The sequence below is a fragment of the Amycolatopsis mediterranei genome, from assembly GCF_026017845.1.
Lineage (GTDB): Bacteria > Actinomycetota > Actinomycetes > Mycobacteriales > Pseudonocardiaceae > Amycolatopsis > Amycolatopsis mediterranei.
Genome location: NZ_CP100416.1, coordinates 3611634 through 3668650, shown reverse-complemented (window position 1 = coordinate 3668650; position 57017 = coordinate 3611634). Strand labels below are relative to the sequence as shown.

At 73.0% G+C, this 57017-nt stretch carries 52 protein-coding genes (2 of these 52 cut by a window edge); 30 read left to right on the top strand and 22 right to left on the bottom strand.

From position 1 onward, the window contains the following. Positions 1-259, bottom strand: partial view of an STAS domain-containing protein gene (locus tag ISP_RS17315; protein ID WP_013225064.1) — the 5' portion only. 161 nt of this gene lie to the left of the window's left edge; 259 of the gene's 420 nt are visible here — the first part of the coding sequence; the start codon lies at positions 257-259; its stop codon lies off the left edge, out of view. A 311-nt stretch (positions 260-570) separates the two neighbouring features. Here ISP_RS17315 and ISP_RS17310 point away from each other — a divergent pair, with 311 nt between their 5' ends. The 4 genes from ISP_RS17310 (at position 571) to ISP_RS17295 (ending at position 5630) form a co-directional block, all read left to right on the top strand. Beyond that, a complete protein-coding gene (locus ISP_RS17310; RefSeq protein WP_013225063.1) occupies positions 571-1947 on the top strand; it encodes a serine/threonine-protein kinase in 1377 nt (458 codons plus the stop codon). A gap of 154 nt (positions 1948-2101) precedes the next feature. After that, complete coding sequence (locus tag ISP_RS17305; RefSeq protein ID WP_013225062.1) at positions 2102-3493, top strand: serine/threonine-protein kinase; 1392 nt, start codon at positions 2102-2104, stop codon at positions 3491-3493. 125 nt (positions 3494-3618) lie between these two features. Next, the gene (locus ISP_RS17300; RefSeq protein WP_013225061.1) at positions 3619-4704 is read left to right on the top strand and encodes a LacI family DNA-binding transcriptional regulator; all 1086 of its coding nucleotides are present in this window, start codon (positions 3619-3621) and stop codon (positions 4702-4704) included. Between the two features lie 74 nt (positions 4705-4778). Then, positions 4779-5630 carry a protein kinase domain-containing protein gene (locus ISP_RS17295; protein ID WP_230468805.1) on the top strand — a complete coding sequence of 284 codons (852 nt, stop codon included), beginning with the start codon at positions 4779-4781 and terminating at the stop codon, positions 5628-5630. 66 nt (positions 5631-5696) lie between these two features. On the opposite strand, the gene ISP_RS17290 is transcribed toward ISP_RS17295, so the two are convergent. Together ISP_RS17290 and ISP_RS17285 are read right to left on the bottom strand one after the other, a co-directional pair. Then, a complete protein-coding gene (locus ISP_RS17290) occupies positions 5697-6803 on the bottom strand; it encodes a substrate-binding domain-containing protein (protein ID WP_230468804.1) in 1107 nt (368 codons plus the stop codon). Next, a complete protein-coding gene (locus ISP_RS17285; protein WP_013225058.1) occupies positions 6803-8617 on the bottom strand; it encodes a heparinase II/III family protein in 1815 nt (604 codons plus the stop codon). The genes ISP_RS17290 and ISP_RS17285 overlap by 1 nt, the downstream gene beginning before the upstream one ends. Positions 8618-8723: 106 nt before the next feature. Between ISP_RS17285 and ISP_RS17280 the strand changes: the two genes are divergently transcribed. From ISP_RS17280 to ISP_RS17255, 6 genes are all read left to right on the top strand, one after another. Further along, a complete protein-coding gene (locus ISP_RS17280) occupies positions 8724-10040 on the top strand; it encodes an ABC transporter substrate-binding protein (protein WP_013225057.1) in 1317 nt (438 codons plus the stop codon). Then, positions 10040-10972, top strand: coding sequence for a carbohydrate ABC transporter permease (locus tag ISP_RS17275; RefSeq protein ID WP_013225056.1), 933 nt, complete (start codon positions 10040-10042; stop codon positions 10970-10972). Before ISP_RS17280 ends, ISP_RS17275 begins: the two co-directional genes overlap by 1 nt. Positions 10973-11076: 104 nt before the next feature. Continuing rightward, on the top strand, positions 11077-11886 hold the full coding sequence (locus ISP_RS17270; protein WP_013225055.1) for a carbohydrate ABC transporter permease: 810 nt from the start codon (positions 11077-11079) through the stop codon (positions 11884-11886). Next, on the top strand, positions 11883-12896 hold the full coding sequence (locus tag ISP_RS17265) for a hydroxyacid dehydrogenase (RefSeq protein ID WP_013225054.1): 1014 nt from the start codon (positions 11883-11885) through the stop codon (positions 12894-12896). Before ISP_RS17270 ends, ISP_RS17265 begins: the two co-directional genes overlap by 4 nt. Beyond that, positions 12893-14902, top strand: a complete 2010-nt coding sequence (locus ISP_RS17260; RefSeq protein ID WP_013225053.1) for a DUF2264 domain-containing protein — start codon at positions 12893-12895, stop codon at positions 14900-14902. The genes ISP_RS17265 and ISP_RS17260 overlap by 4 nt, the downstream gene beginning before the upstream one ends. A 60-nt stretch (positions 14903-14962) precedes the next feature. Beyond that, positions 14963-16603, top strand: coding sequence for a glycoside hydrolase family 13 protein (locus ISP_RS17255; protein WP_013225052.1), 1641 nt, complete (start codon positions 14963-14965; stop codon positions 16601-16603). 5 nt (positions 16604-16608) lie between these two features. Here ISP_RS17255 and ISP_RS17250 read toward each other — a convergent pair whose 3' ends face one another. Further along, positions 16609-16899 carry a helix-turn-helix transcriptional regulator gene (locus ISP_RS17250; protein WP_013225051.1) on the bottom strand — a complete coding sequence of 97 codons (291 nt, stop codon included), beginning with the start codon at positions 16897-16899 and terminating at the stop codon, positions 16609-16611. 184 nt (positions 16900-17083) lie between these two features. Between ISP_RS17250 and ISP_RS17245 the strand changes: the two genes are divergently transcribed. The 4 genes from ISP_RS17245 (at position 17084) to ISP_RS17230 (ending at position 19296) form a co-directional block, all read left to right on the top strand. Next, the gene (locus ISP_RS17245) at positions 17084-18007 is read left to right on the top strand and encodes a TerC family protein (protein WP_013225050.1); all 924 of its coding nucleotides are present in this window, start codon (positions 17084-17086) and stop codon (positions 18005-18007) included. Positions 18008-18009: 2 nt separating this feature from the next. Next, positions 18010-18381: a bacteriophage spanin2 family protein gene (locus tag ISP_RS17240; RefSeq protein WP_230468803.1), complete on the top strand. Its 372-nt coding sequence runs from the start codon at positions 18010-18012 to the stop codon at positions 18379-18381. A 257-nt stretch (positions 18382-18638) separates the two neighbouring features. Beyond that, positions 18639-18803: a hypothetical protein gene (locus ISP_RS17235; protein WP_013225048.1), complete on the top strand. Its 165-nt coding sequence runs from the start codon at positions 18639-18641 to the stop codon at positions 18801-18803. A gap of 10 nt (positions 18804-18813) precedes the next feature. Then, positions 18814-19296, top strand: coding sequence for a hypothetical protein (locus ISP_RS17230; RefSeq protein WP_013225047.1), 483 nt, complete (start codon positions 18814-18816; stop codon positions 19294-19296). Here the strand turns inward: ISP_RS17230 and ISP_RS17225 are convergent. From ISP_RS17225 to ISP_RS17205, 5 genes are all read right to left on the bottom strand, one after another. After that, the gene (locus tag ISP_RS17225) at positions 19293-20261 is read right to left on the bottom strand and encodes an RNA polymerase subunit sigma-70 (protein WP_014466925.1); all 969 of its coding nucleotides are present in this window, start codon (positions 20259-20261) and stop codon (positions 19293-19295) included. The two genes, ISP_RS17230 and ISP_RS17225, sit on opposite strands and share 4 nt — an antisense overlap. Next, the gene (locus ISP_RS17220; protein WP_013225045.1) at positions 20258-20821 is read right to left on the bottom strand and encodes a maleylpyruvate isomerase family mycothiol-dependent enzyme; all 564 of its coding nucleotides are present in this window, start codon (positions 20819-20821) and stop codon (positions 20258-20260) included. Before ISP_RS17220 ends, ISP_RS17225 begins: the two co-directional genes overlap by 4 nt. Next, positions 20808-21584 (bottom strand): isocitrate lyase/PEP mutase family protein, encoded by a 777-nt coding sequence (locus ISP_RS17215; protein ID WP_013225044.1) that lies wholly within the window; start codon positions 21582-21584, stop codon positions 20808-20810. Before ISP_RS17215 ends, ISP_RS17220 begins: the two co-directional genes overlap by 14 nt. Positions 21585-21588: 4 nt before the next feature. Further along, on the bottom strand, positions 21589-22998 hold the full coding sequence (locus ISP_RS17210) for a DHA2 family efflux MFS transporter permease subunit (RefSeq protein ID WP_230468801.1): 1410 nt from the start codon (positions 22996-22998) through the stop codon (positions 21589-21591). A 157-nt stretch (positions 22999-23155) separates the two neighbouring features. Then, entirely contained in the window at positions 23156-24106 is a 951-nt protein-coding gene (locus ISP_RS17205; protein WP_013225042.1) for a helix-turn-helix transcriptional regulator, read from the bottom strand. 58 nt (positions 24107-24164) lie between these two features. On the opposite strand from ISP_RS17205, the gene ISP_RS17200 reads away from it, so the two are divergent. Then, positions 24165-25313 (top strand): epoxide hydrolase family protein, encoded by a 1149-nt coding sequence (locus tag ISP_RS17200; protein ID WP_013225041.1) that lies wholly within the window; start codon positions 24165-24167, stop codon positions 25311-25313. A 20-nt stretch (positions 25314-25333) separates the two neighbouring features. On the opposite strand, the gene ISP_RS17195 is transcribed toward ISP_RS17200, so the two are convergent. Genes ISP_RS17195 through ISP_RS17185 form a run of 3 tightly spaced genes read right to left on the bottom strand, consistent with a single transcriptional unit; the run spans position 25334 to position 26792 of the window. Then, positions 25334-26002, bottom strand: a complete 669-nt coding sequence (locus ISP_RS17195) for a hypothetical protein (protein ID WP_013225040.1) — start codon at positions 26000-26002, stop codon at positions 25334-25336. 6 nt (positions 26003-26008) lie between these two features. After that, positions 26009-26380, bottom strand: coding sequence for a hypothetical protein (locus ISP_RS17190; RefSeq protein WP_034284373.1), 372 nt, complete (start codon positions 26378-26380; stop codon positions 26009-26011). Between the two features lie 43 nt (positions 26381-26423). Next, a complete protein-coding gene (locus ISP_RS17185) occupies positions 26424-26792 on the bottom strand; it encodes a roadblock/LC7 domain-containing protein (protein ID WP_013225038.1) in 369 nt (122 codons plus the stop codon). Positions 26793-27260: 468 nt separating this feature from the next. On the opposite strand from ISP_RS17185, the gene ISP_RS17180 reads away from it, so the two are divergent. Continuing rightward, entirely contained in the window at positions 27261-27776 is a 516-nt protein-coding gene (locus tag ISP_RS17180; protein WP_013225037.1) for an RNA polymerase sigma factor, read from the top strand. Positions 27777-27803: 27 nt separating this feature from the next. Next, positions 27804-28262, top strand: coding sequence for a peroxiredoxin family protein (locus tag ISP_RS17175; protein WP_013225036.1), 459 nt, complete (start codon positions 27804-27806; stop codon positions 28260-28262). 9 nt (positions 28263-28271) lie between these two features. On the opposite strand, the gene ISP_RS17170 is transcribed toward ISP_RS17175, so the two are convergent. Then, complete coding sequence (locus tag ISP_RS17170) at positions 28272-29111, bottom strand: LLM class F420-dependent oxidoreductase (protein ID WP_034284372.1); 840 nt, start codon at positions 29109-29111, stop codon at positions 28272-28274. 128 nt (positions 29112-29239) lie between these two features. On the opposite strand from ISP_RS17170, the gene ligA reads away from it, so the two are divergent. After that, entirely contained in the window at positions 29240-31231 is a 1992-nt protein-coding gene (gene ligA / locus ISP_RS17165) for an NAD-dependent DNA ligase LigA (RefSeq protein ID WP_013225034.1), read from the top strand. Between the two features lie 102 nt (positions 31232-31333). Next, complete coding sequence (locus tag ISP_RS17160) at positions 31334-31774, top strand: hypothetical protein (protein WP_013225033.1); 441 nt, start codon at positions 31334-31336, stop codon at positions 31772-31774. A 345-nt stretch (positions 31775-32119) separates the two neighbouring features. Here the strand turns inward: ISP_RS17160 and ISP_RS17155 are convergent, their stop codons facing one another. From ISP_RS17155 to ISP_RS17140, 4 genes are all read right to left on the bottom strand, one after another. Then, on the bottom strand, positions 32120-34408 hold the full coding sequence (locus ISP_RS17155; protein WP_013225032.1) for an FtsX-like permease family protein: 2289 nt from the start codon (positions 34406-34408) through the stop codon (positions 32120-32122). Further along, positions 34405-35094 carry an ABC transporter ATP-binding protein gene (locus ISP_RS17150; RefSeq protein WP_013225031.1) on the bottom strand — a complete coding sequence of 230 codons (690 nt, stop codon included), beginning with the start codon at positions 35092-35094 and terminating at the stop codon, positions 34405-34407. Before ISP_RS17150 ends, ISP_RS17155 begins: the two co-directional genes overlap by 4 nt. Next, positions 35094-35615: a PadR family transcriptional regulator gene (locus ISP_RS17145; RefSeq protein ID WP_013225030.1), complete on the bottom strand. Its 522-nt coding sequence runs from the start codon at positions 35613-35615 to the stop codon at positions 35094-35096. Before ISP_RS17145 ends, ISP_RS17150 begins: the two co-directional genes overlap by 1 nt. Before the next feature lie 140 nt (positions 35616-35755). After that, positions 35756-36373 carry a TetR/AcrR family transcriptional regulator gene (locus ISP_RS17140; RefSeq protein WP_013225029.1) on the bottom strand — a complete coding sequence of 206 codons (618 nt, stop codon included), beginning with the start codon at positions 36371-36373 and terminating at the stop codon, positions 35756-35758. Positions 36374-36442: 69 nt separating this feature from the next. Between ISP_RS17140 and ISP_RS17135 the strand changes: the two genes are divergently transcribed. From ISP_RS17135 to ISP_RS17095, 9 genes are all read left to right on the top strand, one after another. Next, a complete protein-coding gene (locus tag ISP_RS17135; protein ID WP_013225028.1) occupies positions 36443-37327 on the top strand; it encodes an NmrA family NAD(P)-binding protein in 885 nt (294 codons plus the stop codon). A gap of 228 nt (positions 37328-37555) precedes the next feature. Further along, complete coding sequence (locus tag ISP_RS17130; RefSeq protein ID WP_013225027.1) at positions 37556-39457, top strand: hypothetical protein; 1902 nt, start codon at positions 37556-37558, stop codon at positions 39455-39457. Positions 39458-39483: 26 nt separating this feature from the next. Next, entirely contained in the window at positions 39484-41067 is a 1584-nt protein-coding gene (locus ISP_RS17125) for an ABC transporter substrate-binding protein (RefSeq protein WP_013225026.1), read from the top strand. Positions 41068-41221: 154 nt separating this feature from the next. Further along, a complete protein-coding gene (locus ISP_RS17120) occupies positions 41222-42124 on the top strand; it encodes an ABC transporter ATP-binding protein (RefSeq protein WP_013225025.1) in 903 nt (300 codons plus the stop codon). After that, positions 42121-42885 carry an ABC transporter permease gene (locus ISP_RS17115; protein ID WP_013225024.1) on the top strand — a complete coding sequence of 255 codons (765 nt, stop codon included), beginning with the start codon at positions 42121-42123 and terminating at the stop codon, positions 42883-42885. Before ISP_RS17120 ends, ISP_RS17115 begins: the two co-directional genes overlap by 4 nt. Continuing rightward, positions 42885-44015: a streptophobe family protein gene (locus ISP_RS17110; RefSeq protein ID WP_013225023.1), complete on the top strand. Its 1131-nt coding sequence runs from the start codon at positions 42885-42887 to the stop codon at positions 44013-44015. Before ISP_RS17115 ends, ISP_RS17110 begins: the two co-directional genes overlap by 1 nt. Then, positions 44012-44704 (top strand): response regulator transcription factor, encoded by a 693-nt coding sequence (locus tag ISP_RS17105; protein ID WP_013225022.1) that lies wholly within the window; start codon positions 44012-44014, stop codon positions 44702-44704. The genes ISP_RS17110 and ISP_RS17105 overlap by 4 nt, the downstream gene beginning before the upstream one ends. Beyond that, a complete protein-coding gene (locus ISP_RS17100) occupies positions 44701-46149 on the top strand; it encodes a sensor histidine kinase (RefSeq protein WP_013225021.1) in 1449 nt (482 codons plus the stop codon). The genes ISP_RS17105 and ISP_RS17100 overlap by 4 nt, the downstream gene beginning before the upstream one ends. A gap of 218 nt (positions 46150-46367) precedes the next feature. After that, on the top strand, positions 46368-47516 hold the full coding sequence (locus ISP_RS17095; RefSeq protein WP_013225020.1) for a M48 family metalloprotease: 1149 nt from the start codon (positions 46368-46370) through the stop codon (positions 47514-47516). Positions 47517-47645: 129 nt separating this feature from the next. On the opposite strand, the gene ISP_RS17090 is transcribed toward ISP_RS17095, so the two are convergent. Beyond that, positions 47646-48842 (bottom strand): MFS transporter, encoded by a 1197-nt coding sequence (locus ISP_RS17090; RefSeq protein WP_013225019.1) that lies wholly within the window; start codon positions 48840-48842, stop codon positions 47646-47648. Between the two features lie 270 nt (positions 48843-49112). Between ISP_RS17090 and ISP_RS17085 the strand changes: the two genes are divergently transcribed. Both ISP_RS17085 and ISP_RS17080 read left to right on the top strand, forming a co-directional pair. After that, entirely contained in the window at positions 49113-52874 is a 3762-nt protein-coding gene (locus ISP_RS17085) for an ACP S-malonyltransferase (protein WP_013225018.1), read from the top strand. Positions 52875-52877: 3 nt separating this feature from the next. Beyond that, the gene (locus ISP_RS17080) at positions 52878-54353 is read left to right on the top strand and encodes a hypothetical protein (protein ID WP_013225017.1); all 1476 of its coding nucleotides are present in this window, start codon (positions 52878-52880) and stop codon (positions 54351-54353) included. A 59-nt stretch (positions 54354-54412) separates the two neighbouring features. Here ISP_RS17080 and ISP_RS17075 read toward each other — a convergent pair whose 3' ends face one another. The 4 genes from ISP_RS17075 to ISP_RS17060 all read right to left on the bottom strand — a co-directional run. Then, a complete protein-coding gene (locus tag ISP_RS17075; protein ID WP_069775509.1) occupies positions 54413-54592 on the bottom strand; it encodes a hypothetical protein in 180 nt (59 codons plus the stop codon). Between the two features lie 97 nt (positions 54593-54689). Next, positions 54690-55349, bottom strand: a complete 660-nt coding sequence (locus ISP_RS17070) for a response regulator (protein WP_013225016.1) — start codon at positions 55347-55349, stop codon at positions 54690-54692. Then, positions 55346-56410, bottom strand: a complete 1065-nt coding sequence (locus tag ISP_RS17065; protein WP_013225015.1) for a sensor histidine kinase — start codon at positions 56408-56410, stop codon at positions 55346-55348. Before ISP_RS17065 ends, ISP_RS17070 begins: the two co-directional genes overlap by 4 nt. 13 nt (positions 56411-56423) lie before the next feature. Continuing rightward, positions 56424-57017, bottom strand: partial view of a UbiA family prenyltransferase gene (locus tag ISP_RS17060; protein WP_013225014.1) — the 3' portion only. 306 nt of this gene lie beyond the right edge of the window; 594 of the gene's 900 nt are visible here — the last part of the coding sequence; its start codon lies beyond the right edge, outside the window; it ends in the stop codon at positions 56424-56426.

Here is a 57017-nt window from a genome sequence, read left to right as displayed (position 1 = left end):
CGTGCGCTTCCGACGCCGCCACCAGCAGCTCCGTGATCCCGCCCGCGCCGCAGAACGACACTTCCGGCAAATCCAGCACCAGCGCCCGCGGGGCGAGGTCGATCTCCTCGCCGAGCCGCGTCCGGAGCCGGCTCAGCACCGGCAGGTCGATTTCGCCGCGGATTGCGACGATCGTCGCCTCCGCGGTGGCCGTCACCGTCAGGGTCATCGCGGACGGGACGTCGACGCGGAACTGCGGAGCGGCGATCTGGTCGAGCACACGGGCCTCCTCGGAACGAGGGACGGCCGGGAGGCAGCCCCGCCTCCCGGCCCACCCACGGGACGAACGCGCAGGGGAGCTGGCGGGCGGCTGCCGGTTGAACCGCGATGCCCCACACGGTACGCCTGCACGGCGGCGGCTTCCGCGCCGACACCGAATTCGTCGAATTCGGACTCATCCGCGCGAATTCCCGGAATGCGCCGCCGCCGATGGCGGATAACGGTTCGGAGATCCCGTTGCTCCCGACGCACACCGGACGCCCGTCTTCTGCTAAAAAGTTCATCGTTTCACCGACCGACGCAGGGGTGCGGGTGGCTTTCGAGGAACAGCTCGTCAACGGGCGGTACCGGCTTCTGGGGCACCTCGGTCGCGGCGCGATGAGCCTGGTGTGGCGGGCCAAGGACGAGCGGCTGGACCGCGTCGTGGCCGTCAAGCAGTTCCTGCACGAGCCGGGTACCGGCGGCGACGTCTGCGAGCGCGCGATCCGGGAGGCGCGGCTGGCGTCCCGGCTGCGGCACCCGCACGCCGTCGCGGTGTACGACGTGTTCGAGGACGCCGGCTCGATGTACCTGGTCATGGAGTACGTGCCCGCCCGGTCGCTGACCGAGCTCCTCGTCGAACGCGGGCCGCTGCCCCGGTGCGACGTGCTGCGGCTCGGGCGGCAGATCGGCGCGGCACTGGCCGCCGCGCACGGCGACTGGATCCTGCACCGGGACGTCACGCCCAACAACGTGCTCGTCACCGACGACGGCACCGCCCGGATCACCGACTTCGGCGTGTCGCGCGCGCTCGGCGAGCACCCGGCGGCCGACGAAGGCGTCGTCGTCGGCACGCTCCCCTACCTGGCCCCGGAAGTCGCCCGGGGCGGGGAAGCGGGGCTGCCGTCCGACGTCTATTCGCTCGGCGCCACGCTCTACACCGCTTTGGAGGGCAGGCCGCCGTTCGGCACCAGCGACGACCCGATCACCCTGCTGCGGCGGATCACCGAGAACCAGCTCACCCCGCCGGTCCACGGCGGCCCGCTGACCGCGGTGCTGCTGCGGATGCTCGAACGCGATCCGGCCGCGCGCCCGTCCATGCAGGAGGCGGTGGACCTGCTGGCCGCCGTCGGCCGGCCGGCCCCGGTCCCGCGCCGGCGGTCCGGGCTCCGCCGCGCCACCGTGATCGGGGCGGCCGCGTGCCTGACGTCGGTGAGCGTGGTGGGCGGCCTCGCCCTCACCGACCGGCCCGCGACCACCACCGCGGCCCCCGTCGAGCACCTGCCGACGACGATCACCGCCGACCACACGGTCAGCAGCACCACCACGGCGCCCGCGCCGGTGCCGGCCCGCGCGTCCGAGGTGCCGTCGCGGCGCTCCACGCCGGCGGCCCCGCCCGCGGCCGCCGGGTGCACCGCGCGCTACGAGGTCACAAACGCCTGGCCGGGCGGCGCCCAGGCGCAGGTGACCGTGCACAACGACCGGCCGACGCGGCTCACCGGCTGGACGGTGACCTGGGTCCAGCCCGGCGGCGCCGGCATCCGGGACCTGTGGAACGGCACCCTGAGCCAGGCCGGTTCGTCGGTGACGGTCACCGACGCGGGCTGGAACGCCCTCGTCGAGCCGGACGGTTCGGCTTCGTTCGGGCTGAACCAGGACATCACCGACGGCCGCGCGGTCGTCCCGGCCCTCGACTGCCGGACGCAGTGAGACCGTTATCGTTCCGTCACAACCGGATCGCCGATTCTTCCGTAGCCGCCCGTCCCGTTTCCGGCATCCGGAACGAATACGTCGAACACATTTCGTACCCCCACCCAGGTGAGTGAATTGCTCCGACGCGCCGAACTGCGCGCCGGAACCGGCCGTGTTCCCGCTGACGGAGACGACGGAGGGGAGCGCGCCCGTGCACGAAGGGGCAGTGATCGACGGCCGGTACCGCGTGCTGGGCCGGGCGGGTCACGGCGCGATGGGGACCGTGTGGCGGGCGAAGGACGAGCGGCTCGATCGCCTGGTCGCGATCAAGCAGCTCTTCCCCGACTCCCCCGCCGACCCGGCGTCCGCCGAGCGCACGCGCGACCGGACGGTCCGGGAGGCCCGGGTCACCGCCCGGCTGCGCCACCCGCACGCGGTCGTCGTGTACGACGTCGTCGAGGAGGGGTCCGGGGCCTACATCACGATGGAGTACCTGCCGTCCCGCACGCTGACCGAGCTCCTGGAAGAGCGCGGCCCACTGGTGCCGGAGTACGTGGCCGAGCTGGGCGCCCAGCTCGCCTCGGCGCTGGCCGCGGCGCACGCGGAAGGCGTGGTGCACCGCGACATCAGCCCCAACAACGTCCTGATCACCACCGACGGCGCGGCGAAGATCACCGACTTCGGGGCGGCCCACGCGCGTGGGGAAGGCACCGCCACCGGCCGCGGGCTGGTCGTCGGCACGCCGGCCTACCTCGCCCCGGAAGTCGCGGACGGCGCCGAACCCGGCTTCCCCGCCGACGTCTACTCGCTCGGCGCGACGCTCTACACCGCGCTCGAAGGGCGGCCGCCGTTCGGCACCGACGAAAACCAGCTGGCCCTGCTCAAACGCGTCGGGGCCGGCGCCGTCACCCCGCCCGTCACCAGCGGCCCGGTCACCGACGCCGTCCTCCGGCTGCTCCACCGGGATCCGGCCGCCCGCCCCGCGATGGCCGGGGCGGCGCGGCTGCTGACCCGCGCCACCGTGCCCGGCGTGGCCCCGGTGGCGGCCCCGGCCGACCGCGCACCCGCGCCGGCGCGCCGTCGCCGCTCCCGGGTGGCCTTCGCCGGGACGGCACTGGCATTGACGGCGGCGGCCGTCGTGGCGGCGACGTCGCTCCCGCCCGGCCGGGAGCCCGCCAGCGCGGCGGCCCAGCTCGCTTCGGCGCCGTCCACGACCCCGCCGTCGAAGCCGCTCGCGTCCCGGACCACGGGTCCGGCCGGCTGCGCCGCGCGCTACCAGGTGGTGAAGTCGTGGAACGGCGGCTTCCAGGGGCTGGTGACCGTGCGCAACAGCGGGCGGGCCGAAGTCACCGGGTGGACGGTCAGCTGGGCCACCCCCGCCGGGACGAGCATCGACGACCTCTGGAACGGCAGGCTCGTGCGGACCGGCGCCACCGCGGCGATCGCGAACGCCGAGTGGAATGCGGTCCTGAAGCCGGGCGAATCGACCACCTTCGGCTTCATCGCCCTGGCCCGCGGCGGCAACCGCGGGATGCCGGTGACCGACTGCCGTCCCGGGGAATGAATCGGCGCGCAGCCGATGTGGATCATCCGACGAAGGTGGCTTGACCAGCCGCGTTGACCGGCATTATGGTCATCTTCCACCCCTTCTTGTTAGCGCTAACTTCCGGCCGGACAACGGATCGGACAATGGGTCTCGAGAAAGTCCTCACCAAGATGACGAATTTCCGCGACGTGGCGGACGAGCCGTCGGGCGGCGGCCGCGGCGCGGTCACGATCACCGATGTGGCGAACGCGGCCGGCGTCTCGGCGAGCACGGTGTCCTACGTGATCACCGGGAAGCGGACGATCTCCCCGGCCACCCGGCGCCGGGTCGAGGAAACCATCCGCGCCCTCGGCTACCGGCGCCGCGGCGGCTCGCCGTCCCCCCGCGCCGGCGTCCTCGCCGTGGCGGTGCCGCCGCTCGGCGACCGGCAGCTGGGCACGGAGATGGAGTTCTTCTCCGCGGCGGCGGGCGCGGCCCGCGAACTGGGCTTCGACCTGCTCCTGGTCACCGACGACGACGGCACTTCGGGCCTGCACCGGGTGACGTCGGCCGCGCTGGCCGACGCGGTGATCGTGCTGGACGCCGGCGACGAAGACCCGCGCGTGCCCGTCCTGCTGGCCTCCGGCCGCCCCGCGGTGCTGGTCGGCGCGCCGGGGCAGTACCGCGGCCTGGCGTCGGTGACGCTCGACTTCGCGCCGGCCGGCCGGGCCTGCCTCACCCACCTCGCCGACCTCGGCCACCGCTCGGTCGCCCACCTCGGGCCGTCGGCCACGCTGCCCGGCCACCGGCTCCGGTACCTGCAGGGCTTCGGGGAGAGCTTCCTCACCGCCGCCGGCGAACGCGGCGTGAAAGCGGTTTCCCGGCCCTGCGCGCCGGCCGCCGAAGACGTCGCCCGCTGCCTGGACGAGCTGCTCGCCGACGGCGGCCCGACCGGGCTCGTCGTGCACGACGAAGCGGCCCTCCCCCTGGTCATGGGCACCCTGCGGCACCGCGGCCGGCAGGTCCCGGGTGACGTTTCCGTCGTCGCGGTCTGCTCGGACACGGTGGCCGGGCAGCAGCGGATCCGGCCCACCGCGGTGGTGATGCCGGCCGCCGAACTGGGCGTGCTGGCCGTCCGCCGGGCGGTGGGCCAGCTCGACGGCGAACCGGCCGGACCCGACACCGTGGCCCCCGCGTTCGTCACCGGGGAAAGCACCGCGGCGGCCCCTGCGGCATTGTCCGAGGCGTGAGAATTACCGAACCTGTTTCCCGTTGCGGCCGTATTTCCTTTCAGAGGGGCCGTCGACGGCGACAGGGGATACAGGTGGCAGCGAAAAAGGGTGCATTGGCCGGGCGGTACCGGCTGCTCGAACCGGCCGGCCACCATCCCGGCGCCACGGCGTGGCGAGCCAAGGACGAATTGCTGGACCGGTTCGTGGTCGTCGAACGGCTGCCGCCGGGGTGCCCGTTCGACGCGGCCCATTCCGACCGCGTCCGGGCCAAGGCGATCCGCGACGCGCGCGCGGCCGTCCGGCTGCACCACCCGCACGTGGTCGTGGTGCACGACGTGTTCGAGCACGACCTGACGCCGTACGTGGTGACGGAGGACCTGGCGGCCGGCACCCTGGCCGAGCTCGTCGAGCGGCGCGGGAGCTTCCCGCCGGACCGCGTCGCGGCACTCGGCGCGCAACTGGCTTCGGCGCTGGCGGCCGCGCACGCCGAGGGCGTCCTCCACCGCGGGTTCGGTCCGGACAAGGTGCTCCTCACCGCGGACGGGACGGCCAAGATCGCCGGCTTCGGGCTGGGTACCGGCGGTTTCCCCGCCCCGGAAGTGGCCGACGGCTCGGGCGCGGGTGCTCCCGCGGACGTCTATTCCCTGGGCGCCACCCTGTATTTCGCCCTCGAAGGGCGGGTGCCGGGCACCGCCGTCCCGCCGCGGACCCGCGGCGCGGTCCTCGACGCGCTGCTGGAACTCGTCCGCCCGGAACCGGCGGCCCGGCCGTCGATGGCGGACGCCGAGCGCACGCTCACCGACCTCGCCGTGTCCCGCCCGCTGATCCCGGCTCGGAAGGTCCGGTCCCGGGCCCGTGTCCTGGTGACGGGCACGGTGCTCGTCGTCGCCCTCGGCACGGCGGTGACGACGCACGCGGCCCTCCGCCGCCTCGCGGCCTCCTGAGGTTGCGAGCGCCTGAAGCACATCCCGGCAGGGCAAACCGCACACCCCGCCATTCGATCCGGCATTTCACTCGAGTGCGGATTCCGGCGCGCTTCCGCACGATTCGCGCACCACGAGCGTCGGCCAGAGCTGCAGCCGGTGCACGGGCCGCTCGGTCGTGTCGGCGAGCCGGGCCAGTGCGAGCTCGGCGGCCACCGCGCCGAGCCGGTGCTTCTGCGGGCACACCGCGGTCAGCGGCGGGTCGGACGCCGCCGCGACCTCGTCGTCGTAGGAAACCACCGCCAGCTCGCCGGGGACCGCGATGCCGCCGTCACGTGCCCGTTCGATCAGGCCGATGGCCTCCCGGTCGGCGTGCACGAGCAGCGCCCGGACGCCGGCCCGAAGGCAGTGGTCCAGCAGGGCGTCGTACTCCTGCGCCCACCCCGGGGAGCCGTAGACGGGAACGTCGAGGTCGAGCGCCGCGCCGGTGTCCAGGCCCAGGGACCCGATCGTCTCGCGCCAGCCGGTGCGCAGCGCCCGGCTCGTCGGGCTGGACCGGGACGTGACCAGCCCGACCCCGCGGTGGCCGAGGGAAACCAGGTGCCGGACGGCCAGGCCCGCGCCGAGCGCGTGCGCCGTGGTGGCCGCGTCCAGCGCCAGCGTCGGCAGCTCCGGCGGCGGCAGGCGTTCGACGAGCACCACCGGGACGCTCAGCGACCCCAGCCAGCGCAGCAGGTCCAGGGCTCCGCGCCCGCTGGTGGCCGGGGCGACCAGCAGGGTCTGCACGCCGCGTTCGAGGAGCTTGGTGATCTGACGGCGGTCCTCGGCCGCGTCGTAGCTGGACGCGCGCAGGACGAGCCGGCCACCGGTGGCGGCCACCGTGGACTGCGCGCCTTGGACCACCGTCGGCCAGTAGTACTCGACCGACGGCGCGACCATGCCGACCAGCGCGCCGTGCGCGGCCGGGCCGAACGCCGAAGCGGCGCGCCCCGGCTCGGGGTGGCCGCCGCGGGGCCGGGTCAGCGTGACCCCGCCGTGCACCCGCGTCAGCAGCCCGCGGTCGGCCAGCTCGGTGACGTCCCGCCGCACGGTGACCGCGGTGACGCCCAGCCGCTCGACCAGGTCGGCGAGCCGGACCGCGCCGTGCTCGCGCACCACCGAAAGGATCAGCTGGTGCCGTTCCGAGGCGAGCATCACCGGACCTGCTCCAGCCGGACCCGCGCCGGGCCCTCGCGCACCAGCAGGGTGAGCCGGCTCAGGTGCTCACCCCAGGAGGCCCGCAGCAGGGGATCGTCCAGCGGCCGCCGCTCGAGTTCCGCGGTGGTGTGCCGGGCATCCCAGCTCAGCCGCAGCACCCGCCGCCCACCCAGGGACGCGAACGCTTCGCCCTCCCCCAGCTCGACGTCACCCGCGAGGACGTGCCGCAGCCGGACCGGCCGGACGGACTCGTCGTCCGCCACGAGGACGTGGGCGTGGGGTGCGCGGACCAGCCGCACCGAACGGATCCAGCGCGGCACACCCGGGTAGGCCCCGGCGAGGTCCGCGGACAGCGTGGCCGCGGACGCGGTGAGCTCGACCCGGACGTCTCGCGCCCCGCGGTCCGCCCCCGGTTCCTGCGTGACGCCCGGCTCGGGGACGTTGTGCCACTCGCTGCGCAACGCCCAGGACCGGTACCGGTCCGGCCCGAAGCTGGCCGCGGTGTAGGTCGGCTGACCGGCGTCGGCCACCACCGGCACCCCGTCGACCGCCACCCAGTACGACCCGACGTCGAGGTGGTTGTGCCGCTCGCCGTTGTGCCCGGCCTTGGCCGCCACGGTCAGCCCGTGCGGGGTGCCCGCCGCCTCCCGGGCCACGAGCACCTGCACCCGCGGCAGCCACTCTTCGCGGGCCAGCCAGCTCTGCGCGGGCTCGTCGGTCATCGCCTTCCGCCAGTCCGGGTCGGCCAGGCCGGCCAATGCGCGGCCCAGCCCGGCCGACGGCCAGACGAGCCGCCCGCTCGCGCGCGCCCGGCTCACCGCGTGCGCCCGGACGTCGTCGTCGCCGAGCCGCGCGCCCCACCGGTGCAGGACGTGCCACGGCTGGGCCGGCGACAGGCGGGCCGGCGCGTCCCCGGCGTTGACGTAGGCGTCGCCGCCCAGGTGCATGCGGTGCGGAAAGCGGATCAGCGGCGCCAGCACGGGAAGCTCCCGCGCGTCGACGCCGGTCGCGTCGGCCAGCAGGTCGAGGCACTCCAGCAGCCGGCAGGCGCCGTGCCACCAGTAGGCGACGCCCTCGTCGATGCCGCCGTCGTCAGGCAGCACGGCGACGTAGTGGTCGAGGCCTTCGACCACCAGCCGCACCAGCCGCCGGCGCCGCTCTTCGTCGTCGACGAGCAGGAGCGCGGCGGTGAGAACGGCACTGTGGATCCACGGGTTCCAGTTGTGCGCGTCGCCGTCGAGGCCGAGCCAGTGCCAGTCGCGGATCCGCTCGAACGGCGTCAGGACGCGGAGTTCGGCTTCCCGCCGCAACCGCTTGCGCAGGCCGGGCGCGCGGACGTCGAAGCGCGGGCCGAGGACGTGATCGGTCCAGGCGAACAGGGAGGCGACTTCGGCCGCGCCCAGGTCGAGGAAGGGGTCGTCGGGATCGGCGACCACCTCGCCCCGGGCGGCCGCGTGCCGGTCGTGGGGCGCCCAGCACCAGGTGGTCGCCTCGGCCAGCGCGACCAGCCCGTCGATCGCGCCGTCGAGGAACGACCCCTCCTCCGGAGGCGCCAGCACCGCGGCCAGCACCAGCGTGGTGACGCGTTCGCGCAGCTCGCGGGCGGCGTCTTCGTACTCGGTCCGGACGCCGTCGCGGAACGTCCGGGCCCACGCCGTGGCCGTCAGGACCGGCGCCGGGCGGGCGAGCAGAGCGCGGGCTTCCGCGAGCAGCTCGGTCCCGTCGGCCGCGTCCCAGACCGCCCGGTCGCGGACGTCCGGGAAGGCGGGCCGCACCACCGGACGGCCGTCGAAGACCGAGCGCAGGACCACAGTGTCCCCTTCGGTTCTGATCGTTTGTGATCGGTTTTGACCTGAATTGTTGACTCGCACTATGGCACAGCCCGACAGTGACAGCCATCACTTCGACGGAGGAGCAATGACGCTTCGGGAATCGGCGGGCCTGAACCGCCGGAGGTTCCTCTCGGCCACGGCCGCCCTCGCGGCCGGCGGGCTGATCGGCGGCTGTGCGTCGTCGACGACCACGGCCTCCGGTGCCACGCGGGTGCGCATCTGGTCCTGGCTCACCGGCATGGACAAGTACGTCGCCGGGTTCAACGCGGCGCACCCGGACATCACGGTGGAGCTCAACGTGATCGCGGCCGGCCTGAAGGGCGGCTACGCCCAGCAGACCAACGCGTTGCGCGCCCACAACGCCCCGGACATCCTGCACGCGGAGTACCAGGGCCTCCCGCAGCTGCTCACCACGGGCGGGCTGCGGGACCTCACCGACGACCTCGCGGACCTGGAGCGCGGCTACTCCCCCGCGGCCTGGCAGGGCGTGCGGCCCGGCGGCCGCACCTGGGCAGTGCCGATGGACCTCGCCCCGATGGTCCTCTACTACCGCAAGGACCTGTTCGACCGGCACGGGATCGCGGTGCCGCGCACCTGGGAGGAATTCCGCACCGCCGCACAGGCGGTCAAGAAGGCCGACCCGGCCGCGCGCGTGACGACGTTCCCGCTCAACGACGGCTCCTTCTTCGCCGGGATGTGCTGGCAGGCGGGCGATCCCTGGTGGCGTGTCGACGGCGGCTCGTGGCGGGTGGACATCGACGGCCCGGGCACCCTGCGCACCGCCGATTACTGGCAGGGCATGATCCGCGACGGCCTGGTGGCCACCGCCCCGACCGGCGACCAGGACTGGATCGGGGCGATGCACACCGGCCGGCTGTGGGGCCTGCTCGGCGCGTCCTGGAGCGTCGGCACGCTGGTGAAGTCCATCCCGAAGGACACCGGCCGGTGGGCGGTCACCACGATGCCGACCTGGGACGGCGTCCCGGCCAACGGCGTGCAGGGCGGCAGCGCGTTCGCCGTCTCCGCCGAAAGCGAGGTGGCGGACGCGGCCGTGAAGTTCCTGCGCTGGCTGAGCACCGACCCGGCCGTCGCGAAGATCGGCACCACGTTCACCACGCCGTTCCCCGGCTACCTGCCGAGCCGGGACGTGGCCCGGAAGGCCTACAAGGGCGGCTACTTCGCCGGCGACCCGGTGTACGACGTGCTCGACGAAGCCGCCCGGCGCGTCCCGGACTGGACGTGGGGGCCCAATGCCCTGCGGACGTTCTCCACCGTCGTCGACCGGATGGGCGGGGTGAAGACGGGTGGCACGACCCTGACCACCGCCGTCCGGCAGACGCAGGCCGGCGTCGTCGCCGAGCTGCGCGAGCGGGGATTGACCGTGCTGGAAGGGAAAGCCTGATGACCGTCCTCACCCCCGAACGCGCCGCGAGCGTGCCGGCGCCCGCCCGTCCCGGTGCCACGGCGCAGGGCCGCCGTGGCCGCGGGCGCGCCGGCCTCGTGCTGGCGGCCCCGTTCGCGATCCTGCTGACGGCCACCGTGCTCGTCCCGATCGGGTACGCGCTCTACCTCAGCTTGTTCACCGATCGCTTGTCCGGCTTGGGTTTCTCCGGTCCGACACAGGCGTTCGTGGCGCTCGGCAACTACGTCGACGTGCTCACCGACAGCGCGTTCCACGCAAGCCTCGGCAACGTGGCGCTGTTCGTTCTGATCCACATCCCGATCATGCTCGGCCTGGCCCTCCTGCTCGCCCTGCTCATCGACTCCGCCGTCGTGCGGCTCAAGCGGGTCTGGTCTCTGGCGGTCTTCCTGCCCTACGCGGTGCCGACCGTGATCACCGGGCTCATCTGGGCGTACCTCTACAGCCCGAACTCCGGGCTGACCGCGCTGCTGCCGTTCGACCCGCTGGGCAAGACCGGCATCCTGCCCTCGATCGTCAACATCGCGACCTGGCAGTGGGTCGGCTACAACATGATCATCTTCTACACCGCGCTGCAGGCCGTCCCGCGTGACGTCCTCGAAGCCGCGCGCGCCGACGGCGCCGGGGGCTTCCGGACGGCCTGGTCGGTCAAGGTCCCGATGATCCGGCCGACGATGTTCGTCGCCCTCGTGTTCACGGTCATCGGGTCCCTGCAGCTGTTCACCGAACCCCTGGTGCTGCGCGGGTTCACCGGTTCGGTGACGAGCACCTGGTCCCCGAGTCTCTACGTGTACGAAGCCGCCTTCATCGCGAACGACTACGGCCGCGCCGCCGCCGCGTCCGTCCTGCTCGCGCTGGTGTCCGCCCTGCTTTCCGCATTGGTCATGCGCCTGTCCGCCCGGAGGTCCCGGTGACCCTGTCCCCTGCCGCTGCGAAATCCGAGGTATCGCCTCGGGCCGGGGGCTCCGCCACCCGGAACCCCCGGACAGCAGGTTCGGGGTGGACGTCCCGCACGGTCGTGCACGTCCTGCTGGTGCTGGCCGCGCTGTACGCGGTGCTGCCGCTGGTCTGGCTGGTTACCTCGGCCACCAAGTCGGTCGGCGACTTCTCCACGACCGGGGCGTTCGAGTTCGGGCAGTTCAGCCTCGGCGCCAACCTCGGCGCGCTGTTCACCCAGGAGAACGGCGTCTTCCTCGCCTGGATCCGCAACTCGCTGCTCTACGCGGGCCTCGGCGCGGTGCTCGGCTCGCTGATCTGCGCCGCCTGCGGCTACGCGATCGCGAAGCTCGACTTCCCCGGCCGCCGCGCGCTCTTCGCGGTGACGTTGACCGGGGTCCTCGTGCCGACCACCGCGCTGGCCCTGCCGCTGTACCTGCTGGCCTCGCAGCTTGAGGTCGTCGGCACGTTCTGGGCGGTGTTCATCCCCTTGCTCACCAACCCCTTCGGCGTCTACCTGGCCCGCGTCTACGCCGAAGCCGCGGTGCCCGGCGAGGTGCTCGAAGCCGCCCGGACCGACGGCGCGGGCGAGCTGCGGACGTTCTTCACCATCGCGCTGCCGATGATGCGGCCCGGCCTGGTCACCATCTTCCTGTTCCAGTTCGTGGGGATCTGGAACAACTTCTTCCTGCCGCTGGTGATGCTCACCGACCCGAAGCTGTTCCCGATGAGCCTCGGGCTGTACCAGTGGAGCACGCGCGTCACCCAGTTCCCGCAGTACAACCCGCTCGTCATCACCGGCTCCCTGCTGGCCGTGCTGCCGCTGGTCGTCGCGTTCGTCCTGCTGCACCGGCAATGGCGGTCCGGGCTGGCGGCGGGCAGCGTCAAGTGACCCGCCGCCCCGAGACCCTGCTGGTGATGGCGCGGGACACGATGGACCTGCAGTTCGGCGCCGCGGAACTGGCCCGGCTGCGCGCCACCGCCCGGCTGGGCGAGCCGCTGTGCGCCGACGAGCTCGCCTCGGCGCCGGTGCGCGCGCGGCTGGCCGAGGTGGAGGTGCTGATCACGTCGTGGGGCTGTCCCCCGCTCGACGGCGCGGTCCTGCGGGCCGCGCCGCACCTGCGGGCGGTGCTGCACGCCGCCGGCAGCGTCCGCGACCACGTCGGCGCGGCCGTCTTCGACCGCGGGCTGCTGGTCACCACGGCCGCCGACGCCAACGCCGAGCCCGTCGCCCAGTACACGTTGGGCGCGATCCTGTGGGCGTTCAAGAAGGTGCCGTTCCTGGCCGCCGACGCCCGGAAGTTCCGCGAGGACTGGAGCTACCGCGAGCAGCGGGGCGAACTGTCCGGCCGCGACCGGACGGTGGTGCTGGTCGGCTTCTCCCGCGTCGGGCGCCGGGTCGCCGCGCTGCTGCGGCAGCTGGACCTGGCTCGGGTGCTCGTCGTCGACCCGGTCGCCGGTGCGAGCGAGATCCGGGCGGCCGGGGCCGAGCCCGCACCGCTGGCGGAAGCCCTGCCCCAGGCGGACGTGCTGAGCCTGCACGCGCCGTCGCTGCCGGAGACCCGGCACATGATCGGGGCGGCCGAGCTGGCCGCCCTGCCGCCCGGCGCGGTGCTGATCAACACCGCCCGGGGTGCGCTCGTCGACACCGCGGCCCTCGAACACGCCTGCGCCACCGACGGCCTGCACGCCGTCCTCGACGTCACCGAGCCCGAGCCGCTGCCGGCCGGCTCCCCGCTCTACGACCTGCCCAACGTGGTGCTGACGCCGCACATCGCGGGCTCGCTGGGTTCGGAGACCCGCCGGATGAGCGCCGAGGCGCTCGGCGAGCTGGAGCGCTACGCCGCGGGCCTGCCGCCCCGGGCCCCGGTGACCCGGCATTCCCTGGCCGTGCAGGCATGACCGCCGTCGAAGACCGGCGGCTCTCGCCGTACACCGGCTGGGCCCGCGAGCACTGGGCGGCGTACGCGGACCGGCTGCTCGCGGCGGCCGGGGAGTACCGCTCGCCGGCGGGCGCGCGGCTCGACCTGCCCGGCCCGGCCAGCCGCAACGGCCGTGTCTCGGACGGCCTCGAAGGGTTCGCCCGGACGTTCCTCATCGCGGGCTTCCGCGTCGCCGGGGAGAACGGCGCGGATCCGGGCGGGTACCTCGAGCACTACGCGCGCGGCCTGGCCGCCGGCACCGATCCTGCGTCACCCGAGGCCTGGCCGCGCCCCGACGAGCTCGGCCAGGCCAAGGTGGAGGCCGCGTCGATCGCGCTGGTGCTGCAGCTGACCCGGCCGTGGCTGTGGGACCGGCTCGACGACGCCGTCCGCGACCGGGTCGTCGTCTGGCTCGCGACCGTGATCGGGCAGCCCTACCCGCCGATCAACTGGGTGTGGTTCCGGATCGTGGTGGAGTCGTTCCTGCGTGAGGTGGGCGGGCCGTGGTCGGCGGCGGACGTCGAGGAGGACCTCGCCGTGCACGCGTCGCTGCGGCGGCCGGGCGGCTGGCTCAGCGACGGCGACGAGCGCGCCTACGACCACTACACGGGCTGGGCCCTGCACCTGTACCCGTTGCTGTGGACGCACCTGTTCGACGTCACCGGCACCCTGTGCCCCGGCCCGCTGCGGCACCGGTGGGCGGCGGACCTGCGGGACTACCTCGACGACGCCGTGCGGCTGGTGGGCAGCGACGGCTCGCCGCTGCTGCAAGGCCGCAGCCTGGTCTACCGCTTCGCGGCCGCGGCGCCGTTCTGGGTCGGCGCGTTCACCGGGACGTCCGGGCTGGCCCCGGGCCTGACCCGGCGGGTGGCCGGCGGGATGGTGCGGCACTTCGCCGACCGGAGCGCGCCCGACGGCCTGCTCGGCCTCGGCTGGCACCACGCCTGGCCCGCGATGCGCCAGGCGTACTCCGGGCCCGGGTCGCCGTACTGGGCGGCCAAGGGCCTGCTGGGGCTGGCGCTGCCCCCGCACCATCCCGTGTGGACGGACGTCGAGGAGCCGCTGCCGATCGAGACGGGGGACGTCGCCCGCGTCGTCGCCGCGCCCGGCTGGCTGGTTTCGGGACGGCGTCGCGACGGCATCGCGCTGGTGGTCAACCACGGCACGGACCACGCGCGCCCGGGCGACCCGCGCGCCGACTCGCCGCTCTACGCCCGGCTCGGCTATTCGACGGCGACGTTCCCGCTCACTTCTTCACCCGACAACGCGGTGTACGTGCTCGACGCGGACGGCCGGGCAAGCCACCGCGCGGGGTTTTCGACGTGCTACGCGATCGAACTGCCGGGCGGGGTGCTGGCGGCCGCGTCCCAAGGGCGGGTCCGCTGGGTCGACACGACCGGCGACGACTCCCCCGACCACGGCTCCGGCCGCAGCGGGCCGGTGGTGCCGGGCCCGGTGCTGACGGTGGCTTCCGTGGTGCGGCAGGGCGTCGAAGTCAGGCTCGCGCGCCTCGACGATGCGGTCCGTTCGCGCCCGAATGCAGTGAATGACTCATTCCTGGCGTCTGACGCCAGGAATGAGTCATTCACTGCGCTGCGGCTGAGCGGGTGGCCGGTCTCGGGCGCGACGCGGCCGGTGACCCGGACCGGTGCCGAGCCGGGAGCCCGGTGCGGCCCGGAGGTCACCGCCACCGCCGAAACCCCCGAGCTTCGCTCGACGCTGCGAAACCTGCGCGGCTTCACCACGGCGGCCGTGGCGGTCGAGGCCGGCACCTCGCCCCTGGGCGAGTGGACCGCGATCCCCTTCGTCGCGACCGAAGGGCCGCCGGAGCCGGGCGCCGTGTTCGCCGCGGTCGTGGTCCTGGACCGCGGCGGCCCGGATGACGCCGACCCGTCCCTGGCGGTCGCCGCGGACGGCCACCACGTCACCCTCACCTGGCCTGATGGCGTCACCGCCGAAGTCCCCTTGCCCGCGGCACCGTCCTGAAGACCTCGCGCGCCCCGGTCGGGGCCGGGGCCGGGGCATAGCGCGTGCGAAGATCCGGAGGTGTCTTCGACTTCCTCCCGCCCGCGCTCGTTCTGGGACGACGCGGTGGTCTACCAGCTCTACGTCCGCTCGTTCGCCGACAGCGACGGCGACGGCGTCGGTGACCTCGGCGGGGTGATCCGGCGGCTCGGCCACATCGCCGGGCTCGGCGCGGACGCCATCTGGCTGAACCCCTGCTACCCCTCGCCGCAGGCGGACCACGGCTACGACATCGCCGACTACCACGGCGTCAACCCGGAGTACGGCAGCCTCGAGACGTTCGACCGCCTGGTCGCCGAGGCGCACGGCCGCGGCCTGCGGATCCTGATGGACCTCGTGCCCAACCACTGCTCGGAGCGCCACCCCTGGTTCGCCGCGGCGCTGGCCGCCGGCCCCGGCTCCCCCGAGCGCGCGCGGTTCGTCTTCCGCGACGGCCGGGGTGACGAGCCGCCCAACAACTGGCAGTCGGTCTTCGGCGGTTCCGCGTGGACCCGGGTCACCGAACCCGACGGCACGCCGGGGCAGTGGTACCTGCACCTGTTCACCCGCGAGCAGCCGGACTTCGACTGGCGCAACCCGGAAGTCCTGGCCTACTTCGACGACGTCCTGCGGTTCTGGTTCGACCGCGGCGTGGACGGCTTCCGCATCGACGTCTGCCACGGCCTGATCAAGGACGCCGCCCTGCGCGACTGGGACCCGGCCGGCGGTGGCTACAACGCCTACAGCTGGAACCGGCCGGAGGTGCACGACATCTTCCGGCGGTGGCACGCGCTCGCGGCCGGCTACGGGCCCGACCGGGACCTGCTGCTGGTCGGGGAGGTCTGGGTGCCGGACCCGGCCGACCTGGACCGCTACCTGCGCCCGGACGAGCTGCACCAGGCGTTCTCGTTCGACCTGCTCGTCCAGCCGTGGGAGGCGCGCGCCCTGCGCGGGGCCATCGAGCGCGCCACGGCCCGCACGGCGGCGCACGGCGCCCCGGCGGCGTGGACGCTGGCCAACCACGACGTCCACCGGGCGGTCACGCGCTACGGCATCGTCCGCCCCGAGCCCGCCCCGGCGAGCAACGACGCCTTCGCGGCCCTGATGCGGCCCCGCGGCGAAGTCGACACCGAGCTCGGCGAGCGCCGGGCCCGGGCGGCGCTGCTGTTGGTGCTGGCCCTGCCCGGCTCGGTGTTCCTGTACCAGGGCGAAGAACTCGGCTTGCCGGAGGTCCAGGACCTCCCCGGCGAAGCCCGCCAAGACCCGGTGTTCCACCGGACCGGCGGCGTGGAGAAGGGCCGCGACGGCTGCCGGGTCCCGCTGCCGTGGGCCGCGGACGCCCCGGCGTTCGGGTTCGGCACGGGCGTGCCGTGGTTGCCGCAGCCGCCGTGGTTCGGCCGGTACGCGGTGGACGTGCAGGAGAAGGACGACACCTCGATGCTGCAGCTGTACCGCCGCGCCGTTCGGGCCCGGCGGGAATTCCGGCTGGGCGAACCGGGCCCGGTGGAGTGGCTGGACACCGGCGACGACGCGGTTTCGGCGTTCCGGCGCGGAAAGCTGGTGTGCGTGGTCAACACCGGCAGCACGCCGTTCGCCGCCCCGGCGGGCTGGGGCGAGGTCGTACTCGGCAGCGACGGATCCGGTCGCGTGGCGGGCGATTCCGCGGTCTGGCTGGTGTCCTGAGGCTGTTACGCCGGCGCCGCGGGTTCGACGCCGAGCGCCGCGACCAGGTCGGCCACCCGGTGGTGCGCCTCCAGCGGGTGGCGCAGCCGGCCTTCCGGGTGGATCTTGTAGTGGTTGCGCCGTCCGACGCGCTCGCGCTCGAGGTAGCCCTCGGCGATCAGGTCCGCGAGGATCAGCTGCACCCCGCGTTCGGTGATCCCCACCCGCACGGCGATGTCGTGCAGCGTCCGGTCGGGATCCGCGGCCACGCAGAGCAGGACGTGCGCGTGGTTGCTGAGGAACGTCCACGAAGCCATACCGGCCACAGTAGACGTCCGAACTTGACAGACGAAGTGCAGTTCGTCATTCTGGAGGAGCGGAGGGGAGTACCCGCCCGGTCCGGCATCGTCAATCCGGCTGCCCCGGAGCAGCCCGGTGCCGGCGTCACCGTCAGGTGACCGGGGAGACCTCCGGTTCGTCACCGAACCGGAGGAGTGTCTCGTGACCGTCCCGATCTGGGCCTGGGCCGCCGTGCTCGGCGTGATCCTGGCCATGCTCGCCATCGACCTGGCCGCCCACCGCAAAACCCCCGTCGTCGGCGTCCGGTCGGCGCTGGCGTGGTCCGGCGCGTGGGTGGTGCTCGGGCTCGCCTTCGGCGCCGTGGTCTGGTGGGTCTGGGGCGCGGAGTTCGCGGGCCAGTACTTCGCCGGCTACGTCATCGAGAAGTCCCTGGCGGTCGACAACGTCTTCGTGTTCGCGATCATCTTCGGCTACTTCGCCGTCCCCCGCGAATACCAGCACCGCATCCTGTTCTACGGCGTGGTGGGTGCCCTGGTGTTCCGGGCGGTGTTCATCGCCGCGGGCTCGGTGCTGATCGCGAGCTTCGCCTGGATCCTTTACGTGTTCGGCGCTTTCCTGGTCATCACCGGCGTGCGGATGGCGCTGCACCGGGACGAGACGGTCGACTACGAGCAGAACGTGGTGCTGCGGGCGTTCCGCCGGATCGTCCCCTCCACCGACGGCGACCACGGCGGGAAGTTCCTGGTCCGGCAGGCCGGCCGCTGGGTGGCCACGCCGCTGCTGGCGGTCCTGGTGCTGATCGAGGTCACCGACGTCGTCTTCGCGGTCGACTCGATCCCGGCGATCTTCGCCGTCACCCAGGAACCGTTCCTGGTGTTCACGTCGAACGCCTTCGCGGTCCTCGGGCTGCGGGCGATGTACTTCCTGCTCGCCGACGTGATGCACCGGTTCGTGTACCTGAAGCTCGGCTTGGCGCTGGTGCTGGTCTGGGTGGGCGTGAAGATGCTGCTGCTGGACGTCTGGAAGATCCCGACGGTGCTCTCGCTGGGCGTGGTCGGCGCGATCCTCGCGACGGCGGTCACCGCCAGTTTGCTCCGAACCTCGGCTGTCTCCCGGAAGGAATGACCATGCGCCTCAAGACAACGGTCCTCGCCGGAGGCCTCCTGCTGACCCTGACGGGCTGCGGCGTGGCCGAAACGGCGGGCCAGGTGGGCAACGCGGCCTCGACGGCGGCGGTCTGCGCGGACGCGGTCCGGATCGCCACGGCCAACCCGGACCTGACGGACCCGAAGGCGGCGGCCGACCGAGCCCACGCGGCGGCGGAAGAGCTGACGGGCTTGGCCGCCCGAGCGGCGAACACGACGGCGGCCGAAGCGATCAACGGCCTGGCAACGACATTACGCGAGACGACGGTCGACGAGCTGGCGCGGACCCCGGCGGCGTGGGTGCAGGAGAAGGCGGCCCAGGTGGCGGCGTTGACCAGGGCCTGTGGCGGGTGAGGTGCGGCCCGGCGGCGCGTGGGATTCCGACACGGCCGGGCCCAGCTCACGCACGGCGCGCCCGGCTGCGCCCGCACCGGACGGGCGAGCCCGCCCGCTCGAACTCTCCCCAGCACCACCCGCGCACGCCGCCCCGGGCCCATCCGCGCACACTCCCCGAGGCTCGCCCGGCCGTACCCGCACAGCCGGGCGAGCCCACCGCGCGAACTCTCCCCGGCGCCACCCCCACACCCGCCGTCGCCCGGGAGCTGAGCGGGGTGGTCTGGAACACCGGGTTCGTCGGCGCGGGCTTCCTGCTCGGCGAGAACTGGCCGCTGGTCGAGCGGTACGGCGGGTTCTTCCAGTACGCCGTCCTGGCGGCCGGCACCGTCGCGATCGGACTGTTCGTGATCCGCCGGGTCAAGGCGCGCAAGGCCGTCTAAGGTTCCGCCCATGAGCCAAGCCGTCGTGTCCGCCCTGCGGGAACGCGTGTATGCGACGCTGGTCGGCCTGTCGACCGTGCTGGTCCTGGTGAGCTACGCGAACGAGACATCGGCGCCGGAGGCCGTCGCGGACATCGCGTCCGCCATGGGCGCGCTCTGCCTGGCGGGCGGGTTCGCAGACGTGAGCGCCCACCGCATCGCCCACGGCCGGTTTCCCCGCGGCCAAGATCTGCGCCACATCCTCAAGGCGGCGAGCCACGTCCTGGAAACCGCGCTGCTGCCCCTCCTCAGCGTCGGCGCCGCGGCGCTCGGCTGGCTGCCGCTGGACACCGCCCTGTGGATCGCCGCCCTGTCGCTGGTGCTCACCATCGCCGCGCTGGCCCTGCTCGCGACGCGGCGCACGGCCGTCCGGTGGCCGGTCAAGCTGCTCCTGTTCGTCGTGGAAGTGGCGATCGCCCTCGCCGTCGTGGGCGTGAAGCTGCTGGCCCACTAAAGCCGGCGCGGCAACCCGGCCGCCGTCACCAGCCGCGGGTCGTGGAACTTGACCGCCCGGGAGAAGCGGCCGCCGGTCACCGTGAACACCCACAGCCCGTCGGCCCGCCGGACGCCCGCGGCGTCGAGGCGGTAGCTGCCCGCGGCGGGCTGGCCGTTGGCGCGGGTGGGCAGCAGCCGGGCGGCGCCGCCCGGGGCGGAGAAGGCCCGCTCCAGGAACGGCAGGCACACACCGACGCCCTTGAACCACACCGGGTGCGGCACCGCTTCGAGGCTGAAGTCGTCCTGGATGACGGCCCGCAGCGCCGCGGTGTCCTCGGCCTCGAAGGCGGCGATGTAGCGGTCGAGCAGCGCCCGCACCTCCTCCGGGCCGGGCGGCGGCACCCGATCGTCCGGGTCCAGTTCGTCGAGCCGGACGCGGGCCCGCTGCAGGAGGCTCTTCACCGCGGGGACGCTGATGCCGAGGACGTCCGCGATCTCGGCGGCCGACCACGAGAGGACTTCACGCAGCAGGAACGCGGCGCGCTGCCGCGCCGGGAGGTGCTGCAGCGCCGCGACCAGCGCCAGCCGGACCGACTCGCGCCGCACCACGACCTCCCCCGGATCGCCGAGCACGGCGTCGGGCAGCGGCCCGAGCCACGCGACCGAGTCGTCGGCGAAGACCCGCGCCCCCGGATCGCCGGACGGCGCGCCGAGCCCGGCGGGCAGCACCCGCCGGCTGCGGTGGCCCAGCTCGGTGAGGCAGGTGTTGGTGGCGATCCGGTAGAGCCACGTCTTGAGCGATGACCGCCCTTCGAAGGCGTCGACGCCCCGCGCGGCCTTGAGGTAGGTCTCCTGGACGACGTCTTCGGCGTCCTGGTAGGACCCGGTCATCCGGTAGCAGTGCGCGACCAGCGCCGGGCGCAGCGAGCCGAACTCGTCTCGCAGCCGCTCCTCGGAAGACACCACACGCTCCTCGTTCGTCATGGACATCGTCGATCATCCCTCCCGAGGGCGGCGAGCAGGCGTACGCCGGGAGGACGCCCCGGCGGCACGGCGACGGGCTCGGCGAACAGGCCCCGGCGGGTGCCGCGGTCGAGCACCGACGGCAGCTCGGCGAGCAGCCGGGTGGCGAGCTCGCCGGGGATCGCCCGGGCCGGGTCGGCGTCCCAGCCGTGGACGGCGGCTTCGAGGGCGCCCACGACGATCAGCTGGTGACACGGCAGCGGCAGCCCCTCGACGGCGACCGCGGGCCGGCCGCGCAGATCCCCGGCCGCGGCCGTGAGCGCGGCCGCGGCGTGGCCGAGGTCGCGCCGGAGGGACCGGGCGGTGACCGGTCCGGCCCGTTCCGGCGCCTCCGGCGGCACGGCGCCGGACGCGAGCGAGGTGGCCACGCAGCGCAGCGACCGTGTGAGGTGGGCGAGCGCGTCGGCGACGGTCCAGCCGTCGCAGGCCGAGGGACGGCCGAGATCGGCGAGACCGACCCCGGCCGCCGACGCGACGGCGTACTCGAGCGCGGCGGCGAGCATCGCCTCATCGGCCGGCACCCGGCTCCTCCATTCCCGCCGCGATGCGCAGTTCGTCCAGCGAGCCGCGCATCGCCGCCAGTCCCGCGCGGTAGAACCGCGGCCCGAAGGACACCCTGGCGACCCCCAGGGACGCCAGGGTGCCCAGATCCAGCTCCGGGCCCGTGTTCCCGTTGACCGGCCCGCCGACGCCGGCGACCACCTTCCCGAGGTCGGCCGCGCTCGAAACCCCGATCGGGTACACGCAATCCGCCCCGGCCGCACGGTAGAGCCGGCCTCGCCGGATCGCCTCGTCCGCCCGCTCGGACCCGGAAAGCCCGCTGGCCGGCAGGAAAGTGTCGATCCGCGCGTTGATCACCAGCGGAACCCCCGCCGCGTCGGCGGCCGCGCGGACGCCGGCCAGCCGGTCGGCCTGAGCCGCCGCGGGGACCAGTCCCCCGGCCTGGTGGTCGGTGTCTTCGAGGTTGCAGCCCACCGCCCCGGCGGAGAGCAGCTCGGCCACGAGCTGGTCCGGTTCCAGGCCGTAGCCCGCCTCGGCGTCCACCGTCACCGGGACCGGCACCACGCGGGCGATCCGCGCCACGGCGGCGAACATCTCCCGCCACGGCGCCCGTTCGCCGTCTTCGTGCCCCAGCGCAGCGGCCACCGCCGCACTGGACGTCGCCACCACCGGGAATCCTTTGTGGACGACGAGTTCCGCGCTCTGTTCGTCCCACGCGTTCGGCAGCACCAGCAGCTTCCCGTGGTGCAGTTCGCGCAGCAGACCGGCCTTCGGCTCGGACATGGCTCTACTCCTTCGTTTCACGGCGGGGAATGAGGGAACCGGCCAGCGCGCCCGCCGCGGCAAGCACGGCACTGACCAGGGCGGCCGCGGTGAACCCGGCGGAAAACGCCGCCCTCGACGCGTAGCTGCCGGCCAGCGAGAACCCGGCCACCAGGATCGCCACCCCGAACGCCCCGCCCAGCTGCCGCATCGCGCTGAAGGCGCCGGCGGCCTTGCCGAGCAATCGCGGCGCGACCGACGTCAGCACCGCGCTCTGCGCGGCGGGCAGGCACATCGCGATCCCCGTACCGGACAGCACGAGCGGCACGGCGATCACCGGGTAGCCGATCGACGGCCCGGCGACCAGGGCGAGCCACACCATGGCTAGGGCGTGCAGCCCCAGCCCCGCCACGATGAACGGCCGCTCGCCGAACCGGCCGACCAGCCGGCCCGCCAGCTGCGGGACGACCGTCGTCGTCAACCCCCACGGCACCAGCCCGAGTCCGGCGGCCAGCGGCCCGTACCCCAGCCCGTCCTGCAGGAACTGGGCCATGAAGAACACCGCGCCCAGCGCGGAAGCCCAGTGGAAGAAGATCACGGCGTTGCCGGCGGCGAACCGGCGCGACCGGAACAGGGGCAGCGGCAGCATCGGGTGGGCCGCTCGCCGCTGCCACGCCACGAACGCGCCGAGCACCACCAGGCCGGCCACCAGCGGCCCCAGCACGGCCACGCTGGTCCAGCCCGCCGAGTTGCCCTGGACCAGGCCCCACACCACCCCGAAGGAGCCGGCCCCGGCCAGCACCAGGCCCGGGACGTCGAGGGCCGGGTCCGGACCGTGGCTCTCCTCGATCCTGGTCAAGGCGAAGCAGGCCAACGCCGCCCCGATCGGGACGTTGATCCAGAAGATCCACGGCCACGAGATGCCTTCCACGACCGCGCCGCCCAGCAGCGGCCCGAGGGGCACCGCCACCCCGCTGACGCTCGCGAACACCCCGAGGGCCTTGGGCCGCAGCTCGGCCGGGAAAGCCGCCCCGAGCAGGGCGAGCGCGAGCGGCATGACGAACGCGGCCCCGGCGCCCTGCAGCACCCGCCCGGCGATCAGCACCGCCACGCCGGGCGCGACGGCGCAGATCAGCGACGCCGCCGCGAACAGCGTCACCCCCGCCGCGAAGACCCGGCGCCGTCCCCAGCGGTCACCGGCCGCCGCCGCGGTCATGAGCAGGACGGCGAAGCTCAGCCCGTAGGCGTTGACCGTCCATTCGAGCTCGGTCACCGACGCGCCGAGGTCGGTCCGGATCGCCGTCAGCGCGGTCGCCACGACCAGCGCGTCGAGGACGACCATCAGCGACGCCACCGAGGTGATGACCAGCACCCATCTCCGCCGGTCCGGTCCCGCGGCCGGGGCCACCGGCGTGGGTGAAGTCCTGGTGCGCACTCGTGTCTCCTTGCCTCCGGTCACCGGCGCCTGCGCCGCTTCCGAAGACATGGACCCCGCGGAGTCGCCGAAGGAATCGGTACCGCTGAGGTATCCGCGGGCCCGGTGGCCGGTCGCGCTGTCCATCGGTGCCCGAGCCCGGCGCGGTGACCTGGGCTCAGCCGGCCGCCTCGCCGAGCCGGGCGGCCAGTGCCCGGACGTGCTCGACGAGCTCCGGTGGCTCGTGCACCCGGAAGCCGAACCCGTGGCCGGCGACGTAGATCGCCAGCTCGTCGAGCGAATCGGAGCCGGCGCGCAGGGTGCAGCTGTGCTCGTCGATCGGTTCCAGCGCCGCGGTGGTGGGCGCGATGCGCTCGGCCGCGGTCTCGGCGCTGACGTGCAGGGTGAACCGGCCCTGGTAGCGGTAGGCCGCCGTCGAAATCGCCCGCGAGGTGTAGCCGCCGAGATCGGGGTCGGGCGGGGTGCGCGGGGTGAACCGCGGCCCGGTGGGCGTGCGGGGTTCGAGGCGGTCGACGCGGTAGGTGCGCCAGTCCGCGCGGTCGACGTCCCGGCCGACGAGGTACCAGCGCCGTCCGGTGTGCACCAGCCGGTGCGGCTCGGTCGTGCGGACGCTCTCGGTGCCGTCGTGGGCGCGGTAGCCGAAGCGCAGCCGCACCGAGTCGCGGACGGCCGCGGCGATGGCGGTGAGGGTGTCCGGGTCGGCGGTGGGGCCGGTGCTGGCCAGCGGCACCGTCGCCGACCGCAGGGCGTTGATCCGGTGGCGCAGCCGCGACGGCAGCACCTGTTCGAGCTTGGCCAGCGCGCGCACCGACGTCTCCTCGATGCCGGTGATCGAGCCGCCCGCCGCGGTGCGCAGGCCCATGGCGACGGCGACGGCTTCGTCGTCGTCGAGCAGCAGCGGCGGCAGGTCCGCGCCGGCGCCCAGCCGGTAGCCGGCGGTACCCGCGGTGGCCAGCACCGGGTAGCCGAGCGCGCGCAGCCGTTCGATGTCGCGGCGCACGGTTCGCGGGGTGATCTCGAGCCGTTCGGCCAGTTCCGCTCCGGACCAGTCGCGGCGGGTCTGCAGGAGCGAGAGCAGCCGCAGCAGCCGTGCCGAGGTTTCCCACATGCGGGGCATTCTTCACCTAGGACGGAAACTGACCTAACCGGCTTCTAGCGTCGGAGTCATGCAGAACCACAGCGAGATCCGGCCCTTCACCATCGACGTCCCCCAGGCCGACCTGGACGACCTGCGCGACCGGCTCGCCCGCACCCGCTGGGCGGCGGACCTGCCCGGCGTGGGCTGGAGCCGCGGGGTGCCGGTGAGCTACCTGAAGGAACTGGCCGGGTACTGGCGCGACGGCTACGACTGGCGCGCCCACGAGCGGAAGCTGAACGCGTTCCCGCAGTTCGTCACCGAGATCGACGGGCAGGACATCCACTTCCTGCACGTCCGCTCCCCCGAGCCGGGCGCGCTGCCGCTGATCCTGATCCACGGCTGGCCCGGGTCGATCGTGGAGTTCCTGAACGTGATCGGCCCGCTGACCGACCCGCGTGCCCACGGCGCGGACCCGGCGACCGCGTTCCACCTGGTGATCCCCTCGATCCCGGGCACCGCCTTCTCCGGGCCGACCCGCGAGGCGGGCTGGGACACCGGCCGGATCACCCGGGCGTTCGCCGAGCTGATGCACCGGCTCGGCTACGACCGCTACGGCGCGCAGGGCGGCGACACCGGCGCGGTCGTCGGCCCGGGCCTCGGCCGGCTCGCCCCGGACAAGGTCGTCGGCGTGCACGCCAACGGGCTCGCCGCGTTCGGCGCGCCGGCCGACGACGTCGAGCTGACCGAGGCCGAAAAGGCGCGGCTGCAGCACTTCGCGTACCTCCGGACCGAGCAGTCCGGGTACGTGGCGATGCAGACGACCCGGCCGCAGACGCTGGCGCACGGGCTGCACGATTCCCCGGTGGGTCAGCTGGCCTGGATCGTGGAGAAGTTCAAGGAGTGGACCGATCCGGCGGCCGAGCTGCCGGAGGACGCGGTGGACCGCGACCTGTTGCTCACCAACGTGATGCTCTACTGGCTGACCGGCACCGGCGGGTCGTCGGCCAACTGCTATTACGAGACCGCACACGCGGGCGCGTGGGGCGCGAGCGAGCGGTCGCCCGTGCCGACCGGGGTCGCGGTGTTCCCGCTGGACGTGTCGATCCGCGGCGCGCTCGATCGCGAGCACACGATCGTCCACTGGTCCGAGTTCGGCCGCGGCGGCCACTTCGCGGCGATGGAGGCGCCGGACTTGCTGGTGGACGACGTCCGGGCGTTCTTCGGCGAGCTGCGGTGACCATCCCCGCCTGGAGCCGGTCAGGGTGCGACCTCCAGCTCCATGCCCATGATCCGCGTGGTCCGGCGCCGCCGGAGCCAGCCCCGGACCGGGGTATCGTCCGGTAGCTCGGCCAGGAACGCCTTGCGCTGGGCCGATGTCGCCGAACGCCAGCGCATCGCCAGCACCGGGCGGACCGGTGCGATGAACGCCCGCACCCGCTCGTGCGCGCCGGCCAGGCGGGTCTCGTACTCGCGATCCGGCCGGTAGGCCAGTTCCAGGTCGATCAGCGGTGCGGCGCCGCCGGCGCGGTGCCGGCAGCGCGACAGCATCCGCGCGAGCTCGTCCATCGCGCCTCGCACCCGGCAGGGCATCTGGTCCTGCCAGCGGCCGAGCTGCGGAACGGACGCCGGTGCGGCGGTCACCTCGTCGGCGAGGACGACCAGGGCCCGGATCGCCGATCCGGCCAGCTCGACGCGGATCCGCCGCCCGTTCGCGTCGACGAAGAAGCGCGGCACCCGGCCGGCCACGACGGTGCCCGAGCGCAGCCGGACCCACTCCGCGACGGCGTCGGGTGACGGGCAGGACGACACGAACGTGAACGCCAGCTCCTCACCGGCGAGGGTCATCGTCACGGGGAACAGGGAACCGAGGTCGTGCACGAACGCCGAGCCGACGACGAGTGCGGCGCGGGAGCCGCCTCCGGTCATCCCGGGCTACACCTGCAGATCCGTTTCGATGCGTTTGAGGTAGTGCCGGGCCAGCGCCAGGTTCGCCCGGTCGCGGTCCAGCACCAGGTACAGGAACAGCGAATTCCGGGAACTCACCGAATTCAGCAGCCGGATCAGGTGGTATTGCCGGTGCAAGGTGATCAGGATGTCCTCGATGGAATCGTTGAGCGCCAGCGAGGACATCACCCGCAGTTTCGACCGCACCACCTCGGTGTTCCCGGCCGCGGCGACCTCCAGGTCGAGCCAGTCGCCGCCGCCGCTGGTGCCCAGCGACATGCCGCTTTCGTAGTCGACCAGCGCGACGCCGACGGCGCCGCTGATGGACATGGCTTCCTTGAGTGCCGTGTCGATGTTCATCATCGTGCTGCTTCCTCTCGTGAACGGGTGGTCGGCCGGCGGGCTACGCGGCCAGGATCGAGCCGATCCGCTCGACGACGGGCCGGGATTCGAACAGCAGGCGCCCGACGTTCAGGTCCTTGTCCCCCAGCACGACCAGCAACGCCAGCCGCCCGATGGCGTAGACGGCCATGTACCCTTCACTGCCGAACACCACGGTCTGGTTCAGCGTGCCCTTGCCCGTGATTTCGGCGGCCTGCCGGGCGATCCCGAGATCCGCCGCGGCGAGCGCGGAGATCTTCGCCGGATCGATGTCGTCGGCGGCGTCGGCGATGATCGGGATGCCGTCGACCGCGGCCAGCACCGTGTCGGTAACCCCGGCGACGCTCTCCCGCAGGTTCCGCAACTCGCCGGCCAGTGCTTCGAAATCCAAGACTCTTTCTTTCTGCTCCGGAATCACGGAAGGCGAGTGGCGAAATAATCAACCATTCGAGTTGCTCTCGACGCGACGACCTTACCGCCGGCATTACTTTTGGCCAACCAGCACCGGAGCCCGAATACCAGCGTCACTCGATCGAGTGAAACAGATGATGGGCCGTAACGGAAACACGTGACGATGTCCATTGATCACGAAACCGGCGATTTCGATGTTCGGCGTTTCCGCGCGAGCCGCGGGAAATGCCACGACGCGACGGCCCCGGGCGACGGCTCACCGCCGGCGCCACGCGCCGCGAGCGGGAGGCGGCCCGGAGGCACCCGGCCCCGGACACGCTGAGCGACGAGACCCGCCGCCGGGCCGGGGCCGGCCACCCGCCGGAGCGCCCGCCCGGACCGGCGGTGAATCCTTTCGGGGGGCCGGAGCCTCTTATGGGTGTGGTCACGCCGACAAGGGAGAGATGCGATGGGGTGGGTCAGCGAGCAGCTCGTCGAAGCGGCGCAGGGTGGGGACCTCGAGTCGATCACCGCGGTCGTGCACGGGGCCCATCCGCACGTGCGGCGCTTCGCCGACCACCTCTGCGCGTCGCCGCAGGACGCCGAGGACGCGGCGCAGGAGGCCCTGCTCGTCCTCTACCGCAAGATCGGGTCCCTGCGAGCCTCGGCCGCGCTGGCCTCGTGGATGTTCCGGATCGTCCGGAACGAGTGCCTGCGCCGCGCCCGGCGCCTGCTCGAGGACGCCGCCGACCCCGGCCTCGCCGCCTCGGCCGAAGACGAGGTCCTCAGGCGGCTCGAAGCCGAGCGCGTCGCCGAAGCCATCCGGGCACTGCCGGACGTCCAGCGCCGCGTGCTCGTCATGCGCGACGTCCTCGGGCACCCGGGCCGCACGGTCGCCGGCACGCTCGGGCTGAGCACCGCGGCGATGAAGTCCCACCTGCACCGGGCCCGGACCGCGGTCCGGGCCCGGTTGCACACCGTCTGAAACCCCATCCCCGAAAGGAAGCCCACCGTGCTCGAAGCCGGATCGCCCGCACCGCAGCTGGTGCTGGAAGACACCGACGGGCAGACCGTCCGCCTCCCCGACCACCATGCCGTGCTGCTCTACTTCATGCGGTCGACGACGTGCCCGGTCTGCCGTCGGCACGTCCGTGCCCTCGCCGAGGACGCCGCCACGTTCGAGGCGGCCGGCGTCCGGGTCCTGATCGCCGTCCCCGAAGACCGCGCGACGGCGGCCGCGTGGCGGGCGGAGCACGGGATCCCGTTCCCGGTCCTCACCGGCCGCCGTGACACGCCCCACGAGCTGGTCGGGCTGAGCCGGACCGTCTTCGGCGCGCTGCAGCGGTCCGGCAGCATCCTCGTCGACGCCCGGGGCGTGGTCCGCCACGCGCACAGCGCCGCCCTGCCCACCGGCAGCTACGACCGGGCGGGCATCGCCGCGGCCGTCGCCGCGCTGGGCGCCCCGGCCTGACGCGGCGGTTCAGCGCAGCGGCTCGAGCGCCTTCGCCAGCGGCTCCAGCACGGCCGGGGTGTGCGGCGGCGGCAGGTACACGATCGCCAGGTCCACGCCCGCTTCCCCGAGTGCCGCGGCTTCGGCGGCGACCTTCGCGTAGTCGAGGTCCGGCTCGAGCCGGACGTGCGAGGACAGCGTGATCTCCGCCGGGTCGCGGCCGACGTCCGCGCAGTGGCGGTGCAGGACCTCCCGCTTGCGGGCGAACTCCTCGGGCGGGCCGCCGACGAAGTTCCAGTGCTGGGCGTACTTCGCGGCCGTGCGCAGGGTGCGCTTCTCGCCGCTGCCGCCGATGCAGATCGGCGGGTGCGGCCGCTGGAGGCCCTTCGGCTCGCAGCGGGCGTCGGTCAGCTGGTAGTGCTCGCCGCGGAACGTCGTGGTCTCCTGCGTCAGCAGCCCGACGAGGACCTCGCACGCTTCCTCGAACCGGTCGCTGCGGGCCTTGATCGAGCCCAGCTCCATGCCGTACGCGCCGGACTCCTCTTCGTTCCAGCCGGCGCCGACGCCGATCTCCAGCCGCCCGCCGGAGACGATGTCGAGCGTCGTGGCCATGTTCGCCAGCAACGCGGGGTGGCGGTAGTGGATGCCGCTGACCAGCGTGCCCAGCCGGAGCCGCTTGGTGGCCTGGGCCAGCGCGGTCAGCGTCACCCACCCTTCCAGGCACGGTCCGGTCGGATCGGAGAAGATGGGGTAGAAGTGGTCGAAGGTCCACCCGGACTCGAACAGCTCGATTTCGTCCGCGGCCTGCCAGACGGCGAGCATGTCGGCCCATTCGGTGTTCTGGGGCGAGGTCTTGATGGCGAATCGCATGATCTTCATCGTAAACCTGGAGTTGCTCCGGAACGGGGCTCGCCGGATGGCCGGGCCGGCGCTCCTCGGCGACCCGCGGAACCGGCGGCAGGCGGGTTTTGTCGGGGGTGCCCGGTAACGTCCTCGGCGTGAACGCTCAGGAACGCATCCCGGAACTCGCCGACCGCATCACGGTGCTGCGTGACGCCTACTACCGGGGATCGCCGCTGGTGGCCGACGCGGAGTACGACGCGGTCGAAGACGAGCTGCGGAGCCTGATCGAGGCCCACCCGGAATTCACGCCCGACCCGAACCCCCTCGACCAGGTCGGCGCACCCGCGGTGCTGCACGCGCCGATCCGGCACTCGCGCCCGATGCTGTCACTGGAAAAGGCGACCAAACCCGAGCAGGTCGAGGCGTTCTTCGACCGCTTCCCCGGCCAGCCGGTGGTCGTGATGCCGAAGCTCGACGGCCTGTCGCTGGCCGTCGTCTACGAAAACGGGCGGCTGGCCCGCGCGGTCACCCGCGGCGACGGCACGACCGGCGACGACGTCACGAAGCTCGTGCGCGCCCTGACCGACGGGATCCCCGAGCAGGTCGAGGCGCCGGGCCGCGTCGAGGTCCGCGGCGAGGCCGTCATGCTGCGCTCCACCTTCGCCGCCTACAACACCGCCCACCCGGACAAGCCGCTGATCAACCCGCGCAACGCCGCCGCCGGCACGCTGCGCGCAAAGGACCCCGCGACGGTGGCCGAGCGCCGGCTGCGGTTCTTCGCCTTCGACCTGTACACCGAGCCCGACAGCGCGGAGACCGACCTCGGCAGCGCGCTGCACACGCTCGGCTTCACCGCGGCCGACATGCGGCGGTGCGCCGACGCCGCCGAGGCGCAGAGCGTGATCGGCGAGATCGAGCAGCAGCGCAACGAACTGGACTACGACCTCGACGGTGCCGTGCTGCGGCTGGCGAGCCGCGACGCCTACGCGGCGGCCGGCACCCGGTCGAGCTCACCCCGCGGGGCGCTGGCGTTCAAGTTCGCCGCCGAGGAGAAGACCACCGTGCTGTCCGATGTGGTCTGGGACGTCGGCAAGACCGGCAAGATCGCCCCGGTCGCCTGGCTGGAACCGGTGTTCGTGGGCGGGACCACGGTCACTCGCGCGACCCTGGCCAACCAGGAGGTCATCCGCGCCCGCGGCATCAAGATCGGCGACACCGTGCTGGTGCGCCGCGCGGGCGACGTGATCCCGTTCGTCGCCGGCGTGCTCGACGCCTCGAAGCGCACGGGCGCCGAGCGGGAGATCGTCCCGCCGGAGGTGTGCCCGTCGTGCGGGCAGCCGCTGACCGAGCAGGGCAACAGCCGGGAACTGTTCTGCACCAACGTGTCCTGTCCGGCGCAGACCGTGCGGCGGCTGATCCACTGGGCGTCGCGGGCGGCGGCGGACATCGACGCCATCGGCGGCGTGTGGATCGAACGGCTGGCCGAGGCGGGCATCCTGGAGAATCCCTCGGACTTCTACGGGCTGACGAAGGAAAAGCTGCTCGAGTTCGACCGCATCGGCGAGGTTTCGGCCACCCGGATGATCGAGTCGATCGACGCGAGCCGGGGGGTCGGCCTGCGCCGGGCGCTGATCGGGCTGGCCATCCCGATGGCGTCCGAAGGCACGGCCGCCCGCCTGTGCCGGGCCGGGTTCGGCTCCCTGGAAGACGTCGCGGAGGCGGGCGTCGACGGGCTCGTGGCGGTGGAGGACATCGGGCCGAAGGTCGCCGCGTCGCTGATCGAGCACCTCACCCGGCTGCGCCCCGAGCTCGAACGCCTGCGGAAGGCGGGGGTTTCGCTGGACGTGCGCGAGGAGGACCTCCCGCCGGTCGTCGCGGCGGGCGCGCCGCTGGCGGGCAAGACGGTGGTGGTCACCGGCGCGATCAGCGACCCCCGGTCGGGCGAGAAGGTGCCGCGCCCGACGTTCCAGCGGCTCTGCGAGAGAGCGGGCGCGACCACGGCGACCTCGGTTTCGGCGAGCACGGACCTGCTCATCACCGGCGCCGACGTCGGGGCAAGCAAGCTGACGAAGGCCGAGAAGCACGGCGTCGAGGTCGTCGACCAGGGCGAGATCTGGCAGCAGCTGATCTCGGCGGGCATCGTGTGACCGGCCCGCCGTCTCGCTTCCCGGACGCGGGTCACCCGGTCGTGGAAACCGGCCAGGCGCGACACTGAGCGTGAGTACCCGACTTCGTCCGAAGGGACCGCGATGACCACGTCCGACCTCATGGTCGCCCGCCAGCTCGGCGTGCACGAGTTCCTCACCGCGCGGGGCTGGCTCCTCGACGGCGACAGCGATCCCGCGCGGGTCTGGTTCGCCAACGACGTGCACGCGGGCTGGCACTACCCCGAGACCTACGGCGGCCGGCACATCAACGACGTCGCCGACACCACCCCGGTGCGGCTGCAGAGCTACTTCACGTTCGGCAACGAGGGCGAAGAGGTCTTCGCCCTGGTCCCGGCGGGCAACCTGCGCGGCAGCGGCTGCCCCGAGCACGACACCCGGGAGCAGTTCTTCCCGTTGACCGCGGCGGGTGTCGTGGACCTGGACGAGATCGCCGCGCTGCTCGACACCCTCGAGCCGCGGGCGCGGTCTCTCGACCCGCGGGCGTTGATCGAGTGCCGGTACTTCGGGCCCTGCAAGCGCTGACCCGGCGCCGAGCTTCGCCGACGGCGGGACGCTGCCCCGCCCGAGGGGCGACAGCCGGGAGCCACCACCCCGGCGGCCGGAACCGCCGGGGTGGTGCGCGTCGGGTCCGCTCGCGCAAGACCACGCGCGCTCCCCGGTCCGCGATCACCGCGAGGCCCGCGAGCGGCCGCCCCGGCGCGCCAGGCACCAGCCCAGTGCGGTCGGGCGGCCTGCCCAGCCAAGCGAACGGCCGCCAGAGCGCGCCCGGCACGCGACCCAGGCCGGTCGAGCAGCCCGCCCACCCAAGCGAACGACCGCCAGAGCGCTCCCGGGACGCCAGCCGGAGGTCGGATGGCGTGCCCGGGCTCATTCCGAGCGCAGGGTGTCCAACCGGGTCACCTGGCGCAGCAACGGCATCGTCAGCGCGGTCACCAGCAGGACCGCCAGCACCGTGGTCACCGCCAGCACGAGCAGCACCGGGACGTCGATGGTCATCGGCCGGTCCGCCAGCCGCAGGATCGGCGCGGTCAGCCCGAGCCCCGCCGCGACCGCCAGCACCACGCCGACCACCACCGGAATCCCCGTCTGCCACAGGGCTCCGCGCGCCAGCACGCCGATCGGCACGCCGGCCGCCGACAGCGCCGCGAGCGGCCGGCGCCGTTCGCTGATCTGCTCGATCGACAGCATCAGCAGGCTCATCGCCGCCACCGCCAGCACGAACAGCGACGCGGTGATCAGCACCGCGCGGAAGCTCTCCACCAACCGCTGGTCGCGGGCGCGGAATCCGCCGAGGTAGTCGCTGCTGGTGGCGGTGGCGTTCCACGCGAGCGGCTGGACCGCCCGCGCGACGTCGTCGGTCAGCGCCTGCCGGTCGCCGGTGCCCGACACGTAGACATCGACCGTCGAGTCCGGGAGGGCCAGCCCGCCGAGTGCGCCGGGCGTGACCAGCAGGCTCTGGCCGGATTGCGCCACGCCGCTCGGCTGCACGACCCGGACGATGCCCGGCACCGTCCACTCCGGACCCTTCACCTCCCCGCCGCGGGAAAAGCCCAGCAGCTGCACGGGCCCGGCCGGCGCCGCGCCGCCCGAGGCCGGGGCCAGGTAGAACACGTCGCCGTCGGAGCAGTCGCCGATGTTCGCCTGGGCCTTGAGCGCCAGGCAATCGCCGACCACGCCGTAGTCCCGCTTCTCCCCGGCCCGGAACGCCAGGTTCCGGGCCGGGTGCACGCCGGTCACCCCGGGCGCGGCCGACACCAGCCTGCGGACCTCGGCCTCGTGCGCGGCGGTGGTCTGCACCTGCACCGGGACGGCGGCCACGCCGTCCGGAGTGGACTCCCGGTCGGCACTGCCGAGCGAGGTGATCACACCCTGGATCAGGATCGTGCCGGCCAGCACGACGACCAGGCCGGACACCACCCGGCTGGCGGTGCCGCTGTCCAGCTGCAGCCGCCGGATCGCCAGCTGCCACGACGGCGACCCGCCGTGCAGGCGCGTCACGAGCCGCTCGACCAGCCACGGCAGCAGGGCCGCGACGCCCACGAGCAGGAACACGCTGCCCACCGCGAGGGCCGGCGCGGCGGGACTGTTGCCGTCCCCGCGGTCGAAGGCCAGGGTGGCGGCCAGGCACAGCACGCCGATCGCGGTGAGCGTCCAGCGCCACCACATCCGCCGGCGCACCGGCTTGCCCTGGCGGACCACGCCGAGCGGTTCCACGATCGTGCGGCGCAGCCCGAACAGCGCCGAGCCGACCGCGAGCCCGGGTACCAGCAGCACGATCACCACGACGAGCGGCCAGGTCGGCACGAAGTCCTCCGGGAAGACCCGCAGGCCGAACGGCAGGATGTCGGCGACGAACGTGCGCAGCAGGGCGAAGAACCCGATCCCGGCCGCGAGCCCCAGCACGGCCCCGACCAGCGATTCGGCCGCCGCGATCCGTTTGACCCGCGGGGAGTCCAGGCCGAGCAGCCGCAGCGCGGCGAGCCGGCGTTCCCGTTGCGCCGCACCCATCCGCGAGGCGGTGGTCACGAAGATCAGCAACGGCAGCAGCAGCACCGCGGCGATCGGCGGGATGAGGCCCAGCAAGAGCACCGGCAGGCCGAGCCCGGTGGCGGGGCGGCCGAACGCGTAGACCTTCCTGCCGTCGGTGCCCTCGGCCTCGATCTGCGCGGCCGGCACCCCGTAGTACGCGGTCAGATCGCCCGCGTTGGAGACGCCTTCCCGCGAGATCCGGTCGACGACGCGGCCCGGCAGCTGCGCTTTCAGCGAGCCGCCGTCCGGTCCGGCCAGCCTCGCGGCCAGCTCCGGCGACACGGCGATCTCTCCCGGCGCCGGCAGCCGGCTGAGCCCCGGCGGCACCGGTGAGCTCGCCCCGGTCGCCGCGACCGCGGTGACCTGCACGAATTCCTCACCGACCAACGCGTACCAGTTGTAGGCCAGCAGCGGGGTGACGCCCGCGCGCGGCGCGGTGCTCTGCGCGATCGCCGCCTTCCGCGCCGCCTGCTCGCCGGCCACGTGCTGGACCGCCGCCGCGGACAGCAGCACGGCGACCGCGAGCGCGATCCCGAACGCGGTCATCGCCAGGCGCAGCAGCGCCGCGCCGGACATCCGGCCGCCCCCGACGGCCAGCCGGAGTCCCAGCGCCAGATCCTGCATCATGCGACCAGCTCCCGGTCGACCGTGCGCCCGTCGAGGACCATGATCTCCCGGTCCGAATAGGCGGCGACGCGCGGTTCGTGGGTCACCAGCACGACCGCGGCGTGCGATTCCCGCGCCGCCTCGGTGAGCATCCGCATGACCTTCTCGCCGTTGAGCGAGTCGAGCGCCCCGGTCGGCTCGTCGGCGAAGACCACCTTCGGCCCGGTCACCAGCGCCCGCGCCACCGCGACCCGCTGCGCCTGCCCGCCGGACACGTCGCCGGGGCGGCGCTTGGCCAGCCCGTCGACCTCCAGCCGGGCGAGCCATTCGGCCGCCTTGGCCTCGGCCTGCTTCCGCCGGCTTCCGGTGAGCCGCAGCGGAAGCGCGACGTTCTCGAGGCAGGACAGCTCGGGCACGAGCTGCCCGAACTGGAACACGAAGCCGAAGTCGGTGCGCCGCAACGCACTCCGCCCCTTGTCGCCCATCCCGGCGAGGTCGGCGCCGCGGTAGTCGATGGTGCCCGCGTCCGGCCGGAGGATGCCGGCGAGACAGTGCAGCAGCGTCGACTTGCCGGAACCGGACGCGCCCATGATCGCGAGCACCTCCCCCGCCGAGACGGACAGCGCCGCCCCGTCGAGCGCCCGCGTCGGGCCGAACGACTTGCACAGTCCCTTGCCGACGAGCAACGGCGTTCCCGGCCTGGTCATCAGCGCACCGCCTGTTCGAGTTCGCCGAGGCGCGCGGCGGTCAGCTCCAGCCACCGCAGGTCCGCCTCGAGGTGGAAGAGCGCGTGATCGCAGATCAGCTGATCGGCGAGGTCGCCCCCGTGTTTGCGTTTGGTGAGCGCGCGCATCACATCCAGGTGCTCGCCGCGCTGGACGTTGAGCACGTCGACGGCGCTGCGCCCGGACAGCAGCGCGAGCACCACCTTGGTGTAGAGCGTGTTCTGCAGGTACGGCTGCGGGTTTTCCGGCGTGCGCAGCCACGTCTCGACGTCGGTGACCCCGGCGTCGGTGATGGTGTAGCGCTTCCGGTCCGGCCCGTCCCCGCTCTCGACGCCCGCCACTTCGACCATGCCGTTGCGCAGCAGCCGTGACAACGTCGAATAGACCTGGCCGTAAGCCAGCGGGCGGTCCTGCCCGAACTGCTCGTCGTAGGCCCGTTTCAGGTCGTAGCCGTGCCGCGGGCCGGACTCGAGCAACGCGAGCAACGTATGTGAAATCGACATACCCCTGATCCCCTCCGGACCCCGCGTTCCGGGGCCGCCGATCACTATACTGCAAGAGTATACCCGGCGTGTATACCACCGTAGTATAGATGGTTTCCGCAGCTCAGAGGCAATGTCGTGCTACGGCGTCGGCCGTCGGCTCAGCGGCGCGACCCGAGCACGACGCGGAAGAGCCGGTCGATCCGGTCGAGGTCGGCTTCCGCCGCCGAGCCGGCCTCCGGCGGCAGCTCGTCCACCGGAGCGTCGATCCCGAACAGCAGGCGCGGCAGCGTCGGGTGGAGGACGAGACCGAGCAGTTCGCCCGCCACCGCTTCGGCGTCGCCGGCCGCGAGCCCCAGTTCCGCCACCAGGTGCGCCGCCAGGTCACCGGCCGTGGTCCCGAAGAGGACGTCGTAGAGGCCCGCCGCCAGCTCCGGCAGCCGATCGGCCTCCGCGATCCCGAGCCGGAGCATCCGGGCGACCGAGGACCACCGCACCAGCTGGAGGAAACGCCCGCAGTACCGCACGACCGCCTCCTCCGGGTGCGCGGAGTATTCGGCGGGCGTGCGCATCCGGGCGCCGAAGAGGGCGCGGACGCGCTCGACGACCGCGAGGAACAGCGCGTCCTTGGTCGGGAAGTGCGCGTACAGGGACCGCTTCGACGTTTCCGCGCGCGCCGCGATCGCGTCCATGGAGGTCCGCTCGAAGCCGTCCTCCAGGAAGGCCAGCTTCGCCGCGTCGAGGATGTGCTCGCGTAGCGCTTCCCCGCGTCGGGCCATGGCGTCCACCTCAAAGTATACGGTACAGTCGAGTTTACTTCTGCTTCCCGCTGATCGGAGCCATCATCCATGATTGTGATCACCGCCCCGACCGGGCAGATCGGCAGCAAGCTCGTCGCCACGCTGCTGCGCCACGACGAGCCGGTCCGGGTCGTCGTCCGGGACCCGGGCCGGCTGCCCGCCGAAGTCCGGCAGCGAGCCGAGGTCGTCGTCGGTTCGCACCGCGATCCCGACGTCCTCGACCGGGCCCTCGACGGCGCCGAAGCACTGTTCTGGCTCATGCCGGCGGCCCCGACCGCGAGCAGTCCCTACGAGGCTTACGTGACCGCCTCGATCCCGGGCGCCGACGCCGTCGTGCGCCACGCGGTGCCGCGCGTCGTGATCGTCTCCGCACTCGGGCGCGGATCGCAGATCTACGCCGGCCACGTGTCCGCGTCGCACGCGATGGAGGACCTCTTCCGCAGCACGGGCGCGCACGTGCGCGCCCTGGCCCTGCCCACCTTCATGGACAACGTCCTCCGGCAGGTGGCCTCGATCAGGGAGGGAGAGGTTTCCGGCACCGTGCCCGCCGGGTTCCGGATGCCCTGGATCGCGACGAAGGACATCGCGGCGCTCGCCGCCGGGTACCTTCGCGACCGCACCTGGACCGGGCAGGACTCGGTCGAGGTGCGCGGCGGCGAAGACCTTTCGCACCAGGAAATCGCCGACGTCCTGACCGACGTGCTGGGCACGCCCGTCCGGTTCCGGCGCGGAGACCGCGCAGCGGTCGGGCCGTTCCTCGTCGGCCGCGGGTTCTCCGAGGCGATGGCCCGGTCCGTGGTGGACATGGACCTCGCCGGCGAACGCGGCATCAACAACGCCACGCCGCGCACCCCGGAGAACACCACGCCCACCACCTTCCGCGAGTTCGCCGAAGAATTCGTCAGGCCGGCGGTGCGCGCCACGCAGGAATGACGCGAGGGCCGGGACCGGCCGCACACCGCGGAGGCCGCCCACCCCGGCAGCCATCCGGCAGAACCGGTTACTCCGCGTGCCGGGCACTGCGGCATTCAGGTCATCGGCCCGGCGTTCGGCTGACCTTCGTCAGCTTCGCGCCATTCTTGCCCGCCGACCGGCTCGAAAACGATAAAGTGCCGGTCTTCGCGGGGGAACGGCGAAGTGCGAATGTGTCGAGGGGGACCTATGTTCGTGGGCCGGACGTCGGTCCTGGAGCTGATCGGCGAGCTGACCGAACCGCGCGGGGAAAACGCGCCGGCCGGTCCGCGGCCGGTCCTGATCCTGACCGGCTGCGGCGGTTCCGGGCGGACCGCGATCCTCCAGGAAGCACTGCGGACCTGGCGGGACCGCACGGCTTCCGTGCTGGTCCAGCCGCTGGTGCCGGACGGCGAGCAGACGTCGCTGCGGCCGTTGCTGACCTCGATCATGCTCGGGCTGGGGGTGGGCGTCCCGGGATATCCGGTGACTTTTCCCCGTTCCCTGGTCGCCCAGCTGGCCATCAGCGCGGATTTCGCCGGGCTGCCTCCCGGCGACCAGCTCATCCGGCTGCGGGAACGGCTCAACGAATACAAACGGAAACCCGCGCTCGACAGTTTCCTCACCGCACTGGCCCGTGATTCGTTCGCCCTCGTGCACGTCCAGGTGCCCGGGCTGTCCGAGCTCGTCCCGGGGCTGGCGGCGGAAGTCACCCGGAGCACGCTGAACCGGCTGTACCGCGGGCGCGGGCTGATGCGGCTCTCCTGGGGCGACGCCGTGGACTGGTTCCGGCACCAGGACTTGGACTTCGCCAAGAACCCCGAGACGACGCTGATCGAGCTCAGCGCCCGGGCCAAGAGCGCGGACGCACTGGTCCGCCGCAGCGTGGACGACGTCCTGGTCGGCGCGTTCCTCGCCGACCTGCGCCGCAGCCACGCCCGCGTCCGGGGCCGTCCGCCGCAGATGCTCCTGCTGCTGGACGACGGCGACGTCCCGGAAGCGATGACTTTCGTCCGCTCACTGCTGCGCGTGCGCACCGCGATCGCCGGCAGCCGGCCGACGCCGGAGAACCGGCTGCCGGATCCGCTCACCGTGGTCACCACCAGCGCCGGACCGGCCGCGGCGGGCGCCGTGCCGTGGCCGGGAACCGAGCCGGTGGACGGCCCACGGATGCGGGTCGACGTCACCGACCTGAGTTCCGCCGAGGTGCTCCAGCTGGCCCGCAGCCAGGACTGGACGACGTCGGAACGCACCGCCAGGACGGCGTTCCGGCTCACCCACGGCCACCCGGCCGCGACGGCGTTCGTGCTGCGCCGGCTGGCGGAAAACCCGCGGTTGCTCGACGACCCGGACGCGCTCCTGGACGGCACGGACCCGGACGAGGACGTGCCCGCCGACCGGCACCTGCTGCGGATCTTCGTCCGCGGCCTCGATCCGCAACGGCGGCCGGACGACGCCTCGGTCGAGGCGCTGATCACGCTGGCGGCCGCCCGGACGTGGCAGGAGGCCGGCACGCTCGTCCCCTTGCTGCCCCCGCCCTTCGGCCTCGGCTCGCCGCTCTACACCTCGCCGACGTTGTGGCCCGCCGCCGGCGGCGGTGAACGCCGGCTCCACCCGCTGGCCCGCTACCTCGGCCTCCGGGCACTGGCCACGCGCCCGGACGCGCGGACCGGCTGGGAAGGCGTTTTCCGGCTCCTGCGCGGGAAAACCCACCCGGACGACCGGGCCGGGCGGTGGCACCACGAGCTGATGCTCGGCGGCCGCGCGAAGGTCGCGGACGCACTGGCCGTCCTGCTGCCCGAACTGCCGTCCGCGGAGTGGCTGGCGCTGTTCGACGCCGTGGTCGTCACCCCCGATCCGCGGGTCACCGACCTCGCGGAGATCCAGGGGATCGGCCGGCCACCGACCCCGGCCGGGCACACCGACGCATTGCTCGGCATCGTGCCGGCGCTGGAACGGGACCCGTGCGTGACCCGGCCGGAGGACATCGCCGCCCTGCGGCAGCTCGCCTGGCACGGCTTCCTGAGGCTGGCCGAAAGCGAAGGCGTCGCGGACCGGCAGCCGTTCCTCGAGCGGGCCGACCGCTACTCGGCGGACCGCAACCGGTACTGAACCTCCCTGTTCCGAAAGGATTCGCCGTGCCCTCGCGCTTCCGCTGGACGATCTTCCCCGACCCGAACCGGGATTTCCCGCACCGGTGGACGGACTGGTGGCGGCTGTCCGCCGTGCTCGCCGTCGTCCTCCTGCTGGCGGGCGGCCTGGTCTGGCAGCAGCCGCTGCAGCGGGCGTTCACCTGCGGCTGGTTCGACGGCTCCGCGTGGTCGGCCGGCGACGAGTGCGTGGGGCTCAGCGACGGCTCGTACGACTTCGGCCTCGACCGCTTCTCCGCCGTGCTGCACGTGGTCGAGCAGCAGAACGCCGCCGCCGCGGACAAGTGCGATCCCCAGGGCACCCCGGTGACGGTCGGCGTGCTGCTGACGCTGACCGACCGCAACGCCGGCGGGCGCGCGCTGCACGAGCTCGAGGGCATGGCCGCCGGGCAGCGCCACGCCAACGACACCGGCTGCCTGCACCCGATGCGGCTGGTGGTCGCGAACGTCGGCGCCTACGGGCCGGACAACGAGGCCGTCGAAGTGGCCCGGGCGCTCGCGGACGACCCGGATGTCGTGGCGGTCGCCGGGCTCGGGCTGAGCCGGCAGCGCTCGGCCGAGGTGGCGGACCTGCTGGCGGCGGCGAAGGTCCCGATGGTGTCGGACCTGATCACCGCCGAGGGCTTCGACCAGACCGGGTCCCGCGACGACCAGCCGGACTTCCGCGCGTGCGACCCGGACATCACCTACCCGCGCGGGATCGGGAGGGACTACTTCTACCGCGTCGCCTACCGGAACGCCGTGCAGATCGAGCAGCTCGCCGCGGCGCTGCCCGGCCGCCCGGACTTCCTCATGGTGCCCACCGGCGGCTCCGACCCGTACCCGTGCACCGCGCTGCCGCTGATGCAGCGCCGGTTCGGCGGCAAGATCACCGAGGTCAAGTTCGACGCCGACGAAGCCAGCACGGTCCCGCTGACCGCCCAACGGGTCTGCGGCGCGGCGAAGGACGTCGAAGTGCTCTACATCGCGCGCGGTGGCGACCTGGCCCGGTTCCTCTTCAGCCTCGACGAAGCCTTGGTCGGCGGCCGGTGCGCGGCCGGGTCGGTCACCGTGGTCAGCACGTCCGACGGCCTCCGGGTCCGCTCGCCGGAGGACAACGCGATGCTGGAGGACCTCCGCCTGCGGGCGCTGCGTTCGCCCAGCTTCACCGACGGCCGGATCCGGCTGGTGTCCACACTGGTCTCCGGCGCCGACCGCTTCCGCGGCGACAACCCCGGGTTCCGCGACCTCGAAATGGCGTTCGCCGGCGCCGGCTTCGACGCGACCCACCTCGACGACGGCTGGGCGGTCAACGGCTACGACGCGGTGACCACGATCTCGGCGGCCCTGCGCACGCTCCCGTCGGCGAAGCCGGTCCAGCGCAGCCAGGTCAACACGGCGATCAGCGGGTTCTCTTCGAGTGGCCAGGCGGTGGCGGGCGCCGGCGGGCCGATCACGTTCGACAACAGCGGAAACCGCGCGGACGCGGGTCCCCCGGTGGTCCGGGTCTGCCCGCAGCCCGCCCCGGACGGCGACCGGCCGGCGCGGACCCCGAGCGTGGTCGTCCACCCGGGCACCCCGCCGGACTGCTGACGGCCGACGTCGCGCACAAGACGCGGCCTGCCCGGCGATCCGGTTGCGATTTCCGGGGTGCTCCCCGGCCGGTACCGCCCCTGACGGCCGGATTCTCAGGGTTTTCCCACCACCTCCCAGGATCCGGCCAGGCGCGGGCGCCACGCTCGCCGGCATGACGATCGAAATCCGGGGCCTGACCAAGCGGTACGGGCCTGACACCGTGGTGGACGACCTGTCGTTCACCGTCCACCCCGGGCAGGTGACCGGGTTCCTCGGGCCCAACGGCGCCGGCAAGTCCACGACCATGAAGATGATCGTGGGCCTGGCCGCGCCCACGCGGGGCTCGGTCACCATCGGCGGGCGCCGGTACCGGGACCTCGCCGTGCCGCTCACCGAGGTGGGCGCGTTGCTCGACGCCGGTGCCGTCCACGGTGGCCGGAAGGCCCGCGACCACCTGCTGGCCCTCGCGGTGAGCAACGGCCTTCCCCGCCGCCGGGTCGGCGAGGTGCTCGGCCGGACCGGGCTGGACGCTGTGGCCGGGAAGCGGGCGGGTGGGTTCTCGCTCGGGATGCGGCAGCGGCTCGGCCTCGCCGCGGCGTTGCTCGGCGACCCGCGGGTGCTGATCTTCGACGAGCCGGTGAACGGTCTCGACCCGGAAGGGATCCGCTGGATCCGGGACTTCATGCGCTCACTCGCCGGCGAGGGCCGGGCGGTGCTGGTGTCCAGCCACCTGATGAGCGAGATGGCGCAGACCGCCGATCACCTCGTCGTCATCGGCCGGGGGCGGCTCGTCGCCGACACCACGGTGAGCGAGCTCGTGCGTGGCGAAGGCACCGTGCTCGTCCGCACCGCCGAGCCGGGCTTCGCGCGGCTGCTGACGACCGCCGGGGCCGCCGTGCGGGAGGGGACCGAGGCGTCGCTCGTCGTGTCCGGCATGACGAGCGCGGAGATCGGCAAAGTCGCGGCCTACCACGGCGTCGCGCTCGCCGAGCTCACGCCGCAGCGCGTCTCGTTGGAGGACGCCTTCATGGAACTGACCAAGGACCGCACCGACTACCAGGGGGCGATCGCATGAGCGTGTCCTTCACCCGTTCCGTCCGCGCGGAGTGGATCAAAGTACGCAGCCTGCGCTCCACCTGGTACACCCTGGCGTGCCTGTACGCGGTCGGGCTCGGCATCACCGCCCTCGTCATGAACGCCACCGCGAAGCAGTACCCCGGCGACGAACCCTGGGATCCGACCGGCCGCAGCCTGACGTCGTACATCGTCGCGCAGCTCATCATCGGGGTGCTCGGCATCCTCGTCGTCACCTCCGAGCACGCGACCGGCCTGATCCGGACGTCCCTGACCGCGACACCCCGGCGGCACCGGCTGCTGGCGGCCAAGGTGGTCGTGGCGGTCGCGGTCGCCGTGGTGGCGGGCCAGGTGCTGATGTTCACCGCCTTCTTCCTCGGCCAGGCCGTCCTCGCCGTCCACGGCGTGCCGCACGCGCGGATCGGCGATGCCGGCGTGCTCTCCGCCGTGGCCGGCGGCGGGCTCTACCTCGCGGCGATCGCGCTGCTCGCGGTCGGGCTGGGCACGATCATGCGGGCGACGGCGGGCGCGCTCGCCACCCTGGTCGGGATCGTCTTCCTGGTCCCCGGCTTCGCGGGGCTCTTCCCGGCCTGGCTGCACGGCCTGCTCTACTACTGGCCGACGCTCGGGGCGGCCGCGGTCTTCAAGACGGTGCCCGATCCGGACTTCCCGCACCCGTGGCTGAACCTGGCCGGGATGTGCGCCGGGGTCGCCGCCGTGCTGGCCGTGGCGTTCGTGGTCTTCCGGCGCCGGGACGTGTGATGCGGGAGGTGGGGCGGGGCCTGCTGGCGGCCGCGGCCGCGCTGCTCGCGATGGCGGGGGTCGCCACGGCCGGGCTGGCGCTCCTGGGCGCCGGCCGCGCCGGAGGGCTCGGCGCGTTGACCGCCGCGGCCGTCGCGCTGGCCGCGGGCGGCTCGGCGGACGTCGTCGCGGCCCCGTCGGGTGGCCTTCCGTTGGCCGTGCGAGGCGGCCTCGAGGTGATGCCGCTGGGGGTTTCCCTGGCGGGCGCGGTGGTGCTGGGGGCGTTGCTGCTGTGGCGCCGCGAAGCCGGGGTGCTCGTCCGCGGTGCCGTCGCGGCGGTGGCCCTGTCGGCGGGACTCGCCGTGAGCGCCTTGCTGGCACGAGGAACGCTGAGGATGCCGGACGGCGTCACGGCGGGTGGTGCCGGCGGCTGCGGACGAGCGGCCGGTCCCGCGCGCCTGCCCGGTTCCGGCCGGTTCGACGCCGGTTTCTCCGTGGCCGTGGGGCCGGCGGTGGTGGGGGCCGTGGCCGGGGCGCTCGTGGTCGTCGGAGTCTGCTGGCTCGCCACGCGATTTCCCGCCGTGGCAACGGGTTTGCGTGCCGCGCGGTGGCCCGCGGCCGGGCTCGCCGTGCTGGGCGTGGCCGCGGCCTGGACGTTCGGCGGCGCCGCGGCCGCCGGGGTTGTCCTGCTCGCTCTCCCCCAGCTGGTGTGCGGAGCCGTGCTGCTGGGCCTCGGCGTGCCGTGGACGATCAGCTCCTCCGGCGTGTTCTCGTGCGCGCTGCCCGCTGCGCCCGTCCCGACGGGTGGCCCGCTGCTCGGGCTGTCGGCCGTGGTGCTGCTGGGCTGGCCCGTCGCGTTCGCGGCCGGGCGTCGCCGGCCCGGCGGACCCCTGCGCCGGGCCGCGGCCGCCGCCGCGTGGTTCGCGCCGGCGGCCGGTGCCGTGCTCGCCGTCGTGACGCTGCTGTCGCGGATCTCCGTCGACGTCACCGTCGGCGTGTTCGGTTTGGCACTGCCCGTCTTCGCCGCGCAGGTGACGGCGAATCCGCTGCTCGCCGTGGTGGCCGGGCTCGCGGGCGGCGCGGTGGCCGGCTTCGCGGGCTCCCTGCTCGCCGACGGGTTCTCCGTATCCTCGCGGGTATGGAAGCGATGACGTCCCGGCTGCTGGTGGTGGACGACGAAGCCACCGTCCGCGAGCTGCTCTCCGCCGCGCTGCGGTTCGCCGGCTTCCGGGTGACGTCGGCGGCCACCGCGCGGGAGGCCGTCGCCGCGGCCACCGCGGAGCCGCCCGACCTGGTGCTGCTGGACGTCATGCTGCCGGACATGGACGGCTTCGAGGTGGTCCGGCGGCTGCGCGAGCGGCACCCCGGCCACGGCGCGCCGGTGCCCGTCCTGTTCCTGACCGCGCGGGACCGCCAGTCCGACAAGGTCACCGGCCTGTCCCTCGGCGCCGACGACTACGTGACGAAGCCCTTCGACCTGGCGGAGCTGATCGCGCGGATCCGCGCGATCCTCCGCCGGACCGCGGGCCGGCCGGCGGGCGTGCTCACGGCAGGCCCGCTCGCGCTCGACGCCGAGGGCCACCAGGTGACGCGTGCGGGGCAGGCGATCCGCTTGTCCGCCACGGAGTTCCGGTTGCTGCGCTACCTGATGGAGAACGCCGGGCGGGTGGTGTCGAAGGGGCAGATCCTCGACCGGGTGTGGCGCGACGACTTCGGCGGGGACGCCGGCATCGTCGACACCTACATCTCCTACCTCCGGCGCAAGGTCGACACCGCGGAGCCGAAGCTCATCCACACCGTGCACGGCGTGGGCTACGTGCTGCGGGAGCCCCGCGGATGAGGCGGCTTTCCCTGCGGGCCCGGCTGCTGCTGCTCACCGCGGGCCTGCTGCTCGCCGGCCTGACCCTGATCGGCGCGCTGGTTTCCGGGCAGCTGGAGCGCTTCCAGCTCGACCGCCTCGACGGCCAGCTGCGCTCGATGACCGAGCTCATCTCCCTGGCGGCGGGGCCGCCGCCGGCCGCGAGCCCGGCCGTGCGGCCCGATCTCGTCGATCCCGCGCTCGACCTGTTCGGCACTCCATACGTCGTGTACCTCGACGCGAGCGGCGCGGTGGCGGGCGGCCTCCACTCGTCGCGGGTGGACGGGGCGGCGCTGCCGCCGCTCGACGCGCTGCGCACGGTCCCGGCCGACGGGACGGCCGTCGACCTCGACGCCAGCGACGGGTCGCAGCGCTGGCGGGCACTGGCGCGGCCCGCCGTCCGCTGGGGCGGGACGGTCGTTTCGGCCGCGCCGCTCGCCGAAGCCGACGCCACGATCGCCCAGCTGCGGACGAGCAGCCTGGTCACCGGTGCCGCGCTGCTCGTCGTGCTGACCGCGGCCGGCTGGCTCGCCCTCGGCCGGGGCCTGCGGCCGCTGCGCCGGATCGAGCACACGGCCGCGGCGATCGCCGGCGGCGACCTCACCCGGCGCGTCCCGGACCTCGCGCCGCCCGGCACGGAGATCGGGCACCTGGCGGGGTCGCTCAACACCATGCTCGGCCAGCTCGAACGGGCCTTCGCCGACCGGGCCGCCTCCGAAGCGCGGATGCGCACGTTCGTTTCGGACGTCAGCCACGAACTGCGCACCCCGCTGTTCGGCATCAAGGGTTCCGCGGAGCTCTACCGGATGGGCGCACTGGCCGGACCGTCCGATGTGGACGAAACGATGCGCCGCATCGATCGCGAAGCCACCCGGCTCACCGCGCTGACCGAGGACCTGCTGCTGCTCGCCCAGCTCGACGAGGCACCCGAAGAGCAGCTCGACCGGGCTCCGATGGACCTGCGCACCCTCGCCGGCGACGCCCGGCACGACCTGCGCACCCTCGACCCCACCCGCACCGTTTCCCTGACCGGGCCGGGCGGTACCGGCCCGCCCGGCCCGGCGCCGGTGGACGCCGACGAGGCCCGGCTGCGGCAGGTCGTCACCAACCTGGTGGGCAACGCCGCCGCCCACACGCCATCGGGCACGCGCGTGCGCATCGGGGTCGGAACGGCGGACGGCCGCGCGGTGCTCGAGGTGGCCGACGAGGGTCCGGGAATGACGGCCGAGCAGGCGGGCCGCGTCTTCAACCGCTTCTACCGGGCCGACCGCTCCCGGACGCGCACGCCCGGTGCCGACGCCGGTCTGGGCCTCGCCATCGCCCGTTCCCTGGCCCGCGCCCACGGCGGCGACGTCGAACTCGAGACCACGCTCGGGGAAGGCGCCTGCTTCCGGCTCGTGCTGCCGGTGACCGGGTTCCCGGACTGACACCGGCCAAGGGGCGGGCGGGAACCTCGCCATCCTGCGCACCCGGCTTCGCCGCGGCGGCTTCTAGTACTTTCGGCCGATGCCCGCACGGCGAAAACCCGCCGAAAGTCGTGGGCCATTTCGGGGGTCTTGGTCCGGCTCCGGTTTCACCGTCAATCACCGCCCTAGTGTGGCGGTGCTTCGTGATCTTGAACCGGAACCGAAGAGGGGAACCCACCTTGCGCAACCGGACCAGATTCCTCGGCAAGACTCTTGCGGCCGCGGGTACCGCCGCGGCGCTCGCGCTCGCCACGGCCGTTCCGGCGGCCGCGGACACGCCGTCCACCGTCGAGCAGGACGTCGCTCAGCTGTACCAGGACGTCATCGACCTCTACAACGGCCTGCCCGCCGACGCGCTGCGCGGCGTCGACCGGCTCATCGACTCGCCCGTTCCGCGCATCGGTCCGCGGAGCCGGGCCGCGCAGGGCCCGATCCCGGGCTGCACCGAAGGTGCGCTGCTGACGTATGCGAACAAGCTCGCGTCCCAGCTCACCCCGCTCGAAGGCCAGGCGCTCGACGCGCTGTCGGGGCTCAGCCAGCTCTACGTCCAGGGCGTCACGAACGACAAGGCGCCGCAGGTCTTCGGCACCGACGGCCAGTACACCGCGCGCGCCACCGACACGATCGCCAGGCTGCGCGGCTTCTGGGACATCGAGAGCTGGAACATCCAGCTCGTCGCCTGGAAGGGCACCGATCTCGGCAGCCAGGCGAAGATGGCGCAGACCTTCAGCCTCGGTCTCGCGCCGGCGAAGGTGAAGGCCGCCGCCGCGCTCGCCACCAAGGTGCTCTACGAAGTGCCGGCCATGCAGGGCGGCCGCAACCCGCTGATCACCCTGAACGCGTTCTCCGCTCCGGCCGGCAGCCTCGGCGGCAAGCGCGTGGCGCTCGGTGACGGCCTGCTCGACACGGTCAACGCCCTCGGGTTCGACGACGTCTCGGTGGAGTCGGTGGTCGGGCACGAGTACGGCCACCAGGTCGACTTCGCGCACGACAACTACCCGCGCAACGAGTCCTCCGAGATGGGCCCCGACGCCTACGGCGGCTACTTCGTCGCGCACGCCAAGGGCTTCGCCTGGGACGCCCGCACCCAGCAGGAGGTCAGCTACCTGGACGCCTCCATCGGCGACTGCTACCACAGCCACGGCACCCCGGACCAGCGCAAGGCCGCCGGCACCTGGGGCGAGAAGCAGGCGACGAGCCAGGGCAACCCGAACCGGATCGTCCCGTCCGCCACGATGATCGAGAAGTTCCAGAAGGAATACCCGAAGCTGATGCCGCCGGCCGCCGACCAGCCGGCCGCCGCCGCGGTGGCCGCAGCCCGGGGCTGAACCCCGGCTCCCGCCGGTGGGCGGGCCGTCTTCCCCGGGTCCGGGAAGGCGGCCCGCGCTCGCGGGGGCTGACCGCCGAGACGCCCGCTTCCGGTGCGGAAGCGGGCGTCCGGCTCCAGGAAAAGTGCGTCAGCCGATGGCCGCCTGGGGAGTCTTCTGCGACGTCCCCGCGACCTCCGGGCGCCGCCGCCGCGCCGCCGCCGACCCGGCGGCCAGGACGGCCAGGCCCACGACGTTGACCGCGGCGCCGACCCACAGCGGCGAGACGAACCCGAGTCCGGCGGCCAAGGCCAGGCCACCGAGCCACGCCCCGAGCGCGTTGCCGATGTTGAAGGCCGCGATGTTGGCGCCGGAGGCCATCGTCGGCGCGTCGTCGGCGTACCGCATGATCCGCAGCTGCAGGCCGGGCGCGGCCGCCAGGCCGACGGTGCCCATCAGGAACAGCGAGATGATCGTCAGGACCTGGCTGTGCGCGGTCAGCGCGAACACCGCGAGCACCGCCGTGAGCAGGGCGAAGATCACCAGCAGGGACTTGTCCAGTGCCCGGTCCGCCGCCTTGCCGCCGAGGAAGTTGCCGGCGAACATGCCGACCCCGAACAACACCAGCAGCCAGGGCACCGTGGTGGCGGCGAACCCGCTGACCTCGGTCAGCGTGTAGGCGATGTAGGTGAACGCACCGAACATACCGCCGTAGGACAGCACGGTGATCGCCGCCGAGATCCAGACCTGGGGCCGGCGGAACACGCCGAGCTCGCCGCGCAGGCTGGTCCGGCCGACGGGCTCCGGCCGCGGAACCAGCACCCCGATGCCGGCCAGGGTGACGACGCCGATGGCCGTGATCGCCCAGAACGTCGAACGCCAGCCGAGCTGCTGCCCGAGCAGGGTGCCGAGCGGGACGCCGAGCACGTTGGCCACGGTCAGGCCGCCGAACATCAACGCGATCGCGCTCGCCTTGCGGTTCTCCGGGACCATCTCCGCCGCGACCACCGCGCCGACGCTGAAGAACGCGCCGTGGCACAGGGCCGCGACGATCCGGCCGAGCAGCATCACCGAGTAGACCGGTGCGACCGCCGAAATCAGGTTGCCCGCGATGAACAGCACCATCAGCCCGAGCAGCACCTTCTTCCGGTCGAACCGGGTGATCGCCAGGGTCAGCGCGATGGCGCCGAACGCGACGCTGAGCGCGTAACCCGAGACCAGGTACCCGGCCACCGGCTCGGTGACCCCGAAGTCCGCCGCCACCTCGGGAAGCAGACCCACGATCCCGAACTCGGTGAGCCCGATGCCGAAGCCTCCCAGCGCCAAGGCGAGAAGCCCGATAGGCATGACTACCCTCCATCCATTTTTCCTGTGCACGCCTCGTGGGGAATGACCTCAGCGTAGGCGGGACGCCGGAACGGGCACCGCCCACGGAAGTGCCATCGTCGCTACGACTTTGGTAACAGTGCGGCCTGTCTCATCGGCTCCACCAGCACTGATTCGCTTGAGCCCGCTGTCCGGCGCTCCTACTTTCGATACCACGCGACGCCGACCGGCGATAGCGCGAGGTTCCCGTTTCCCGTCGAGGACAAACTCCGGACAACTCAGGGAGAGACGATGAGATTGGTTCCTTCCCGTTCCCGTTCGACCGGGCACCCGCTCGGCCGACGCACCAGTCCCCCCGCGCGCAAGCGCGCGCCGGGGCCCGGCCCGCACCCCGTCGCCGGCGTCTTCCCCGGCCTGGGCAGCCGCGCCGCGTACCAGAACCTCGGCCGTCACCTCCTGGATTCCGGGAGCCCGGCGGTCCGGGAGGTCTACGACCAGGCCGCGCGGGCGTACGGCGTCCCCGGCCGCCCGGAGCAGCTCTTGCTGATCCCGGAGAACCTGCCGGCGGAACGGCTGGCGCAGCAGGCTTTCCTCGGCGCGGCGATCCTGACGCACAGCGTGGCGCTGGAGGCCCACCTGCGGGACACGGCGGCGAAGAGCGGGATCCCCCTGCACTTCGTGGCCTACACCGGGGAAAGCTTCGGCATCATCACGTCGGCCGTGGCGAGCGGGGCGTTGTCCGTCGGTGACGGCGTCGAGATCGCCCGGGTTTTCACGCCGCTGATGCTGGTGGCCGCCGAAGGCGCGGTTCCCGACGAACCGATCGCCCGCGAGGTCGCCGCGTACCTCCCGGAATCGCTGCACGGCCGGCAACTGGTCCCCGAACCGTTCCACGTCGTCGCCCTGAAGGGTGACCCCGCAGAACTCGCCGTGACCCTCTGCGAGATCGGGAGGGAATTCCCGAAGGTCGATGTCGAAATCCACAAGTTCTATTCGGACCGGCAGACGAATGTGTACGTCCGCCGCGGCGTCAAGACGGATTTCGACGAGTTCATCGGCCGGTTCCCCGCAGTGCGGGCGGAGGAGCTGAAGAAACCGACGAACTTCCTGGCCCATTCCGGCCGGATGAGCGGCGTGCGCGAAGCCCTCGGCCGTTTCCTGGACGCGAAGGGCCTCGAGTTCCGCGCGCCGCACACCCCGGTGGTCTCGAACCACGGCGCGGGGCTGCTCACCACGGCCGAGGAGGTCCGCACCGGCATCCTGGCGATCACCGACGAAGTCATGGCGTCGCGGGAGACCGCGGCGACGCTGGCGGACCTCCACCCCGAGCTGGTGGTGGAGCTGGGACCGGGGGAAAAGTCCGTGCAGCTGCTGACCGACAACAGCCTGGCCGTCCCGGTGACGGCCTACACCGGCACGGCCGACCCGGTCCTCGGCGTGCTGAAGCAGGTCGACGTCCTGCTGGCCGAGCTGGCGAAGCTGCGCGACTCGGGCGACCGCCTGACCGACGAGCACCTCGAGCCGCTCCGCGACCTCTTCCGGGTGACGTCGGGCCATCCGTTCGGCGAGGAGTACCTCCACCGGACCCTGCGGCGCGTCGTCACCGACGAGCTGCTCCGCCCCGAGCGGGACGCCGCACCGGCCTTCTACGAGCTGCTCGAGGTCGTCCAGCACACCTACCGGCACCGCGCGGACATCGACGCCGGCCACGGCGAGCTGGTGCTGCGGGCGCGGCTGAAGAAAGAGCTCACCGGCGACCGGCCGGGGCAGGTGCACACCGAGCTCAGGGTGCTCGACCGGGCGGGCCGCGCGGTCGACCGGAAGCTCGCCACCACCGGGCAGCACGAGGTCGTGGTCGTCCACTTCGACCGGCTCGCCGACCGCGGCCAGACGGCCATCCCGCGGCAGCAGGCCCTGTTCCAGGCGCTGCGCCACGACCGGCCGGCGCTGTTCCGGCAGAACGACTGCTACCTCGAGGGAAGCGACCCGGTGGGCTGGCTGGCGGCCCTGGCGGCGTCCGGCGCGGCGCCACTGGCCGACGTCGTGGCCCTCCACGACCTGTCCCGGGAGATCGGCCCTGGCCTCGACCTGGAGGCCGCGCTCGATCGCCTGGTGTCCTCGCTGACCCACCCCGAGCTCCCCCTCGTCTCCCCGGCGGGCGTCCCGCTGTGGTCGGCCAAGGACATCGCGGCCGCCACCCGCGGCGTCTTCCTCGACGGCGCTCTCGACACCGGGCGCCGGCGCGTCCACCTCAACGGGAACTGCCGGATCCTGGCGCTCGGGTCGACGCTGGAGGCCGACGGCGTCGACGCCGGGCCGCACCACGCCGACGTCATCTCCGTCTCCTCCCCCGCCGAGGTCCGGACGAGGGGCGTCAACGCGGCGCTGGACGAGTTCGAGGACCACTGCATCCTGTCCCTGACCGTGGAGCACGAGAAGGTGCTGCGCTACGCCCAGAGCCGGCGGGTGCTCAGCGGGACCGTCAACGCCTACGTCGGCATCGGGGAACGCGTCCTGGGCTTCGGCAAGGGCGGCAGCGAGTCGATGACGATCTTCCTGCGCAAGGACGGCGAAGACCGGACCACCGTCCGCAAGGTGCTGAGCGAAGCGCTGACCACGGTCAGCTGGAACCCGGACGGCCGGGGCGTGATGCTGCCGCCGTTCGCCAAGGCCCGGAAGCAGGCGGAGTACCTGCAGGCCCTGCCGGAGCCCGTGCGCCGGTACTTCCCCGAGGTCTACGACATCCAGGAGCGGGTCATCCCCGTTCCGCCGCACCTGCGCGCCGACGGCCCGGCCACCCGCAAGGAAGTCATCTACGAGATGAGCTACGTCCCGGGCGAGGAGGTCAGCCGGTTCGTGGAGCGGAACTCGCCACCACCGGCGGTGGTCGCCCGCCTCTACGAGCAGATCTTCCGGGTGCTGAACCGGGAAGTGCACACGGTGAACCGCGTCCCGGCGCCGGGCGAGACCCTGGACGTCTCCTACTTCCGGAAGATCGAGGACCGGCTGGACCTGTGCCGGCGCACGGCGCCGCGCACCTTCACCCCGGAGCTGCTCGACACCGAACGGATCGTCATCGACGGCGTGAGCTACCTCAACGCGCCGGCGGTGCTGGCCCGGTTCCGCGCCCACCCGGAGTACCTCCGGATCCTGGAACCGCGGTTCCACTCCCTGGTCATGGGGGACACGAACACCGAGAACATCAAGGTCGAGAACACCGTCCCGCTGCTGCACGCCCAGTGGCTGATCGAGACGGGTGCTCCGCGCGAGGAGATCGACGCGGCACTGGCGGCGATCACGGCGGAGTCCCTCGGGATCCGGTTCCTGGACCCGCGGGCGATCGGCTTCAAGAGCGAAGGCCGGGACACCCGCGACGACGCGATGTACGACAACAAGCCCTGGCACAACTCCATCGGCCACTACGACGAGATCCACTACGAGCAGTTCACCCTGCGGGTCCGGACCGGCTCGGGCCGGACGCCCCGGGTCGACATCGGGTTCGTGGCGGGGAACCCGTACCAGAAGTCCTACGGGGTACGGGATGTGGTGGCCCGCGGCGAAGCCGTCGACCCGGACGCGCCGCGCGGGATGGAGGACCACTTCGCCGCCGTGATGGCGGCCGTGCACCGGGACGACCCGGAATCCCGCCAGCTCAAGGATCCCTACTGGATCATCCGGTTCGTCTTCATGATGGGCACCCACTTCACGGCGATGCCGCCGTTCCACTTCCAGTCCGAGCTGGACGGCACGCTGACCGACACCTACCAGGCGCAGCGCCGGCCGGTGGCCATCTACTGCGAGGGCGTCAAGTGGCTGAACTGGGCGCTGCAGATGCTGACCGGAGAACGGACGGAGTTCCTGGGGGTGCCGGTGCCGCCGCTGGCCCACCTGGAGCGGCCACGCCGGCGAACGACGTCCGCCGGCCGCACCACTCGCCGTCGCGCGGTGTCCGGACAGCACGCCCCCCGCTCACCGCGGCCGAGCACCCGCCCGGCCGTCAACGCACCGCACACCACCGGGCTCCCGCACGCCCGGCAGAAGGAGGAGGGCTGACCCATGACCAATGCATCGCCGGCCCTGCCGGTGGCCGGGCTGGACGACCTCACCACCGAGTCCCGGATGATCGCGACGCCGTGGAGCCGCATGGTGCGCGGCATCGGGCTCGGCCAGTACCCCATCGGCTACGACCCCGTCGCCGCCGAACGGATCCGGCACACGTTCGACCTGCTGGCGGCCAAGGTGCCGCCGGCCAACTCCTACACGCTGTTCTCCCGGCTGCTGGCGGACCTGGTCCTGAACGTGGCGAACCCGGCCGCGGACTTCTCCCGGGTCGACGTCGGCTCGGCCGTCGGGTCCATTGTGGACGCCGTGCGGTCGGAGGAGAACCCCTACTACCGCGTCACCGCGGGCAGCATCCTGATGGACGCGTTCGCCAAGCTGGGGCTCGACCACAAGCTGCTGGTCAACGAGTGGATGGACTTCCCGGCGGAAATCCTCGCCGCGACCGACCAGATCCGGCCCGACCGGATCAAGGACGAGAACAGCGGCCGCCACGGCGACTACGAGCGGCTTTCCGCTTGTACCGCGGTGTTCCTCGCCCTCGGCCAGCTGGGCCTGACCGACCGGCTGGTCACCGGCGAACGCGACCACGTCCGCGAGGCGCTGGAACTCCTGGAGCGGATCCCCGCGCCCTTCTTCCGCGGACGCGGTGGATCCATGCTGCTGTCGGTGCTCTCGCTGCTGGGCTACGACGGGTACGTCTCCGACGGGCCCCGGGACTACCTGAAGGAGGTCCTGGACCACCTCGACCGCGCGGACGAGGTGAACCTCCCGCCGGCCTTCCCGCAACCGATGACCGAAGCGTTCGGGAAGATCTACCCGCTGCTGACCATGCTGAACGCCATCGCGATGTCCGGTCGCGCCGAGTACCTGACCTACCGGAAGGACCGGCTGGCGGAGGCGAAGGAGCTGCTGGGCCGCATCGACCCGGTGGAGCGGACCCACATGGCGTTGTACTACCTCGTGGCGCTGCAGAACCTGGGCCGCCTGGCCACCGAGGTGCCGGACCTGGACGCCTTCGTGGAAGACGTGCTGGGGCAGTGGGAGCACGCCGATCCCGGCGCGAACTTCTTCCGCAACGGGATCGCCTACCCCTACATGATCGAGACGGCCATGGTGACCGGCCGGCCGGACCTGCTCACCGAGCGGGGGCTGGACCGCCTGGTGAACTCCTACCCCGACCTGGACCGGACCGAACTGGACCGCACCAACCGCCCTTATCCGTTCAGCTACGCGCTGAACATGCTGGGCGAAATCGGGGAGGCGGACCGGCTCTTCGCGCCGTCGGCCCGGTACGGCGGCCGCTCGGCGGTGGCCTGGGTCGTCGACCACCTGTCCGACGGCGGCCGTGCCGAGGGGAACCGGCTGTACATGCTGGACCACGCGTTGATCAGCTACGCCCTCCGGTTGCGGGGGCGGGACCGCGCCGAGACGGAGCTGTTCCGGAAGTTCCGGTTCCGGCTCACTTCCTGAGCTCTCGCACGAAAATCCCCGGTCACCTGGCGGTGGCCGGGGATTTTCCGCTGTCGTGGTCACCGGTGCGCGCCGGCGAGGGCGCCGCCCGGAACCGCCGGTGCGGCCGCTCGCTCGCACTCGGGCCGCCAGGTGCCCACGTGCACCCACTGCCGCCGCCACCGCAACGTGGCCAGCACCGTCGACCGCGCACAGCGCGGACACGGCTGGGGCACCGAGTCGATCCACATCGCTGCCATGCGAACCTCCGGGGGAGTCGAAGTTTTCCGATACCTTCGGAGAATCGCAGACGACGGCTACGTCACGGTTACGTGCGAGTCCTCAGTGGACACTGGGTCAGTGGTCGAGGCCCTCGATGAGCCGGGCCTTGGCCGCCTTCTTGATCGCGTCGACGCGGGACACCGCCCCCAGCTTGCCGTAGATGTTGGTGAGGTGCCGTTTCACGGTGCCCTCGCTGATGAACAGGCGCGAGGCGATCTGGGCGTTGCTCATCGCCGCGGCGACCAGCCGGAGGACTTCCAGCTCCCGATCGGAGAGCAGGGTCCGCTGCTCCTGCTGGCGTTCGAGCGACTCCATCGTCGCGCGCGGGATCGACAGCAGCACGTTGTCCCGGGTGCGGCTCACCGACCGGATCGCGGTGATGAGCTCGTCGCGGGCGATGCTCTTCACCAGGTACGCCGCCGCGCCGTAGTCCAGCAGGTCGCGCACGAGGGCGGGCGCGTCGTGCATGGTCAGGATGACCACGGCCGTGTCGGGGGACGTCCGCCGGACCCGCTCGATCACCGCTTTCGCGCCGGGCCCGGGCATTTCCACGTCGAGCAGCAGGACGTTCGGCCGGTGCCGCTGCACCAGCGTGATGACCTCGTCGCCGTGGGCGGCTTCGCCGGTGACGTCGAACTCCGGGTCCGTGGACAGCAGCTCGCGCAGCCCCTGGCGGAACAGCGTGTGGTCATCGGCGACGACGATGGTGACCTTCTCCTCACCCGCGCCGGTCATCGATGAGCTCCGAGGTGGGTGATCACGATCGAGATCTCCGTCCCGACGTCCGGGGTGGCGGTGATCGAGAAGGTGCCGCCCAGGAGTTCGAGCCGCTCCCGCATGGACGACAGCCCGACACCCGAGCGCGCGGCCAGCGCGGCGGCGAGGTCGAACCCGCGCCCGTCGTCCCGCACGGTCGCGTGCGCCTCCGCGCCGGCCACCGTCACGCTCACCTCCAGCGTCTTCGCGCCCGAATGCAGGACGGCGTTCCGGATGGCTTCGCGGAGCACGATGTACAGCTCCTCGCAGACCTCGTCCGGCAGGTATTCGTCGCCGGTCACCGACACCGTGGTGCGGATGCACGGCGGGACCCGCGTGGCCACGTAGTCGTCGAGGGCCTTCGCGAGGCCGCCGACTTCGACCGCGGACTCCCGCAGTTCCCTGGCCAGCCCCCGGATCGACTCGAGCGCTTCGCGCAACGCCGTGCGGGCGGTGCCGATCCGGGCACGGGCCCGTGGCGGATCCGTGTCGGCGTAGACGTCGTAGAGCTCGAGGTCCTGCAGGGCCACCCCGACCGAATGGGCGGCGCGATCGTGCAGCTCCCGGCCGATCCGGCGCCGTTCGTCGCGGTGCGAGTGGTTCACCTTCTCGAGCAGGAAGCTGGCGTAGGACACCGCGCCGATCCCCACGCGGTGCATGATCGACTCCTGCAGCGCGCCGGCGGCGGTGAGCAGCGTGGAATCCTGCTCACCACGCAGCCGGGTCCGCTCCAGCACCACCGGGAGCAGGACCCGGTACATCGTCACCGCGGCGTGGGCCGACTCGATCGGGTGTACGCCCCGGCTGGCGCGGCTGGCCCCGATCTCGACACTGAGCCGTTCGCCCTCGGTCGGGGGTGCCGGGGTACCGGCGATCGCGGTCTCGACGTCTTCGAGCACGGACCCGGCCTGGCGCAGCAGCTGGGCGGCGGCCTCCGGGACTTGGGCCAGGCGGTTGCCCTCCGCCTGCAGGTGATCGTGGAACGACCGCAGGGTCGCCCGCCGGAGGGCAGCGGGGAACATCCCGTCTTCATCGGCCACGCCGGCGATTCTCTCACAGCGGCGAAGTCAGCCCAAGACAGCCGAACAACGCGATGTGCGCGCAGTATTGGGTCACCATGAACACGCGATAAGGACGGCGTTGCGCGGATCGGGCACCGCGGCTCAGCGACGTGAGCACCGTGCCGGAAAGCACCGCCGATCCGGCGAGCACGACCACAGCCGCGGGGAGTACCACGCTCCCCCGGACAGCGCAAAGAACGGCGAAAACGCTGCCGACGGAACCGGCCGCGACGGCCATCACCGCGCGGGCCGGGCCATCACCGAGCAGCACCGGCAGCGTTTTCCGGCCGGCCAGCCGATCGCCTTTCGCGTCGGCGAGGTCCTTGGTCGATCCGCCCAGTCCCATCCACAGGGACATCATCAGGCCGAAGAGGAACACCGGTTCGGTCACCCGCCCGCCGCCGGCCGCCGACCAGCCGGCCAGGTAGGTGAGCATGCCCAGCGCGGTCACCGCCGCGACGAACCCGCCCAGGTTGGCCTTGAGCGGCCACGGCCCCAGCGAGTAGGCCCAGCCGACCCCGAGCATCGCCGCGGTCAGCAGGAGCTGGGTCGTCGACACCGCCGCCGCGAACACGAGCGCGGCCAC

Bases quoted from the DNA above. Each gene is read 5' to 3' on its own strand.
- ISP_RS17300 (WP_013225061.1), top strand. From the start codon at position 3,619: ATGGGTCTCGAGAAAGTCCTCACCAAGATGACGAATTTCCGCGACGTG.
- ISP_RS17205 (WP_013225042.1), bottom strand. From the start codon at position 24,106: ATGTGGGAAACCTCGGCACGGCTGCTGCGGCTGCTCTCGCTCCTGCAG.
- ISP_RS17260 (WP_013225053.1), top strand. From the start codon at position 12,893: ATGACCGCCGTCGAAGACCGGCGGCTCTCGCCGTACACCGGCTGGGCC.
- ISP_RS17225 (WP_014466925.1), bottom strand. From the start codon at position 20,261: ATGACGAACGAGGAGCGTGTGGTGTCTTCCGAGGAGCGGCTGCGAGAC.
- ISP_RS17215 (WP_013225044.1), bottom strand. From the start codon at position 21,584: ATGTCCGAGCCGAAGGCCGGTCTGCTGCGCGAACTGCACCACGGGAAG.
- ISP_RS17080 (WP_013225017.1), top strand. From the start codon at position 52,878: ATGACCAATGCATCGCCGGCCCTGCCGGTGGCCGGGCTGGACGACCTC.
- ISP_RS17230 (WP_013225047.1), top strand. From the start codon at position 18,814: ATGAGCCAAGCCGTCGTGTCCGCCCTGCGGGAACGCGTGTATGCGACG.
- ISP_RS17140 (WP_013225029.1), bottom strand. From the start codon at position 36,373: ATGGCCCGACGCGGGGAAGCGCTACGCGAGCACATCCTCGACGCGGCG.
- ISP_RS17085 (WP_013225018.1), top strand. From the start codon at position 49,113: ATGAGATTGGTTCCTTCCCGTTCCCGTTCGACCGGGCACCCGCTCGGC.
- ISP_RS17180 (WP_013225037.1), top strand. From the start codon at position 27,261: ATGGGGTGGGTCAGCGAGCAGCTCGTCGAAGCGGCGCAGGGTGGGGAC.
- ISP_RS17105 (WP_013225022.1), top strand. From the start codon at position 44,012: ATGACGTCCCGGCTGCTGGTGGTGGACGACGAAGCCACCGTCCGCGAG.
- ISP_RS17120 (WP_013225025.1), top strand. From the start codon at position 41,222: ATGACGATCGAAATCCGGGGCCTGACCAAGCGGTACGGGCCTGACACC.
- ISP_RS17190 (WP_034284373.1), bottom strand. From the start codon at position 26,380: ATGAACATCGACACGGCACTCAAGGAAGCCATGTCCATCAGCGGCGCC.
- ISP_RS17240 (WP_230468803.1), top strand. From the start codon at position 18,010: ATGCGCCTCAAGACAACGGTCCTCGCCGGAGGCCTCCTGCTGACCCTG.
- ISP_RS17275 (WP_013225056.1), top strand. From the start codon at position 10,040: ATGACCGTCCTCACCCCCGAACGCGCCGCGAGCGTGCCGGCGCCCGCC.
- ISP_RS17200 (WP_013225041.1), top strand. From the start codon at position 24,165: ATGCAGAACCACAGCGAGATCCGGCCCTTCACCATCGACGTCCCCCAG.
- ISP_RS17280 (WP_013225057.1), top strand. From the start codon at position 8,724: ATGACGCTTCGGGAATCGGCGGGCCTGAACCGCCGGAGGTTCCTCTCG.
- ISP_RS17160 (WP_013225033.1), top strand. From the start codon at position 31,334: ATGACCACGTCCGACCTCATGGTCGCCCGCCAGCTCGGCGTGCACGAG.
- ISP_RS17090 (WP_013225019.1), bottom strand. From the start codon at position 48,842: ATGCCTATCGGGCTTCTCGCCTTGGCGCTGGGAGGCTTCGGCATCGGG.
- ISP_RS17130 (WP_013225027.1), top strand. From the start codon at position 37,556: ATGTTCGTGGGCCGGACGTCGGTCCTGGAGCTGATCGGCGAGCTGACC.
- ISP_RS17145 (WP_013225030.1), bottom strand. From the start codon at position 35,615: ATGTCGATTTCACATACGTTGCTCGCGTTGCTCGAGTCCGGCCCGCGG.
- ISP_RS17290 (WP_230468804.1), bottom strand. From the start codon at position 6,803: ATGCTCGCCTCGGAACGGCACCAGCTGATCCTTTCGGTGGTGCGCGAG.
- ISP_RS17150 (WP_013225031.1), bottom strand. From the start codon at position 35,094: ATGACCAGGCCGGGAACGCCGTTGCTCGTCGGCAAGGGACTGTGCAAG.
- ISP_RS17195 (WP_013225040.1), bottom strand. From the start codon at position 26,002: ATGACCGGAGGCGGCTCCCGCGCCGCACTCGTCGTCGGCTCGGCGTTC.
- ISP_RS17070 (WP_013225016.1), bottom strand. From the start codon at position 55,349: ATGACCGGCGCGGGTGAGGAGAAGGTCACCATCGTCGTCGCCGATGAC.
- ISP_RS17110 (WP_013225023.1), top strand. From the start codon at position 42,885: ATGCGGGAGGTGGGGCGGGGCCTGCTGGCGGCCGCGGCCGCGCTGCTC.
- ISP_RS17170 (WP_034284372.1), bottom strand. From the start codon at position 29,111: ATGCGATTCGCCATCAAGACCTCGCCCCAGAACACCGAATGGGCCGAC.
- ISP_RS17250 (WP_013225051.1), bottom strand. From the start codon at position 16,899: ATGGCTTCGTGGACGTTCCTCAGCAACCACGCGCACGTCCTGCTCTGC.
- ISP_RS17075 (WP_069775509.1), bottom strand. From the start codon at position 54,592: ATGGCAGCGATGTGGATCGACTCGGTGCCCCAGCCGTGTCCGCGCTGT.
- ISP_RS17115 (WP_013225024.1), top strand. From the start codon at position 42,121: ATGAGCGTGTCCTTCACCCGTTCCGTCCGCGCGGAGTGGATCAAAGTA.
- ISP_RS17100 (WP_013225021.1), top strand. From the start codon at position 44,701: ATGAGGCGGCTTTCCCTGCGGGCCCGGCTGCTGCTGCTCACCGCGGGC.
- ISP_RS17135 (WP_013225028.1), top strand. From the start codon at position 36,443: ATGATTGTGATCACCGCCCCGACCGGGCAGATCGGCAGCAAGCTCGTC.
- ISP_RS17155 (WP_013225032.1), bottom strand. From the start codon at position 34,408: ATGATGCAGGATCTGGCGCTGGGACTCCGGCTGGCCGTCGGGGGCGGC.